54 protein-coding genes (1 of these 54 running past the window's edge) are annotated in these 57,671 nt (G+C 51.1%); 45 read left to right on the top strand and 9 right to left on the bottom strand.

What is annotated here, in order from left to right; genetic code table 11:
- The 9 genes from NUV48_02680 to NUV48_02640 form a co-directional block, all read left to right on the top strand.
- Nucleotides 1-658 carry the 3' portion of a B12-binding domain-containing radical SAM protein gene (locus NUV48_02680; protein ID MCR4441047.1) on the top strand. The gene continues 758 nt to the left of window position 1, outside the view, so 658 of the gene's 1,416 nt are visible here — the last part of the coding sequence; its start codon lies beyond the left edge, outside the window; the stop codon is at nt 656-658.
- A complete protein-coding gene (locus tag NUV48_02675) occupies nt 659-1,312 on the top strand; it encodes a hypothetical protein (GenBank protein ID MCR4441046.1) in 654 nt (217 codons plus the stop codon).
- Nucleotides 1,313-1,376: 64 nt separating this feature from the next.
- Entirely contained in the window at nt 1,377-2,384 is a 1,008-nt protein-coding gene (locus NUV48_02670) for a (Fe-S)-binding protein (GenBank protein MCR4441045.1), read from the top strand.
- A gap of 33 nt (nt 2,385-2,417) precedes the next feature.
- On the top strand, nt 2,418-3,821 hold the full coding sequence (locus NUV48_02665) for a coproporphyrinogen III oxidase family protein (GenBank protein ID MCR4441044.1): 1,404 nt from the start codon (nt 2,418-2,420) through the stop codon (nt 3,819-3,821).
- A gap of 50 nt (nt 3,822-3,871) precedes the next feature.
- Entirely contained in the window at nt 3,872-4,150 is a 279-nt protein-coding gene (locus NUV48_02660; GenBank protein MCR4441043.1) for an acyl carrier protein, read from the top strand.
- A gap of 34 nt (nt 4,151-4,184) precedes the next feature.
- Nucleotides 4,185-6,395 (top strand): S8 family serine peptidase, encoded by a 2,211-nt coding sequence (locus NUV48_02655; protein ID MCR4441042.1) that lies wholly within the window; start codon nt 4,185-4,187, stop codon nt 6,393-6,395.
- Nucleotides 6,392-7,930: an amino acid adenylation domain-containing protein gene (locus tag NUV48_02650; GenBank protein ID MCR4441041.1), complete on the top strand. Its 1,539-nt coding sequence runs from the start codon at nt 6,392-6,394 to the stop codon at nt 7,928-7,930. The genes NUV48_02655 and NUV48_02650 overlap by 4 nt, the downstream gene beginning before the upstream one ends.
- Nucleotides 7,931-7,963: 33 nt before the next feature.
- Nucleotides 7,964-8,959 carry a hypothetical protein gene (locus tag NUV48_02645; protein MCR4441040.1) on the top strand — a complete coding sequence of 332 codons (996 nt, stop codon included), beginning with the start codon at nt 7,964-7,966 and terminating at the stop codon, nt 8,957-8,959.
- A 6-nt stretch (nt 8,960-8,965) separates the two neighbouring features.
- A complete protein-coding gene (locus NUV48_02640) occupies nt 8,966-10,150 on the top strand; it encodes a PLP-dependent aminotransferase family protein (GenBank protein ID MCR4441039.1) in 1,185 nt (394 codons plus the stop codon).
- Nucleotides 10,151-10,161: 11 nt separating this feature from the next.
- Here NUV48_02640 and NUV48_02635 read toward each other — a convergent pair whose 3' ends face one another.
- Together NUV48_02635 and NUV48_02630 are read right to left on the bottom strand one after the other, a co-directional pair.
- Nucleotides 10,162-10,836 carry a helix-turn-helix domain-containing protein gene (locus tag NUV48_02635; protein MCR4441038.1) on the bottom strand — a complete coding sequence of 225 codons (675 nt, stop codon included), beginning with the start codon at nt 10,834-10,836 and terminating at the stop codon, nt 10,162-10,164.
- Nucleotides 10,837-11,659: 823 nt separating this feature from the next.
- Entirely contained in the window at nt 11,660-12,649 is a 990-nt protein-coding gene (locus NUV48_02630; GenBank protein MCR4441037.1) for an ABC transporter substrate-binding protein, read from the bottom strand.
- 469 nt (nt 12,650-13,118) lie between these two features.
- On the opposite strand from NUV48_02630, the gene NUV48_02625 reads away from it, so the two are divergent.
- The 20 genes from NUV48_02625 (at nt 13,119) to NUV48_02530 (ending at nt 31,040) form a co-directional block, all read left to right on the top strand.
- On the top strand, nt 13,119-15,785 hold the full coding sequence (locus tag NUV48_02625) for a valine--tRNA ligase (protein MCR4441036.1): 2,667 nt from the start codon (nt 13,119-13,121) through the stop codon (nt 15,783-15,785).
- A 7-nt stretch (nt 15,786-15,792) separates the two neighbouring features.
- Entirely contained in the window at nt 15,793-17,091 is a 1,299-nt protein-coding gene (locus tag NUV48_02620; protein MCR4441035.1) for a bifunctional folylpolyglutamate synthase/dihydrofolate synthase, read from the top strand.
- Between the two features lie 57 nt (nt 17,092-17,148).
- A complete protein-coding gene (locus NUV48_02615; protein ID MCR4441034.1) occupies nt 17,149-17,961 on the top strand; it encodes an SPOR domain-containing protein in 813 nt (270 codons plus the stop codon).
- 89 nt (nt 17,962-18,050) lie between these two features.
- Nucleotides 18,051-18,680 carry a redox-sensing transcriptional repressor Rex gene (locus NUV48_02610; protein ID MCR4441033.1) on the top strand — a complete coding sequence of 210 codons (630 nt, stop codon included), beginning with the start codon at nt 18,051-18,053 and terminating at the stop codon, nt 18,678-18,680.
- Nucleotides 18,681-18,775: 95 nt separating this feature from the next.
- Nucleotides 18,776-19,123 (top strand): hypothetical protein, encoded by a 348-nt coding sequence (locus NUV48_02605; GenBank protein ID MCR4441032.1) that lies wholly within the window; start codon nt 18,776-18,778, stop codon nt 19,121-19,123.
- Nucleotides 19,120-19,473: an AraC family transcriptional regulator gene (locus NUV48_02600; protein MCR4441031.1), complete on the top strand. Its 354-nt coding sequence runs from the start codon at nt 19,120-19,122 to the stop codon at nt 19,471-19,473. The genes NUV48_02605 and NUV48_02600 overlap by 4 nt, the downstream gene beginning before the upstream one ends.
- The gene (locus NUV48_02595) at nt 19,470-20,210 is read left to right on the top strand and encodes a PHP domain-containing protein (GenBank protein MCR4441030.1); all 741 of its coding nucleotides are present in this window, start codon (nt 19,470-19,472) and stop codon (nt 20,208-20,210) included. Before NUV48_02600 ends, NUV48_02595 begins: the two co-directional genes overlap by 4 nt.
- Nucleotides 20,211-20,225: 15 nt before the next feature.
- Nucleotides 20,226-20,786 carry an ATP-binding protein gene (locus NUV48_02590; protein MCR4441029.1) on the top strand — a complete coding sequence of 187 codons (561 nt, stop codon included), beginning with the start codon at nt 20,226-20,228 and terminating at the stop codon, nt 20,784-20,786.
- Between the two features lie 72 nt (nt 20,787-20,858).
- Nucleotides 20,859-21,116, top strand: a complete 258-nt coding sequence (locus tag NUV48_02585; GenBank protein ID MCR4441028.1) for a DUF4321 domain-containing protein — start codon at nt 20,859-20,861, stop codon at nt 21,114-21,116.
- 25 nt (nt 21,117-21,141) lie between these two features.
- Nucleotides 21,142-21,741, top strand: coding sequence for a Maf family protein (locus NUV48_02580; protein MCR4441027.1), 600 nt, complete (start codon nt 21,142-21,144; stop codon nt 21,739-21,741).
- A gap of 38 nt (nt 21,742-21,779) precedes the next feature.
- Nucleotides 21,780-22,451, top strand: a complete 672-nt coding sequence (radC, locus tag NUV48_02575; GenBank protein ID MCR4441026.1) for a DNA repair protein RadC — start codon at nt 21,780-21,782, stop codon at nt 22,449-22,451.
- A gap of 49 nt (nt 22,452-22,500) precedes the next feature.
- Nucleotides 22,501-23,526, top strand: coding sequence for a rod shape-determining protein (locus tag NUV48_02570; GenBank protein ID MCR4441025.1), 1,026 nt, complete (start codon nt 22,501-22,503; stop codon nt 23,524-23,526).
- Between the two features lie 10 nt (nt 23,527-23,536).
- A complete protein-coding gene (gene mreC, locus NUV48_02565) occupies nt 23,537-24,427 on the top strand; it encodes a rod shape-determining protein MreC (GenBank protein MCR4441024.1) in 891 nt (296 codons plus the stop codon).
- Nucleotides 24,424-24,945, top strand: a complete 522-nt coding sequence (mreD, locus tag NUV48_02560; GenBank protein ID MCR4441023.1) for a rod shape-determining protein MreD — start codon at nt 24,424-24,426, stop codon at nt 24,943-24,945. The genes mreC and mreD overlap by 4 nt, the downstream gene beginning before the upstream one ends.
- Nucleotides 24,946-24,988: 43 nt before the next feature.
- Nucleotides 24,989-27,112: a penicillin-binding protein 2 gene (locus NUV48_02555; protein ID MCR4441022.1), complete on the top strand. Its 2,124-nt coding sequence runs from the start codon at nt 24,989-24,991 to the stop codon at nt 27,110-27,112.
- Between the two features lie 224 nt (nt 27,113-27,336).
- Nucleotides 27,337-28,029 (top strand): hypothetical protein, encoded by a 693-nt coding sequence (locus NUV48_02550; GenBank protein MCR4441021.1) that lies wholly within the window; start codon nt 27,337-27,339, stop codon nt 28,027-28,029.
- Nucleotides 28,029-28,826: a septum site-determining protein MinD gene (gene minD, locus NUV48_02545; protein MCR4441020.1), complete on the top strand. Its 798-nt coding sequence runs from the start codon at nt 28,029-28,031 to the stop codon at nt 28,824-28,826. Before NUV48_02550 ends, minD begins: the two co-directional genes overlap by 1 nt.
- Nucleotides 28,827-28,846: 20 nt before the next feature.
- Entirely contained in the window at nt 28,847-29,125 is a 279-nt protein-coding gene (gene minE, locus NUV48_02540) for a cell division topological specificity factor MinE (protein MCR4441019.1), read from the top strand.
- Between the two features lie 98 nt (nt 29,126-29,223).
- Nucleotides 29,224-30,354 (top strand): rod shape-determining protein RodA, encoded by a 1,131-nt coding sequence (gene rodA, locus NUV48_02535; protein MCR4441018.1) that lies wholly within the window; start codon nt 29,224-29,226, stop codon nt 30,352-30,354.
- 134 nt (nt 30,355-30,488) lie between these two features.
- Nucleotides 30,489-31,040 carry a hypothetical protein gene (locus tag NUV48_02530; protein MCR4441017.1) on the top strand — a complete coding sequence of 184 codons (552 nt, stop codon included), beginning with the start codon at nt 30,489-30,491 and terminating at the stop codon, nt 31,038-31,040.
- A gap of 46 nt (nt 31,041-31,086) precedes the next feature.
- Here the strand turns inward: NUV48_02530 and NUV48_02525 are convergent, their stop codons facing one another.
- The gene (locus tag NUV48_02525; GenBank protein ID MCR4441016.1) at nt 31,087-33,270 is read right to left on the bottom strand and encodes a hypothetical protein; all 2,184 of its coding nucleotides are present in this window, start codon (nt 33,268-33,270) and stop codon (nt 31,087-31,089) included.
- A 152-nt stretch (nt 33,271-33,422) separates the two neighbouring features.
- Here NUV48_02525 and NUV48_02520 point away from each other — a divergent pair, with 152 nt between their 5' ends.
- The 4 genes from NUV48_02520 (at nt 33,423) to NUV48_02505 (ending at nt 37,819) form a co-directional block, all read left to right on the top strand.
- Nucleotides 33,423-34,154, top strand: a complete 732-nt coding sequence (locus NUV48_02520; protein ID MCR4441015.1) for an FCD domain-containing protein — start codon at nt 33,423-33,425, stop codon at nt 34,152-34,154.
- Between the two features lie 72 nt (nt 34,155-34,226).
- Nucleotides 34,227-34,466 (top strand): hypothetical protein, encoded by a 240-nt coding sequence (locus NUV48_02515; protein ID MCR4441014.1) that lies wholly within the window; start codon nt 34,227-34,229, stop codon nt 34,464-34,466.
- Nucleotides 34,459-36,273, top strand: a complete 1,815-nt coding sequence (locus tag NUV48_02510; protein ID MCR4441013.1) for a cobalamin-dependent protein — start codon at nt 34,459-34,461, stop codon at nt 36,271-36,273. The genes NUV48_02515 and NUV48_02510 overlap by 8 nt, the downstream gene beginning before the upstream one ends.
- Nucleotides 36,274-36,352: 79 nt before the next feature.
- Nucleotides 36,353-37,819, top strand: a complete 1,467-nt coding sequence (locus NUV48_02505; protein ID MCR4441012.1) for a PLP-dependent transferase — start codon at nt 36,353-36,355, stop codon at nt 37,817-37,819.
- 7 nt (nt 37,820-37,826) lie between these two features.
- Here NUV48_02505 and NUV48_02500 read toward each other — a convergent pair whose 3' ends face one another.
- The 3 genes from NUV48_02500 to NUV48_02490 form a co-directional block, all read right to left on the bottom strand.
- Complete coding sequence (locus NUV48_02500; GenBank protein ID MCR4441011.1) at nt 37,827-38,831, bottom strand: sodium:calcium antiporter; 1,005 nt, start codon at nt 38,829-38,831, stop codon at nt 37,827-37,829.
- 285 nt (nt 38,832-39,116) lie between these two features.
- Nucleotides 39,117-39,317, bottom strand: a complete 201-nt coding sequence (locus tag NUV48_02495; protein ID MCR4441010.1) for a desulfoferrodoxin family protein — start codon at nt 39,315-39,317, stop codon at nt 39,117-39,119.
- A gap of 21 nt (nt 39,318-39,338) precedes the next feature.
- Entirely contained in the window at nt 39,339-39,875 is a 537-nt protein-coding gene (locus NUV48_02490) for a rubrerythrin family protein (protein MCR4441009.1), read from the bottom strand.
- Between the two features lie 254 nt (nt 39,876-40,129).
- Here NUV48_02490 and NUV48_02485 point away from each other — a divergent pair, with 254 nt between their 5' ends.
- From NUV48_02485 to NUV48_02430, 12 genes are all read left to right on the top strand, one after another.
- A complete protein-coding gene (locus NUV48_02485; protein MCR4441008.1) occupies nt 40,130-41,821 on the top strand; it encodes a glycosyl hydrolase family 18 protein in 1,692 nt (563 codons plus the stop codon).
- Nucleotides 41,822-41,905: 84 nt separating this feature from the next.
- Nucleotides 41,906-43,603 carry a glycosyl hydrolase family 18 protein gene (locus tag NUV48_02480; GenBank protein ID MCR4441007.1) on the top strand — a complete coding sequence of 566 codons (1,698 nt, stop codon included), beginning with the start codon at nt 41,906-41,908 and terminating at the stop codon, nt 43,601-43,603.
- A 5-nt stretch (nt 43,604-43,608) separates the two neighbouring features.
- Entirely contained in the window at nt 43,609-45,414 is a 1,806-nt protein-coding gene (locus NUV48_02475; GenBank protein MCR4441006.1) for a sigma 54-interacting transcriptional regulator, read from the top strand.
- A 238-nt stretch (nt 45,415-45,652) separates the two neighbouring features.
- Complete coding sequence (locus tag NUV48_02470; protein MCR4441005.1) at nt 45,653-45,916, top strand: hypothetical protein; 264 nt, start codon at nt 45,653-45,655, stop codon at nt 45,914-45,916.
- 3 nt (nt 45,917-45,919) lie between these two features.
- A complete protein-coding gene (locus NUV48_02465) occupies nt 45,920-47,275 on the top strand; it encodes a tripartite tricarboxylate transporter permease (GenBank protein MCR4441004.1) in 1,356 nt (451 codons plus the stop codon).
- A 38-nt stretch (nt 47,276-47,313) separates the two neighbouring features.
- Nucleotides 47,314-48,576, top strand: a complete 1,263-nt coding sequence (locus tag NUV48_02460) for a hydroxymethylglutaryl-CoA reductase, degradative (protein MCR4441003.1) — start codon at nt 47,314-47,316, stop codon at nt 48,574-48,576.
- Nucleotides 48,577-48,596: 20 nt separating this feature from the next.
- The gene (locus NUV48_02455; GenBank protein ID MCR4441002.1) at nt 48,597-49,625 is read left to right on the top strand and encodes a hydroxymethylglutaryl-CoA lyase; all 1,029 of its coding nucleotides are present in this window, start codon (nt 48,597-48,599) and stop codon (nt 49,623-49,625) included.
- Nucleotides 49,626-49,839: 214 nt separating this feature from the next.
- Nucleotides 49,840-51,249, top strand: a complete 1,410-nt coding sequence (locus NUV48_02450) for an RtcB family protein (protein ID MCR4441001.1) — start codon at nt 49,840-49,842, stop codon at nt 51,247-51,249.
- Between the two features lie 65 nt (nt 51,250-51,314).
- Entirely contained in the window at nt 51,315-51,503 is a 189-nt protein-coding gene (locus tag NUV48_02445; GenBank protein MCR4441000.1) for a ferredoxin, read from the top strand.
- A 106-nt stretch (nt 51,504-51,609) separates the two neighbouring features.
- Nucleotides 51,610-52,128, top strand: a complete 519-nt coding sequence (locus tag NUV48_02440) for a transcription repressor NadR (GenBank protein ID MCR4440999.1) — start codon at nt 51,610-51,612, stop codon at nt 52,126-52,128.
- Between the two features lie 139 nt (nt 52,129-52,267).
- Nucleotides 52,268-52,870 (top strand): adaptor protein MecA, encoded by a 603-nt coding sequence (locus NUV48_02435; GenBank protein ID MCR4440998.1) that lies wholly within the window; start codon nt 52,268-52,270, stop codon nt 52,868-52,870.
- A gap of 168 nt (nt 52,871-53,038) precedes the next feature.
- The gene (locus tag NUV48_02430) at nt 53,039-54,244 is read left to right on the top strand and encodes a DUF401 family protein (GenBank protein MCR4440997.1); all 1,206 of its coding nucleotides are present in this window, start codon (nt 53,039-53,041) and stop codon (nt 54,242-54,244) included.
- Nucleotides 54,245-54,363: 119 nt separating this feature from the next.
- On the opposite strand, the gene NUV48_02425 is transcribed toward NUV48_02430, so the two are convergent.
- From NUV48_02425 to NUV48_02415, 3 genes are read right to left on the bottom strand one after another with little or no spacing between them, the layout of a single operon-like run.
- A complete protein-coding gene (locus NUV48_02425) occupies nt 54,364-55,005 on the bottom strand; it encodes a hypothetical protein (protein MCR4440996.1) in 642 nt (213 codons plus the stop codon).
- On the bottom strand, nt 55,002-55,859 hold the full coding sequence (locus NUV48_02420) for an ABC transporter ATP-binding protein (protein MCR4440995.1): 858 nt from the start codon (nt 55,857-55,859) through the stop codon (nt 55,002-55,004). The genes NUV48_02425 and NUV48_02420 overlap by 4 nt, the downstream gene beginning before the upstream one ends.
- Complete coding sequence (locus NUV48_02415; protein MCR4440994.1) at nt 55,852-57,522, bottom strand: hypothetical protein; 1,671 nt, start codon at nt 57,520-57,522, stop codon at nt 55,852-55,854. Before NUV48_02415 ends, NUV48_02420 begins: the two co-directional genes overlap by 8 nt.
- Nucleotides 57,523-57,671 lie beyond the last annotated feature (149 nt).

The raw sequence follows: 57,671 nt of genomic DNA, 5'->3' as shown, positions 1-57,671 counted from the left end.
CGGGGACGACTTTTTGCAAAGCGGCGAATGGTTGGCCCGGTTGTGCGAGCTTAAAGAAAAACACATGCCTGGAAACGGCATGCACCTCAAGATATTTGCCCGCGCCAACCGGATTACTCCGGAGATTATCGATTATTTGAAAAGGCTGGATATAGACGAGGTGGCCATCGGGTTTGAATCCGGCAGCGAAAAAATACTGCGGAACATCAACAAACATGCTTCGCCGGCCGATAACCTGCGGGCAGCCGAATTGCTGTATTCCCACGGCATTGACACCATCGCCAGTTTTGTTCTGGGCTTGCCCGGAGAGGACAAAGAATCCCTGGCCAAGACGTACGAGCAGGCGCAGCGAGTGGCCGAACTGTCTTACAAGTATTTGCACAAGGCTCCCCAGGAAGTCATCGCCAACCTCATTGAGATAAATCCCGGCTCCCCGGCCTACCGCAAGGTGGAACGGCACCTGCCCCAAAAGTATTCACAGGCCGACAGCCTTGATGTCAGGGAAGTGCAGGACGATTATTTCAGGGTGGAATTCGGCCTGAAATCACCCGGGGAAATTGAAGCGTTCAGAAGAGAACTGGCTGCGTGGGGCCAAGCGATTAACAGGCTGGGGCAGTACACTTACCCGGCGGGCTGGAGAAGAGGTGACCTTGCCTGAATGAACGGGACAGGCTTGAAACGATTTGCGGAAGCCAATTGCGATTTTTCCACGGTCAAAAGGGTTTTGGGCAATGACCGCATAAAAACGGTAAAAATGTTTTGCCTTGGTCCGGACGGTACGAACATCAGCAAGGCGGCCCGGCAGTGGGTCAAGGAGATCGGAATCCAGGACAAAGCCGTCTTCATATACTGCGACACCCCGGAAGAAGAAGTGAGAAAAGCCAGGGAAGTAACGGGCAGCGGGGATTTCCCGGTTATTGTCCTGTGCGCGGTGTACTGCCGCCTGAACGACCTGTATTTTTCCCACGAAGACTGCTACTTCTTTATGCACCACTATTACATGCCGCTTGACGACCTACAGCTGGCGGCCAGGGAAGGGGTGGAAAGGATTCCGGAGGACTGGGTTATAGCCGCGCACCCCTCGCCGAAGCCGCTGCTGTCCGGTCTGAAAAACAGGATTTACGAGGCCAATTCCAATGCCCATGCCGCCAAGCTGTGCGCCGAGGGGAAGGTTAACGCCTGCATTACCACGGAAAAAGCCAGGAAAATTTACTCGTTGAAAAAAATACATGATTTCGGTTCCCCAATGATGCTGTTCACTTTTGGCACGACTCTTCACGGCATCAATATTTTGAAGAGGTCCGGCGCCTGAACGGCGGCCGAAAAAAGCGGCCTGCCGGCAAAGGTCTCCGGCCTCCAAGGCGGAAGGTGTGTCCATGTTTGTTCGAAAAAACTGCGATTTATGCGGCGACTGCCTTGTCAGGTGCCAATACCTTAATTACAGCAAAACTGAGGCGGTCAAAGAGATAAGCCGTTTGATGAGAGGGGAAAAGGCCGAAATACTGTCGGCATGCGTTACCTGTTCGGCCTGCAACGAATTTTGCGAAAAGAAAGCCAATCCTTTCGACCTGATCAACATGTGCCAGGAAAAGTACGGTGTGCCGCCTGTTCCTGAAAAAACGGCCAGGGAGTATAGCAATTTAACGAAAGTGGCCGATGAAATCAGGACGGGCGAAAAGGACGGGCCGGTAATATCCCTTTGTTCGCTGGGCGATTTTGTTCCGCGCCTGTTTGAGGGGCAGCTGTTCGACCGGGCCACCCTGGTAAAAGGCGGCAGGTATTTTTGCCATCTGGGTATGATCCATATCGGCAAACCGCTGAAAAAGGAAGATGTTGTCCGGTTTGTCGGCAATTTGAGCCGGCTGGGCAGCGAGGAAATCGTTTTTTACCATGACGAGTGCTATGCGGTCGCCAAGGTGAAAGCCGCGGAATTTGGCGTTGACGTTCCCTTCAGGCCGGTGCACATCCACGAATACATCTATAAGTATCTCGCCGCGCACCAGGGGAAGATAAAAAAACTGAATCGCCGGGCGGCTGTTCAACGGCCGTGCGGCGCCAGGTACACCCCGGAAAAGGACGGGTATGTCGATTTGATCTTTGAGCTGATCGGCGTAGAGCGGGTGAAAAGGGAGTATGACGGCATACATGCCCTGTGCTGCGGCACGCCGCTGTACTACAGAGAGAGCCTGGAAAACATCGAGGAGCTGCAGAAAAAGAACATCGCGGACGCCAAAGATAACGGCGCTGGTGTTTTTGTCTTCAGCTGTCCCATCTGCCTAATGAACATGAGGAGGATGTGCCTGAGGCAACAGATTGAGCCGGCCTCCGTGATCAGGCTGTGCCGTGAGGCTTTGGGCGAGCAGGTTTCCAGGTTCACGATTTAAGGGCTGCTTTACTTTGGGAGGGGGGTTTATGACATGCTGAAAAAAGAAGAATTCGAGGACATCAACAAACGGGTTAACCTGACCTGGTTTTACCCGAAGATCTGTCTTTACCAGGACAGGATTGCGGATCAACGCCAGTATTTCGGATTTTTGGACAGCGCGCCGGAAAAGAAGGCGCCCGTGCTGCTATATGTTCACATCCCTTACTGCGAGTCTTTTTGCGCGTACTGCGCCTGCTTTAAGGAACCCTTAAGGAAATATTCGTACGAGGAAAGGAAACTGTTTGTCGGTTCCCTGCAGAAAGAAATGGCCATGTATTCCCGCACCCCGTTTTTCCAAGACTCAAAAATCGGCTATGTGCAGTTCGGGGGCGGCACCCCTTCCTGCCTGGAGAACGACCTCCTGGAAAGCATCATTGCCGGCATTAACAAATACTTTGACCTGACCGAATGCCGGGGCATCTCTTTGGAAGGCAACGTGATGAGTTTGAAAGACCTTTCCAGGGTCAGGCTGCTGAAGGACCTGGGTGTGGAGAGGATAAGCTTCGGCGTGCAGACGTTCAACGAAGGGATCAGGAAACAAATGAACATCAAGGCCAGCCTCGAGGACATTTACGAAACGGTGGCGGCGATAAAAAAGGCAGGCATCCCTTCCTATGCCCTGGACCTGATCTACAACCTGCCTGATCAGAACATGGAAATCCTGGAGTCCGACCTGGACAGGGCCTGCCGCGAGCTCAACCCCATGTTCATTCAGACTTACCAGTTTAACCTGTTCCACAATACCGCGCTGAAAGAAAAGGTGGACCGGGGCTATTTCCAAGACCCGCCGACCTTGAAGAAAGAGATGGAGATGTTCGCCTTTGTCATGGACAGGCTGGCGAAAAACGGGTATAAAAACCAGGTCTTGATCAACCTGTTCAGCGACCGGACGGACAGCCCCTGGACGGGGATAGAGCTGTCGATGGGCAACAACAGGGAATACGGCAGCTACATGCTGGGGCTGGGGCCGGGGTCGATGAGCTATATCGCCGGGCACAGCTACCGGACCTTCTGCTCGATAAAGGAATACATCGACAGCATCGGCCGGGGGCTTTACGCGGTTGAAGCGGGGCATGTCTGTACGGACGAGGAATTGAAAAACAGGGTAATGGTTTTCTTCCCCAACTTCACCAAAATACCAAAGAAAGACGTTCCCGCCGTCTTGGAAATCCTGGAGAAAACGGACGACCTCCTGGAGGCGGGCTACCTCTCCGAGGAGGGAGACGCTTTGTGCCTGACGGAAAAGGGCAAAATGTGGGCCGGGAACATCTCCTATTATTATTACAGCGAGCAGGAAAAAGCCAGAATACAGCGGTCGTTTTACCATTCGCTCAAGAACAGGAAAAACACCTTCAACCAAGACGATATGAACGTGGCCCAAAAGCAGCGGGCGTGATTGACTGCGGCTTGAGAAGGTTTTCGATTACACGGGCGGGAGGATTTTATATGCTTGAACAGGTGAAAGAAAACATCAGCCAGGGAGAGATCATCGAGGATCTGAAAAACATCATCGCCGAAACATTCAGGATCAATACCGACCAGGTGGAGCCGGAAACAAAGCTGTTTGACGGCGGTCTTTCCCTCAATTCCATCCAGATGATTGAGCTGACCATTTCCATAGAAAGCTTCTATCAGAAGGAATTTCACCCGGATATTTTGGTCGAGGACAACTTCAGGAACATCGCTGTTCTGTCCGCGGTAATCCAGAGATGCTTTTTTGAATAATAATCAATAATTGCCGAAGGCGGGGGAGAAGCCCATGGAGACTGTCGTGTTTACGGTTACGTTTTTCTCGAAGGGCGGCCTGTCCGTTTACCGGGACCTTGCCCAATTGAACAGGGGCACCTTGGCGCTGTTTGTTCCTCCGCCCGAAGCGGTCGAGGAAACAAAAAGCGAGTTTGCCGTTCGGGGCTTTGCGGTGGAAGCCGACTCGGAGGTCGGGATCTCCGTCAGCGGCCCGCGGGAGCTGTTTGAGGAAACTTTCGGGGTGGCGGTGAGGAAGGAAAGGATAAAATACATCAGGGACTTTGAAAAGTACGTTTTTATTGCCGATGAGGAGCCAAGGGCACCCTTTTGCCAAAGGCACATCGAGAAAATATCGTTTCCGCGGCAGAGCTTTGAGCTCAACGGGCTGCTCGAGGACGCAATGCCGGAACTGGACTACTATCACCTCAGGGTGCCCGGGGACATCAGGAGGATTGCCGGGGTGGAAGAGCTTCACCGGCGCGGGATAGACGGCAGGGGAATAAACGTAGTCATGGTGGACACCGGGCTGTACAACCACCGCCATTTCAGGGAAAACGGCTATTCTTTTAATGTCGTTCCCGCCGTGCGGGGGTTTGACATCAGCCGGGACGAAAGAGGCCACGGCACCGCCATGTCTTCCGTCCTGCTGGCCGTCGCTCCGGGGATAAACTACACGGTTGTAAAACTGGCCGACGAGTGTTTCAGCTACCCGGTGGCCGCCTTTCAAAAAGCGTCGCGGCTGGAGCCGGACATTATCAACTGCAGCTGGGGCACGATTGGTTTTGAACCGCAAATATACCTGGAAATAGCCAATGCTGTGAGCAAAGGGGCCACCGTCGTTTTTTCCAGCGGGAACGGCTCAAGCGACCGGCGGGCTTCGTTCTTTCAGACGGTGTGCCACCCGGATGTCCTGTCCGTGGGCGGGTGTTTCCCCCGCGAAGACGGCCTGCTGGAGGTATCGGACATTTCCAGCAGCTATTATTCGGACTTGTTTGCCGGCCGCTTCGCGCCCGACATCTGCGGCCCGTGCGGCCGGATGCCCAAGGCCCAGCTGATCCTGTTCCCCACGCAGCCCGGCAGCGTTTTTGACCGGAACAACGGGACCAGGGACGGGACCAGGACCGATGACGGCTGGCTGGTTTCAAGCGGCACGTCCGCCGCCGCGGCGTATGTCTCCGGGCTGACGGCCCTGCTGCTGCAGATGCGACCCGAATTAAGGAAAAAAGACCTCAAGCATGTTCTGCAAAGCTCCGCGCTCGATGTGACCGCGGGGGCGAGCTTCATGGGGCACAGGGCGGGCTCGCCCGGCTGGAACAAGGCCGCGGGGTTCGGTTTTTTAAACGCCGGCTCAATGAGCAATTACCTGGAAAGAGAAAGCGGCCTTATCATGAGAAACAGTCTGGCTGAAAAGAGATTTAACCGCGGGTCGCTGGAAAAGGATTGCTGTACTCCCGACATCATCCTCAAAAACGAAAAGTGCGCAGATGCCCAGGAAAGCATGGGCGTCAACTTCAAGCACCGCGACGACCTCGCCGATCCTTGGGGCCCGGAGAACAGGCACCTGTATCTTAGGGTTCAAAACAACACCGCCAAGAATAAACGGCATGTCTTTCAGGTGTATTCCGCTCCCCTGGCGCCGCTGGTCCTGCCCGCCTTCTGGAACTGGATCGCCAGGATGACCACGCCGGAATTGGCCCCGTTTTCCTTCAATGTTTGCGGGCCCGTTGCGCTTGGAAACCGGTGCCCCGGGCAGGCTGTCTGCCTGGTGGAGGGAGAAAAGGCCGGCCTGCCGTCCAGGTTTGTCAGCCTTTCCGATCTTTACGGCCGGCTGGTTTACAATCCCGCCGTCCACCGTTTGAACAGCTGCCGGATCAATGTTTATGCCCAAAACGAGTGCCTGTTTTTTGTTAACAATCCCTTGGACGGCGGCTATTACTCCGGTATAAGCATAGAACTGGACGGCATCCAGGCCGGGGATATTCGGCTGGAAATCATGGGCGGCCGCACGGCCGTGCGTACAGGGATAAAAGACAAGACGATAGATGTTTCGCCCATCAAGGCAAGCCCCCGGGAGCTTATTCCGGCAAAAATCATCATAAAGCATCCGGAGCATTTGCAAGCCGGGAGAGCAGCCTTGCATATTTACCAGAAAATAGGCGATGTGAAAATAGGGTACCTGCGGTTCGTGCTCATAAATGAAAGGGAGGTTAAAGGCAAGCCGTGAAATACTTGGAACAGGTCCTGGACGACAAAGCCGACTGGCCAAAGGCGGCGGTTGTCCAGGAAGACAGGGAGTTGAGTTACCGGGATTTAGGCGATTATAGCGGCAGGCTGGCTTTTTTACTCAAGGGAAACGGCGTGTCATATAACGACAACGTCATAATACTCCTGGAAAAATCCCTGGAAGCAGTCGTGAGCATTTTCGGAGTTTTAAAGAGCGGGGCGGCCTATGTGCCCGTGGACTACGCGATACCTCCCGAAAGGTTGAAGCATATTATTTCAAACTGCCGGCCGAAGTTTGTGATCACTGATTCGGACGGCCTGGACAGGCTGAGCAGGATATCGCGCGCGGCAAATGTTCTGCTCGTAAATAAATATGACGACAGTTATGACTGCTACGGTTTCGGCGATGGCGGCAAGAGCGGCACAAACGGGCGGTTGCTCAAAAGGAGCGAGGAAGACAACGCTTACGTCATCTATACGTCGGGTTCCACCGGCAGGCCCAAAGGGGTAATGATCAGGCACAAAAGCGTAACGGCCTTTACCGAGACGGTTGTAAACCTGGTCGGTTATTCCCAAGACACGCGGTTTTTGAATGTGAGCCCCCTGTATTTTGACGCCTCGATAGTTGACCTGTTTTGCACGCTGAAGGCGGGCGGAACAGTTTTCTTAATGAAAAAATTTGTTTGGCCCAATGAACTTGTCAACGCCCTGCACAAGCACAGGATCACCGATACGCTGATGGTCTCGTCCATGTTGAAGCTGCTGGTCAGCCGTTTTTCGAACATTCGCGACTACAAGCTCGACGGGCTGAGGACTGTCTGGTACGGCGCCGAGCCGTGCCCGACAGAGGTGATCAGGGAATTGAAGCGGCTGCTCCCGCAGGTAAGGTTCATACACGGTTACGGGCCGACGGAAACGACCCATTCCGCCACGCTGTACATCTTCGACCAGGTGCCGCCAGGTGCCGGCGGCTTTTTGCCCATCGGGAAACCGCTGCCCACCGTGAAGGCCTGGGCCCTGAACGAGCGCAGCCAGCCGGTCCAGCCGGGGGAGACCGGAGAGCTGTACATCGGCGGGATACAGGTCATGAAGGGTTACTGCGGCGACCCGGAAAAGACCGGGGAAGCGCTGGTGGAAATCGCGGTCCAGCGGGGGGAGAAGGTCTACAAGACGGGCGACTATGTGACGGTTGATGAGGACGGCAACTATGTTTTTATCGGAAGAAGGGACGACGCCGTCAAGGTGGGGGGGCACCTGGTATATCTTTCGGAGGTGGAACGGGCCCTGCTGGCCCATGAGAACATAAGGGACGCCATTGTTCTGGCCGATGAAGACGGCCTGTTCAACGCCCGGCTCAAAGCCTTCGTCGTTTGCCAAGAGGACCGGGAACTGCCGGCAGAAGAGCTGGTTTCTTACCTGCGGCGGAAACTCCCGGGTTACATGATACCCCAAAGGTTTTTTTTCCTGTCGGGCGCAGAAATACCCAGGAATAAGTCCGGCAAAATCGATCGACGCGCCTTGGCTGCGCTTTTTTAGCAGACAGCCGGGACAAAATGAAGAGGTGTGCTTATGAGCGGAATAACTCACGCCAGTTACTACCTCCCGGAAGACACCCTGGAGGTGGCGAAAATCCTGGAACAGATTGAAGACCCGCGGATCAGCAGGGACGAGGTCTACAACTTTTTCGTCAACCAGAACGGGCTGGAAAGGGTGCCAATCGAACGAAAAAAAGACCAGGTGGAGATGCTCAGCCTGCTTCTGGACGGCTATTTTGCGGCCGGCGCCAGCAAACCGGAAGAGATAGGCTATGTCATCTACACGTCTTCGTATAACCTGCTGCGGGGCAATGTCTGCATACCCTACTTGCTGCAGGCCAAGTACGGGCTAGTCAACGCTTCCCTGGTCCTTTGCCAGCAGCAGTGCATATCGGTTTTGCAGGCGATTGAGCTGGCCGGTGCACTTATCGACAGCGGCAAGGCGGAAAATGTTTTGATCCTCTCCATAGTATACGGATTCGCAGAGAAGGAAAGGTTTTTGGGAACGAGCATCCTCGGCGACGGGGCGGGCTTGATGGTTGTCGGCAAAAACGGCTGCCAGGCCAGGCTGGCCGGTTCCGCCTCGATTTCCGACGGCGGGTTCAGTTACCACCGGTACTATGAAATACCGGAAAAAGGCGATTCCTTCGGCCTGTCCGGGAACATCAAGAAAGGAGCGGAATTTACCCGGCTGTTCCTGGAAAAAAAGAAACTGGGGCTGGAGGACGTTCGGCTGTTGATCCCCCTGAATATCAACCGCCACGGGTACTTCATGTTTTCCAGGCTGTCGGGAATAAGAATGAACAAACTGTTTTTGAACAACCTGTCGCGGGGACACCTGGCCGATGTCGACACGATAATGAACTACGCCGATGCCATACGCGGACAGAGCTTTAACAAAGGCGACAAGTTCCTGCTCTACGGGAGCGGGACCATAGGCCGGGTGGACAACCATGACACGATCCACAACCTTGTCCTGCTTGAATATGACGGCGAGTGCGGCTTCAAAGAACAAAAAGAAATGGAGTGACGGCGGGTGGTTTTAAGACCGTCGGAACGGTTCGAAAAGATGGAAAATCCCGCGGCGCGCGAGATCTTCAAAATGCTCGACCTGCCGGGAGTCATTTCCTTCGCGGGCGGGTTTCCCTCTAATGACAGCCTGCCGGCGCGCGAGATGGAAATGCTGGCCGGCGAGATCCTGGCCAGGGACGGTACGGGGGTGCTGCAGTACGGTCCGGTAGCGGGGTACGGGCCGTTGCTCGAAAACATTTCCGCCTGGCTGCAAAAGAGCAAAAAAATAACCGCCGCGCCGGCAGAGGTCCTGATCACTTCCGGCTCGCAGCAGGCTCTTGATTTGATAGGCAAATTGTGCCTGGAGGAAGGGGACTTGGTGGCGGTGGAGGAACCAACCTACCTGACGGCCCTGCAAACCTTCAATTCGTACCGGGTGCGGTTTTTGCCCATACCCTGCGATGGCGAGGGGATGCAGGTGGACGTTTTGGAAAAATCGCTGGCCGCCTGCCGGCCAAAGTTCGTTTACACCGTGGCCACTTTTCAAAACCCGACCGGGGTATCGCTGGGCGTGGACCGCCGGGAGCGGCTGCTGCGCCTGGCCGAAGAACACGGCTTTCACCTCATCGAGGACAACGCCTACGGCGACTTGTGCTACGAAGGGGAAGAACCCCCGGCTTTAAAGTCCCTGGACAGGAAAGGCCGGGTCGTTTACCTGGGCAGCTTTTCAAAAATAATTTCTCCCGGGCTGCGGGTCGGGTACATGGTCGCCGACCGGGAGACCAGGGCAAAAGCGGCCGTGGTCAAACAGGTGCTGGATGTTCATACATCCAATCTATCCCAGCGGATCGTCTGCGAGTTCTTGAGCCGAGGCTGTCTAGAACCCCATTTGGAAAACATCCGCGCCGGTTATCTGAGAAAGCGCGACGCCATGCTGGAAGCGCTGAAGAGGCATTTGCCAAGACAAGCGGAGTGGACGCGGCCGCGGGGAGGTTTTTTCATCTGGGTGCGCCTGCCGGGAGCTTTTGACAGCGGCAAGGCTTTGCCGGAAGCGATACTGCGGGGGATGGCCTTTGTTCCGGGGAAAGCATTCTTTACCCGTGACGGCGGCCAAAATTCGCTGCGGCTCAGCTTTTCCGGCAGCACTCCGGAACAGATCCACCGGGGAATTGAAATCCTGGGGGGATTAATCAGGGACTATGGATGGTAAAGAGGCAAAGATTAAACAGGGTCGGGCTGGTATGTCCTCCTGATTTGGACCACCTTTCCCACAACCCTTATTCCGGCACGCTCCTTTCCCGTGAAAATGCGGGGAGGAGTGTATGGATTGGAAGGCAGCAGCACGATGCTGTCCTTATTTTTATAATACCGCCGGATGCATCCCTCTTCACCGGGGATCAGGATCAAGCCCATTTCGCCGTACTCAAGCTCTGACTGCTCCCTGATCAGGATAAAGTCGCCTGGCAGGATGCCGTGGCCGCTCATGGCATCATCCTTCGCTTTCAGCCAGAAAAAATTGCCGTCGCTGACATTTATTCCGGAGACCCATTCCGCGGCGGGTTCCTTTTCAAACACGACTCCCCGGGGACCTGCCCTGACGGCGGTGACGACCGGGAGCCTGGCGGGAGGATACGCGTCTTTCTTTTCCGGATCGTACTGCTCGCCGTCTTCCCGGAAACTGACCGGCGGTCGTCTTTCTTCAGCATTCCCCAACAGGTAATCAACGGTAACGTTGAAGAAATTGGCAAATTTTATCAACATTTCATAATCGGGGGTTCTTCTGCCCAATTCATAGAGCGAGACGGTTGATTCAGCCAGATTAAAACTTGAGGCTAGCTGGGACTGCGTCATGCCTTTTTCCTGGCGCAAAAGCTTCAATCTATTACCAAAATTCACTGGATTTTCCCCCTTCCTTCAATTTTTATTATATCTTTGCAGGACGTAAAGAACAGGTACTCAACATTGGCAATTGCTAAATGTATTGTTATACAATATTTATTTGACATAACGCAGCATTAAGGCATAAAATATTTGGCGTAAAGAAATCAAAAACCCATGCAAGGGGGTACCCGCAGGTGAAAGTCTTCGGTTCGTCGCAAAACCTGGCTTCGTTTTCGGAACACGTATTCAAAGTTTTGGAGAAGGCTAACATGGACTACGAACGGGCCCTTGACTTTGTAGAAGTTTACCTGGGTAAAGTTTTCAAGATAAAAAAGTCGCCGGCTTACGTTTATCAGATTTACGATCCGGGGATCGATACCTGCCGCAGTCTCTTCGGAGAAGCGGCGGTCAAAGCACGTCTAAACTCGATGGTTTATAAATTGAGCTGTTTGATGCAGAAGTATTATCTTCCCAGGGGTTCCACAGGGTGGGATGAAATGGAAAGAATGCTCGGGGATAAGTTTGACTTTAACGAGTATTACTCCAGGTCAGCCAGGGACAAATACTGCCCGGCGGAAGAAGCGGCCGCCTTACTGTTCGAAAGCGCGATCAGGGGGACCGGGGAGTTTACCATGCCGTATGTAATGAAGTTTACATACCGCTATATCAAGGAGCTGGGGGAAGCGGCCATGGTTCCCATTCGCGTTAAAAGACAGAAGGTCGGGATAAATTACCACCTTTGGCGAAAATGGATTTACAGCCTGTGGGGGCAGGCTTATGAATGGGGCTGTTATACAATTGACGAGAAAACTGCGGTGGCAAACGGGAAGCACTACCTTTACCAGGCGCCTCCCAGGTATATCAACAGGCTGTCAACAGGTATTTTTTCGTTCAGCTCTTTTCTTTCCAGCATGATGTCCTGCAGGTTGTCCAGGCCTTCCCGGTGGATGGCGGTTGAAAGGGGCCATAAGCCCAGGGTTTTATAACGGCTTACCGCTCGCAACAGGACTTTTTCATCCTCCTGCGAAAAGGCTTTTTGGCTGGCGGCGACAATATCCTCCGGCGTGTGCTCGTTCAACCACTTGAGCGCGAGGTCGATGGCCCTGACGAACCTGGCGCAGGTTTCCCTGTTTTTTTCAAAGTAATCAAGGGTGGTCATCACGGTTCCGGTGACCAGGGGGCCGGGCAGAACGTCGAGGGTCGCGACGGCCCGGCAGCTGTATTCTTTTTCCGCCCTGGCCGCGGCGGGTTCCGCGGCTATCAGGAAATGACCAGTGCCCGCCTGGAAGGCTCCCAGGCTGAGCTCGCCGGGCAGGTTCTGGATCAAGTGGACGTCGAGATGGGGCCGCAGGTCGTTTTTTTTCAGCAGGTATTCGAAGATGACCTGCTGGAGTTCCCCTCCCTGGCTTCCGATCACGGTTTTGCCTTTCAGGTCCTGCCAGGAAAACGGTTTCTCGCCGGGCCTGGCGACCAGGTAATAGCCGCTTTGGCACGCGGTCTGGGCAAGGTAGGTCAGCGGGACTTTGTTTCCCTGCTGGAGGTGATAAAACAGGCTTTCAGGACTTCCCAGCACAAGTGGGGAAGAGCCGGAGACCAGCTGCTGGAACGCCTTTTCCTGCGACCAGGCGGTGGTTAAATGAACAGCGAGCCCTTCTTTTTGAAAAAAGCCCGCTTCGATCGCGATGTAGACCGGCATATTGAGTACTGAATGATAGGCTTCGGTTATATTCAGGGCTGCTTTTTCTTTTCCTGGTTCCCTTTTTGCGCAGCCGTTAATGAGTCCCAGCGCCAGTGCCAAAACAATAACCAGCATCTTTTTACCAGCCATACAGTCCTCCCGGCGTTTAAACCTTAAATGGTCATATATGCTGTGCCTAATTGAAATATATTCGGGACTGTTTGCGGTTAGTACGGACTATGGCTCCAGGATTTCTTGACAAGTACTTTATTAATGAGTAAGATGATAGAGAAAATATACCCTAAAACCTTTGAACGGGAAAAAAGCCGTGACCCCTCCAGAGAGGCGAGCCCCGGGCTGCAAGGCTTGCCAGGGCAAGCGCGGGCTTTGGGTCACCCGGGAGGTGCGGTGTTAAAACTGGGACCAGTTAGATACCGCCGGTCAATGACCGTTAACTCATTTCGAGAGCTCGCGGAGTGCAGGGCATAAAACCTGCCGCGCGGGAATTAAGGTGGTACCGCGGAAACAGTCCCTTCCGTCCTTTAAATCGTATTAGACGGGAGGTTTTTTAGTTGCTGCCGGTTGACAACTACCAACCAAAATGGAGGGAACTGTAACCATGACTGAAAAAGAGCTGGCCAAAACCTATGACCCATCACAGGTGGAAGAAAAATGGTACAGCTTCTGGGAGAAAAACGGGTTCTTTCATGCTGAAGCAAGCGAGGAAGTGAAGAAGGCCAGGGAAGAGGGAAGGACCTTCTCGATTGTGATGCCGCCTCCCAACGTGACCGGTTCGCTGCACCTGGGCCACGCCCTGGACAATACCCTGCAGGACATCCTGGCCCGCTGGAGACGAATGCAGGGTTATCACACCCTGTGGCTGCCGGGTACGGACCATGCCGGTATTGCTACCCAGGCCAGGGTGGAGGAACAGCTGGCGGCCGAGAACCTTAACAAGCACGACCTGGGGCGCGAGAAATTTTTGGAGCGCGTCTGGGAGTGGAAAGAACAATACGGGGACCGCATTACGAAGCAGCTGAGAAAACTGGGCACGTCGTGCGATTGGGAGCGGGAGCGGTTCACCCTGGATGAAGGCTGTTCCCGGGCGGTGAAAGAGGTCTTTGTCCGTCTCTTTGAAAAAGGGCTCATTTACCGGGGAGACTATATTGTCAACTGGTGCCCCAAATGCCAGACAACCATTTCCGACATCGAAGTAGAGCATGAACCGCAAAAGGGAAAGCTCTGGTACATCAAGTATCCCGTAATCGGCAGCGACGAGGCGGTGATGGTGGCTACCACGCGCCCGGAAACGATGCTGGGCGATACGGCGGTGGCCGTTCACCCCCAGGATGAACGCTACACCCGCCTGGTAGGCAAGATGGTTCTCCTTCCCTTGATGAACAGGCCGATCCCGGTTATTGCCGATGAGTATGTTGACAGGGAGTTTGGCACGGGGGCGGTTAAAGTTACTCCCGGCCATGACCCCAACGATTTTGAAATGGGGTTGCGCCATGATCTTGAACAGATTACTGTCCTGGACAGCCAGGCCAGGATGAATGAAAACGCCGGTTCGTACCGGGGCTTGGACCGCTATGAAGCCAGGGAAAGGATAGTCCGTGACCTGGAGGCGCTTGGCTTCTTAGTGAAGGTGGAGGAGCACGAACATTCGATCGGCCAGTGCTACCGCTGCGACACGGTGGTGGAACCGAGGATTTCCAAGCAGTGGTTTGTAAAGATGAAGCCGCTGGCCAAGCCGGCCATCGACTGCGTGCTGGACGGGCGGATCAGGTTTGTACCCGAACGGTTCACCAGGATTTATCTCAACTGGATGGAAAATATACGCGACTGGTGCATCAGCCGGCAGCTGTGGTGGGGGCACCGCATACCGGTCTGGTACTGCCGGGACTGCGAGGAGCTGATCTGCTCCAAGGAAGAACCGAAGTCCTGCCCGAAATGCGGCCAAAGCCGCCTGGAACAGGACCCCGACGTGCTGGACACCTGGTTCAGTTCGGGTTTGTGGCCGTTTTCCACCATGGGCTGGCCTGACCAAACGCTGGAACTGGAGTGCTATTACCCTACTTCGGTCCTGGTGACAGGACGCGACATCATCTTTTTCTGGGTGGCGCGGATGATTGTTTCCGGGGTGGAGTTCATGCCCGGTGTGCCTTTCCGGGAAGTGTTCATCCACGGCCTGATCCTGGATGCCCTGGGGAGGAAGATGAGCAAGTCCCTGGGCAACGGCGTGGACCCTATCGAGGTGATTGACCAGTACGGGGCCGACACCCTGCGTTTCATGCTCGTCACCGGCAACACGCCGGGAAATGACCTGCGCTTCCAGACGGAGCGGCTGGAGGGTGTCCGCAACTTTGCCAATAAGATCTGGAATGCTTGCCGGTTCGCGCTGATGAACCTGAAAGATTTCGACACCGGCTTCGTCCCGCAGCACCTCACCCTGGCGGACCGCTGGATCAGGAGCCGCTTCAACCGGGCGGCGCTGGAGGTTACGCGCAACCTGGAACGTTATGAACTGGGCGAAGCGGCGCGCGCGCTTTATGATTTCCTCTGGGATGAGTTCTGCGACTGGTATATTGAGCTGGTCAAACCGCGTCTCTACGGGAAAGAGACAGCGGAAAGCAAAAAAACAGCCCAGTATGTGCTGGCCCGGACATTAAGACAGACCCTGGAGCTGCTTCATCCCTTTATGCCGTTTATCACGGAGGAGATCTGGCAGCTCCTGCCCCATGAGGGAAAAACGATTATGCTGGCCAAATGGCCTGGAGGGGAAGCAAGCGAGCTGGACGAGACTGCAGAACGGCGGATGAATCTCATCATGGAAGTGGTCCGGGCCATCCGCAACTTGAGAAGCGAAATGAATGTCGCGCCGGGGAAAAAAGCCGAAGTGGTCCTGGCGGCGCAGGAGGATGAGGCGGCCGAAACCCTGCGCGCCGGTCAGGACTACATCGTCAACCTGGGAAACGTCTCGCGGCTGGTCCTGCTGGCTGACCGGGGGGAAAAGCCCGTCCAGGCGGTGGCTTCAGTGGTCAGCGGGGCTGCAGTGTACCTCCCCTTGAAGGGCCTTGTCGACATCGAGAAAGAACTTGCCCGTCTCCAAAAAGAGCTGGAGAATTACGAAAAAGAGGTCGGGAGGCTGGAAAGCAAACTGGACAATCCCGGGTTCACGTCCCGTGCCCCGGCGGAGGTGGTTGAAAAAGAGAGGGAAAAGCTGCGGGATTGCAGGAAAAAGAAAGAAGCGGTCGAAGAAAGGATAGCGACTTTGACAGGGTGAAGATTCGATGGATTACGCGAAGGCGCTGGAAGTGCTGGGCGAATTAACCAGGTTCGGCATCAATTTGGGACTTGAAAGGATCAGGAGTCTCCTGGCCAGGTTCGATAACCCCCAGGACGCGCTGCCGGTCATTCATATAGGCGGGACCAACGGGAAGGGTTCCACTTTGGCCCTGCTCTCAGCGGCGCTAAGGCAGGCGGGATACCGGGTGGGGACGTTTACGTCTCCCCACCTCGTTTCTTATACCGAGCGAATGGCCATTAACGGGGAGCCAGTCTCTGCAGAGGAGTTTGCAAGCCTGCTTTATACGGTCAAGCCTTTTTTCCGGGAAGTACAAAAAGAGACCGGCGAAAACCCCACGGAGTTCGAGGTCCTGACCACCATGGCTTTCCTTTACTTTTTGCGCAGCAGGGCGGATCTTGTGCTGCTTGAGGTAGGATTGGGAGGAGACATTGACTCCACCAACGTGGTCAAAAGCCCGCTCCTTTCCATCATCACCAACGTCAGTCTCGACCATACAGATTACCTGGGCGATACGGTCGAGCAAATTGCGGAAAAAAAAGGCGGTATCATCAAAGAGCGGCGCCCCGTGATTACGGCCAGCAGCGATGGACGGGCGCTGGCCGTTTTGCGCCGCCAGGCCCGTGACAAAGCGGCGCCTCTTTTTGAGGTCCACCGGGAGATAAACTGGCGGCTTAAGGAGGAGAATCTTGAGGGGCAGCATTTTTGCGTCAACAGCAGCAAAAACTCATTTCCTGATCTATTCATACCTTTAAAGGGCGAGCACCAGCTGGTCAATGCGGCCACTGCGCTTTTGGCCCTGGAGGTATTAAACGAGCTTGGCTGGAGCGTTACGAAGGAAGAGATAAAAGGCGGCCTGTCTTCAGTGACCTGGCCCGGCCGGCTGGAAATTGTGAGAAAAAACCCGCTGGTTGTTATTGACGGGGCTCACAACCCGGCAGGGATGGAAGCGGTTTCCCGCTGGCTGGAAAAAAACAGGCCGGGAGCGGGCAAGGTTATCCTGGTTATCGGCATGCTGGCGGACAAGGACAGGCGTAAAGCGGCAGCCTGCCTGGATGGCCTGGTGGACATGGTTGTTGTCACCAGACCCCTGTCATCCAGGGCGGGAGACTGGAAGGAAATGGCGGCGTTTTTCAGGAAAGAGGCGGAAAAGATAAAGATAATCGAACCCCTTCCTGAGGCCATCAGTGCTGCGCTTGGGCAGGCGGCGCCGGGCGACCTCGTTCTGGTTACCGGTTCTCTTTACCTGATTGGAGAGGTGCGACGCCTGCTTACTGCTGAATGAACTGTTCTAAACAGCCCCATCTTTTGCATAGGATTTAAGGGAGATGGGGGTGTTAGTTTGAAACGCCGCAGGGGCAGACCTGTTGTTTTGATTATCTTGTTGGTTATTGCGGCTTCTCTTTTTTTTGGACAGGTCTTAGGCAGCTTTTACCTGGGCAATATCAGCCGGGGCAGTGCCGGAGAGAACGGGCTGGAGGGGATAACACCTTCTTGGCGGGAGGGTACTAAAAAAAAGAAAGTCCTGCGGCTTAACCAATTTGATTATTACAGCGTGCAGGCCGGGGCTTTCTCCAGCAGGGAAACAGCCCTCTTACTGGGGAATTCTTTGGCCCGAAAAGGACTGCCTGCTGTGATTGCGGGGCAGTCTCCCTGCCGTGTGCTGGTAGGATTTCTTAACAACAGGGAAAAGCTTCTCGGCCTTGCGGAGAGTATTACGGTTGACGGCAGCAAAGCTGCTGTCGTGCAAGGTCAGGTCAATTCCGTATCTTTCAAATTCACGGCCGGGGATAAGGAAGCCGAGGAAGACATTGCCCCTTTTTTGGGCCGGCTCAGCACCTGTTTGCATAAGGGGCTTTTGCTTTATTCCAACGTGGACATCGAGGGCGAAAACATGAAAGAGCATAGACCAAGGTTCGGGTTGCTGGCCCGGGAATTGGAAGAACTAGGAAGGAAAGGCCGGTCGATTGCCGGGGAAAATAAGCAGTCGGCTTATTCCGCGGGTGTTTTGATCCTTGCGGGTCGCTGTGAAAATTGGGCCGCCAGCCTGCTCAAGCTGGAAGAAACATGGCAGGGAACACAGATGTTGATCAGCCAGCAGCAGGCATTAGCCCTCCTGGAGGACTATCACTCTTTTATGGCCGAATCGAACTGAGCGTCTTAATCTTGACCTGCCGCAAACGAATCCTGTACTGTTTTAAAGGGGTGTGTTATAATTTTTCAGAGAAAGAGGGGGGTGGAGGCTTGAAAGCGTTAAAGATACCCGAAGCAGCCATCATCAGGCTGTCGGTATATTCTCGCTATCTTAACCAGCTTGAGAAAAACGGCGTCACAACCGTTTCTTCGGTAGATATTGCGGAGGGAGTGAATAACTCCCCGGCCCAGGTAAGAAAAGACCTGGCTTACTTCGGAGAGTTCGGCACGCGCGGCGTGGGTTATAATGTCAAGGAATTGAACCGTCACATTGTAAAAATTTTAGGGCTTGACGTCGAGTGGAAAGTCATCATAGCCGGAGCCGGCAACCTTGGTTCGGCCCTTACTCAATACAGGGGCTTCCAGGAGAGAGGTTTTAACATCATGGCGGTGTTTGACAACGATGTTAACAAGGTCGGGTTGATGATCGGCGGTATTCCAATTCTTCCCACCACCAGGCTGGCGGAATTCATCAAAAGGGAGAACGTTCAAGTGGGGATTATAGCCGTTCCGGCGAGGCATGCCCAGGAAGTGGTGGATGTGATGGTGGGAGCCGGCATCAAGGCAATACTTAATTTTGCCCCACGGGTGCTCTCTGTTCCCAGTCACGTTGAATACCGGAGTGTTGACCTGGCCGTAAACCTTGAGGTGCTGACCTTTAATATGGTTGCCAACAAGTAACCCGTGCGAAGGCCGGGTTTTTTATTTATAATAATAATGGGTTAATATAAAATCATTTGTTGAGTGGACCGGAGATAACGGCGGGGGGAATGAATATGAAACTGGCGGATATTAAGAGAATAATAAACGGGGTCTCTTATACAAGCTGCAGCCTGGACGAGATCGAGGTTGTTTCGGCGTGCGGGGCTGACCTGTTGAGCGATGTCCTGGCGTTCACCAGGGCAAAAACCCTTCTTTTGACCGGCCTGATCCATCCACAGGTGATCAGGACGGCGGAGATGCTGGACTTGGCCGGTGTTGTCTTTGTGCGGGGCAAAGAACCGTCCAGGGAAATGATTGAAATGGCCCAATCTAAAGGTATTCCGCTTCTTTCCACAAATTATCCCATGTTTGAATGCTGCGGTCTTCTTTTTGAGGCGGGACTGGGCAGGAAAGAATTGTGATGAAACTAGGAAAGGTCGTTGCCGAACTGAAACTCACCCCGCTCTTTTTGCTGCCGGGCAGTTACGAAAACGAGATCAAGGGCTGCTATATCGGGGACCTGCTCAGCAATGTGATGGCGCAGGCCAGGGAAGGAGACCTGTGGCTGACGGTACAGACCAGCATGAATGTGGTTGCGGTGGCCCGGCTTCTGGATTTGGCTGGCGTTATTATTGTTGAAGGGCATCTTCCCCAGGAAGATACTCTTAAAAAGGCGGAGCAAGAAGGAATTCCGCTTTTTAGTACCAGGGAGAGCGCCTATAAAACGGCCTGTCTCCTTTATGGCTGCGGAGTGGGCAGGGAACAGCAATGAAAGAATGGGCGATAGATCTTCATCTCCATTCGTGCTTATCACCATGCGGCGGTGAAGAAATGACCCCTCCCGCAGTCCTGGAAAGGGCGCTTGCACTTGGTTATGACGCCCTGGCGGTCACTGACCATAATACAGCGGAAAATGTCGTTGCTTTTATGGAAAAAGGACGGGAAAAAGGAATAATAGTAATCCCGGGCATGGAACTGCAAACCAGAGAGGATGTCCACCTGGTCTGCCTTTTTGATCGCCTTGGGCAGGTACTGGACCTGCAGGAAACCGTTTACGACAAGCTGCCTCCCTTGGCAAACAAGTGTGGCCTGGGAGAGCAGGTCCTTGTCGACAAGGAAGGGAACAGGACAGGCTGGTTAGAACGGCTGCTGCTGGTCGGAACCGATCTTTCGGTTGAAAAGGCGGTTGATGAGGTTCACAGGCTGGGAGGAATTTGCATCGCTTCCCATCTTGACAGGCAAGCATTCAGCCTGTGGGGGCACCTGGGGAAAATACCCCCAGACCTCGCGCTGGATGGAGGCGAACTTACGCCTCGTCTTCCGCGCAGCCCGCTGCTGTTGAAGGAGCTGCAAGAGCGAAGATTGACGTGCGTTGTCTCATCTGATGCCCACTACCTGGCAGACATGACCTTTCCCCGGTGTTTTGCCTTTATGGCGGAGTGCACGGTGGGAGAGATCAAAAAAGCCTTGAAGGGTAAGGACGGGCGTTATATCCGCACCACGGTATAGTGATTTGGAGGAAACATGCGCGAGCTTTCCCTGCATATACTTGATATTGCCCGGAATTCCCTGGAAGCCGGGGCGACGAGGGTTGAAATAACAGTCCGGGAAGACACCCGCAAGAACTGGCTGCACATGGAGATTAAAGACAACGGCCGCGGGATGGATGAAGAGGAAGCGAAAAAGGCCGCGGACCCTTTTTACACTACGAGAAAAACGCGCCGGGTAGGGTTGGGACTTTCGCTGCTTAAAGCCAACGCGCTGGCATGCGGGGGAAGCTTCACTATAATTTCCCAGCCCGGGAGCGGGACAGTCGTTTCCGCCCTGTTTCAGTGGAACCATATTGACAGGGCGCCCCTGGGAGATATGCCGTCGACCCTGACGGCGCTTATCCAAGGCTCGCCGCATGTTGATTTTTATTACTGCCATGAATTTGACGGCAGGAGTTTTTGCTTGGATACCGCTGAAATCAGGGAAGCCCTGGAGGGGCTGCCGCTTAATCACCCGGAAATCCTGAACTGGTTGCAGGATTTTTTAAAGGAGAAAGAGAAAGAAGTGTTGAGAGCTTTCCATGATTTAGCATGATTATCTTGCTTGTTTGTGTTAACGGCGAGTGCTAAACTGAGATAAGATGACCAAGAGAAGGAGGCTTAATTGTTGAAAGGATATAATGCCCCGAGGAACCCTTGGGTTTTATTGATGCTTTTAGTTATCGGCGGGCTGGTTGGCAGCCTGCTGGGTGCCGCCTTTGGCGGAGTTCTGCCTGTTTTGAACCAGAGTTTTCAGGCTGTTGGGTTGGCTCCTACCACTGTTGACCTGCTGGTGATAAAAGTGACCTTCGGCCTTTTGTTGAAGTTGAACGTGGCTAGCATAATCGGTTTTCTCTTAGCCCTGGTTGTTTATTTTAAGCTCTGATCCATCCTGGAGGTATCGATAATAAATGACTTTAATCCTGGCATCAGGCTCGCCGAGAAGGGCTGAACTGCTTGACCGGCTAGGTCTTGCCTACAGCGTTGCCCCGGGAAGGGTAGAGGAAGGTGAGCCCTGTGCTCCTTATCAGGAGTGGGTTCAGGAGCTTTCCAGAATTAAAGCGCTGGCTGCGCCGGCCGGCAAAGGCGATGTTGTCCTGGCCGCCGATACACTGGTAGTTTTGGGAAACAGGGTCCTGGGAAAGCCGCAGGACGCGCAGGAAGCGGCGGAAATGCTGGCCTTCCTTTCCGGCCGTGTTCACCAGGTTATGACCGGCATTTGTGTGGTGGACCATTCGGAAAACAGCGGTTCCGGTCATGTTGACGTTTACCAGGACGTGGAAGTAACCAGCGTATTTTTCCGCCATCTCACTTCCCGGGAAATACAGGCTTATGTAAACAGCGGAGAACCGCTGGACAAAGCCGGCGCCTATGGGATACAGGGCCTGGGAGCACTTTTGGTGGAAAGAATTGAGGGATGTTATTACAATGTTGTGGGGCTTCCGCTGGTCAAGACCATGTATCTTCTTCGCAATTGCGGGATTCCCGTCCTGGGGGTATCGGCTGGTTGAATAAAAAGAATAAAAAAACAATAATCAAGGAAACCCGTATGGCAATCAAGGATTATCCTGCTGAAACAAGGCCGCGCGAAAAGCTCCTGATGCTGGGGCCTGAAGCCCTGTCGGACCAAGAACTTGTGGCCATTTTGCTCAGGACCGGGACGAAAGACCGTTCAGCCCTGGAGATGGCTCAGGACATCCTCACTAACGGCGGCTTGACCTATCTTGCCAGAGCCAGCACCGAGGAACTGAGTTTCCAGCGAGGTATGGGACTGGCCAAAGCCGCTCAGTTGAAAGCGGCGGTGGAATTAAGCAAACGTTTGGCCAGGCAAAGCATGGGTCCCCAGCCGGTCGTTCATTCACCGCAAGATGCGGCAGGTCTTGTAATGGGTGAAATGTCATATCTGGACAGGGAGCATTTTAAGGTTATCAACCTGAACACTAAAAACCGGGTGATGGTTATCGACACGGTTTCCGTGGGCAGCTTAAACTCTTCCCTGGTTCATCCCCGGGAAGTGTTCAAGCTTCCTCTTAAAAGAAGCGCGTCAAGCTTGATTCTTGTGCACAACCATCCCAGCGGCGACACCAGGCCGAGCCAGGAAGACCTGGAAATAACACGGCGCCTGTGCGAAGCCGGCAGCCTTCTGGGAATCGAGATCATTGACCACCTGATCATCGGGCACAATAATTTTTTAAGCATGAAAGAAAAAGGTTATATTTAGGTTAAACTATTAGCATAATTCCAAATTTAGGAAGGGGACTTCGACATCAATGTTTTTCAGCAGAGATCTGGGAATTGACTTGGGTACTGCCAATACCCTCGTCTATATCAAGGGCAAGGGGATTGTGCTCAGCGAGCCTTCCGTCGTAGCCATTCAAAAAGAGACCGGCTCGGTTTTGGCTGTTGGCAGCGAAGCCAAGTCAATGATCGGCAGGACACCGGGAAACATTGTTGCTATTCGCCCCATGAAAGACGGGGTTATTGCCGATTTCGACGTTACACACACCATGCTCCGCTATTTTATCCGGAAAGCGCTTAAAAGGAACTTGAACTATCTGAACCGCCCCCGGGTTGTCGTCTGTGTGCCGGCGGGCGTGACCACGGTGGAAGAACGGGCCGTCAAGGAAGCGGCTATCCAGGCAGGGGCCAGGGAAGCCTACCTTATTGAAGAACCCATGGCAGCGGCTATCGGAGCAGGCCTGCCCATTTACGAACCTACCGGAAACATGATTGTTGATATCGGGGGAGGAACCACCGATGTGGCCATTATTTCCCTGGGCGGCATTGTCACCAGCAGGAGCATTCGCATCGGCGGGGATGAGATGGATGAGGCGATTATAAATTATATTAAGCGTTCTTATAATCTGATGATTGGGGAAAGGACAGCGGAGGAAATAAAGATCAACATCGGGTCCGCCCTGGATTTGGCCGAGAAAAAAACCTACCAGGTGAGGGGCAGGGATATGGTTTCAGGCTTGCCGAAGCTAATCAACATCGACTCCCAGGAAATAACTGAAGCCCTGTCGGAACCGGTGGGCGCTATTTTGGAAGCCATCAGGGTTTGCCTGGAAAAGTCGCCGCCCGAGCTGTCGGCAGACATTATGGACCGCGGCATTGTCATGGCGGGAGGCGGTTCGCTTTTAAAAGGTTTAGATACTCTTATCAGCCGTGAGACTGGAATGCCGGTTTTTTTGACGGAGGAGCCGCTTTCTGCGGTAGCGGTTGGCGCGGGTAAAGCTTTGGAAAACATTGATACTTTGAAGAGGCTGTTTATTCCTAATAAAAGAATAGGTTAGGTGGGAACTGGTGGCCGTTAAAAAAGGGGCCGTGTTGACTGGTCTTTTACTTTTCGGGGTGCTGGCGCTTTTTGGTGTAATGAAGGCGACAGGATGGGAAACAACCATCCTTTTTCCTGTTACGCGTGCAGTGAGAGAAGCAGCTGCTCCCCTGGAAAAAGGCATAGCAAAAATGAGAGGCGGAGTGAGCGACCTGCTGGCTTATTTCGGCGATAATAAAGCGCTGCGCCGCGAAAACGAGGAACTGAAAAAACAGATCGCCGCGCTTGAAGAAAAAGTGAACACCATCAAAGAAAAGGAGATGGAGAACGAGCGCCTGCGCGCGCTTCTCAATTATCAGGAAGAAACCGCAGCTGGCTACGAATTGGCCCTGGCCAAGGTCATCGGCCGCGATCCCGGAAACTGGTACAAGACCGTGATCATAAACAAGGGGAAAAAACAGGGAGTGGAAAGGAATATGGCTGTAGTTACCCACGAGGGACTGGTGGGCGTCGTTATCAATACCACGTCCAATACGGCTGAAGTGCTGCTTATTCTCGATGCGGAAAGCGGTGTCGGGGCCAGGATCCTTGAAAGCCGGGTGACTCCAGGTGTGGTAGTGGGCACGGGCAGGTCCGACTACCTGCAGATGATCCACCTGCCCCATGATATCCCTCTTGAAAAAGGCCAGACGGTTATCACTTCAGGCTTGGGAGGGCTGTATCCAGGCGGGATCCGCATCGGTTCGATTGTCGAGGTCTCGCTTGATCCAAGCAGGGTGGTTAAGAATGCCCTGGTTCAGCCTTTTGTTGATTTTTCCCGCCTGGAAGAAGTGTTTGTAATCATGAAAGTGATAGACAGCAGTCAGTATTTGCCGGCGGAAACCGGTAACGTCAAGGCAGGGGCGGCGGGTGGTTCATGAGAGAATACATGACGCTTTTTCTTTTTGCCTTGACCGGACTGGTTATGCAAAGCACTATCTTTAACCATATAGCTTTAGCCGGTATTAAACCCGATTTTGTTTTAATTTTGGCAATATTTTTCAGTATACTCTGCGGACCCCGGCGGGGGACGATCGTCGGTTTTTTGCTGGGCCTGCTGGAGGACGTTTACCTGGGCCGGTTTATCGGGATGAATGCCTTTTCCAAGGGTGCGACCTCGTTTTTGGTGGGGTGGATATCCAGGGGAGCATTCAGCGAAAACCTGTTGATACCCATAATTTCAATGTTTGCGGGAACGTTTTTTAACAGCGCACTTTACTTTCTCGCCGGCAAGGCGCTTGGACTCCAGTGGAGTATGAGGTTGTGGCTTTGGAACTCCATTCCGCTGGCCATTTACAATACGTGCCTGGTACCTTTCATTTACCCGCGCTTTTTTCACTTGGCGTCCAGGTTTAATGAAAACCGGATTAACCCTAAGTTTTGGGACCGGTTTTCTTAAAACCAGGGCCGGGGTGAAGGCTGGGATTTGGAGGTAATATCCTGTGGGAGAAGAAAAGAAAACAAAGCTGGTTGTGGAAAAAAGCTTGCGTGTTTACCTAGGGGTGGTATTGATAATTTTTAGTGCCCTGTTTTTGCGAATTTCCTGGCTGCAGCTTTTTAAAGCCGAGATTTATCGAAACCAGGCGGTATCCAACACGATGCGCTTGATTATTGAACCGGCTCCGCGCGGGGATATAGTTGATCGCCACGGCAAGGTTTTGGCCACTAACAGGTCGGTTTTTAACCTGTCTCTTGACTATTTGGGTTTAAAAGACCAGGATACGGACGAGGTTATCAATAAACTTGTTGAGATTTTGGACGACCCGGAAATAACTTTTGAAAGTATCAAAAGCGCTATCAATTTGCAAAAAAACAGGTTGTTTGAACCGATTATTATCAAAAGAGATGTTTCTGTTGAGTTGATAACGGCCATCGAGGAACGGCGGCGCGATTTGCCCGGGGTGAATATAACCGCTCAGCCCCAGCGTTCGTATCCTTACGGGATACTGGCCGGGCACCTGCTGGGATATGTCCATTCAATAAAGGAAGAACTGGACCAGCCTGGTTTCGAGGATTATGGACTGGGGGACCTGGTGGGTAAAACCGGTGTGGAAAAAACATATGAACATTACCTGCGTGGAAAAAACGGCTACCGCCAGATGGAAGTAACTGCCAAAAACCGCCCCGTCAGGGAAGTCAGGACCATTCCCCCCGTCTCCGGCAATAAACTCGTGCTGACCATTGACCTTGATCTCCAGCAGGCATTGGAAAAGTCCTTTGACGAGACGCTGGCCAAAGTGCAAAAAGAGCATCCCAAGGCTCAAGCCGGAGCAGCCGTGGTGCTTGATGTAAATACCGGCAAGGTCTTGGCTATGGCCAGCCGGCCGGCGCTAAACCCCGATGATTTTAACGGCAAGCCGCTCAAGCAGGACAAGGTCGATTACTATTTTCGCAACCGTCCTCCTGCGCTGAGCAACAGGGCTATTCAGGGCAGTTACGTTCCAGGTTCCACTTTTAAGCCCATTACCGGGATGGCTGCCCTTGAGTCAGGCGGAATGAATCCCCAGGATACAGTGGCTTGCACGGGAAAGTACTGGTATCCACCATATATCAAATGCTGGGGAACTCATGGCAAGGTTAACTACTATTCCGCCATGGCCCAATCGTGCAACGTATATTTTCAGGAAATGGCCCGGAGGGCCGGGATAACCCAGATCGCCAGGGTGGGATTGGATTTCGGCCTGGGCGGGCCCACCGGGATCGATTTGCCATACGAGAGCAGCGGGCTCCTACCCGGCCCGGACTGGCAGGCAATGGAATTCAACATGAGGGCGAATAAGATAAACAAGAACATCGATGAAAAAATTGCAGCCCTGGAGAAAGAATACAGTGAAAAAATTGCCCTGTCCCCTACCGACCAGGAAAAAAAGAAGCTGGAGTATGAACTAAACAGCAAAAAGAGGTTATGGGAACAGGAGAGGAGAATCCAGCTTGAACACTATACCCAGTGGCACGACTGGGACACTTACAATACCGGCATAGGCCAGGGATATAACCAGTACACAGTTATCGGTATGGCAAATTATGTGGCTACGCTGGCCAACGGGGGCAAGCGCTACAAACCCTACACGGTTGATAGAATTGTCAGCCCTGACGGACAAATAATCAAAGAGTTTAAGCCTGAACTGGTCAAACAGGTTTCCATGGCGCCCCGGACACTTGAGGAAACTCGTAAGGCCATGGAGGCTGTTACCTCCCCGGGAGGGACAGCTTATTCGCTCTTTAAACACTTTCCCGCAAACATAAAAGTAGCGGCTAAAACGGGTACCGCCCAGCCCGGGAGAGAGGGTTACGGCAAGAATGATTATGACGGTCTATTTATCGCTTTCGCGCCGGCCGATAACCCGCAGATAGCTTTTGCCGGTGTTATAGAACACGGGTGGAGCGGCTCCGGTTCCATAGGCCTGGTGGCTAAGGCGGTCTTTGAGCAGTATTTCGGGGTCAAACCGGTGGAACTAAAGCTCAACCAGGCGACGTCAGACAGGCCGGATTCCGGTGCTGTTTCCCAGGAAAACAGTGAAGCTCAAGGCGGAGAGGCTGTTGATGAAGCGCAAAGCACGCCGTAATTGCCGGCCTGCGGCCGTCTGCTGTTTAGATCCCCGTTCCTTTCTAATTCCGACGGCAAGGCTGTGGTTAGGCAGGTACGCGTGCCGGAAACAGGCGGAATGTGTCAAAATTCGATGAAAAAGCGGGGAAAAAAAGCCCGTTTTTTATTTCAGGCCGGCAGGGATTTGTTGATTTCATAGCGAACATAGATTTAACAGGATAGAGGGGGAACATTAAGAATTTGATGAAAAAGGAACTCACGGCGATCAAGGGGAACAGGGATGGCCTGACGGTGCTTCTTGATGATCAAGCCCAGTGGGAGGATATTCTCACTGATCTAAAAAACCGGCTGAACGGTAAAAACGGCGTCTTTTTCGAAGGGGCCAGCGTTACACTGGAGTTGGGAAGGCGCCGGCTGTCGCCGGAACAGGTGAGCAGGCTTTGGGAGATTTTTGAAGGAAGCGGGTTGAGCATCAGTGGTCTGAAAACGGGGTGCTCAAAAAAAGAGAACGCTGAAACGAAGGGTTCCCGGCTGAAGGCGAAAGAGTGGAATTTTTACATGAATGAAAAAATCAGCAGGGTACCCACTCTTGTTGTCAGCCGCAGCATACGCTCCGGGCAGGATGTTACTTTTGCCGGGAATGTTATTGTTTTTGGAGATGCCAAGCCCGGCTCCAAGATTACGGCTTCCGGTTTTGTCCTTGTTTTGGGCAGTTTGCTGGGAACGGTGCATGCGGGGGCGGAAGGAGACGAAGATGTCTGGGTAGCCGCCCTGCGGCTGGAGCCGACGCAGCTCCGTATTGCCGGTTATATTACACGCGCTCCGGACGAAAAACCTTCAAGTCCGGAAATAGCCAGGATTCAAGAAGGAATGGTCATAGTAAAGGAATGGAAAAATATAACAAGCAGTTTTGAGATTATGGGAGGTATTGGTTGATGGGTGAAGTGATCGTGGTAACTTCCGGCAAGGGCGGGGTAGGCAAAACGACAACAACCGCCAATATTGGAACCGCCTTGGCCTCAATGGGCCATAAAGTGGTGCTGGTTGATACTGATATAGGATTGAGAAACCTTGATGTGGTAATGGGCCTGGAAAACCGCATCGTTTATGACCTTGTGGATGCCGCCAATGGCCACTGCCGATTAAAACAGGCCCTGATCAGGGACAAGCGCTTTGAGCACCTCGTCCTGCTGCCGGCCGCCCAAACTAAGGATAAAACGGCCGTCACCATTGAGCAGATGAAGAAATTGTGCCAGGAACTCAAAGAAGAATTTGATTACGTGCTGATTGACTGCCCGGCGGGTATCGAGCAGGGTTTTCGCAATGCCATTGCCGGAGCGGAAAAGGCCGTGGTGGTGACAACCCCTGAAGTTGCCGCAGTGAGGGATGCCGACAGGATTATCGGGCTGTTGGAAGCATCGGAACTAAGGAATCCAAAGCTGGTCATCAACCGCATCCGTCCGGTAATGGTAAAAAAAGGTGACATGATGGATATTAATGACATGATCGACATCCTGGCTATTGAACTTTTGGGTGTAGTGCCTGAAGATGAATCAATAGTAATTTCAACGAACAGGGGAGAACCGGCCGTGCTTGATGCCAATTCGTGGGCGGGACAGGCCTATCGCAACATAGCCAGGAGAATTGCAGGAGAACAGGTGCCTCTTATTTCTTTGGATATTGAAGAAACTTTGTTCGGCAGGTTGAAAAAACTCCTTGGTTTTAGGAGTTAATTGACGAGGGGGTATACGGGATGGATTTGTTTGGCAAGCTGGTAGGAAAAGAGGTTCCTTCCAGTAAGAACGTGGCCAAAGAAAGGCTGCGCCTGGTTCTGGTACATGACCGTTCAAACATTTCACCGCAGCTTCTCGAATGCTTGAAAGAGGAGATGTTGAAAGTTATTGCCAACTACATGGAAATTGACAGGAGCGGAACCGAGGTATCGCTTAACACCGACGAGAAATCTGTTGCTCTGGTGGCTAACATTCCTGTTATTAAGATTAACCGCCTGACTTCCAGAAACAACTGCTAAACACTGCCGGGAAACACATTGAGAAACCTTCTTTCCTGTAAAATCCTTTTGAAAACAGGTCCAAGCAAGGTATAATGGATGTCGGAAGGGGTGTTTGCATGCGGCTTTCCAAGATATTGAAAAGTCTTGACTACGTTCTACTCATAGTAGTGGCGCTCATCCTTGTGATGGGTTTCTTTGTTTTACAGAGCGCCACATACAATGCCAGTATCAAGTATAACACCAACTACGTCCTCCGCCAGGCAGCCTGGACGGTCATAGGCTTAGCCGCTTTCTTTTCCCTTCTCTTTTTTGATTACAGCAGGTTAATCAAGTACAGCCGGCACATGTATGTCCTGAACCTGCTCCTTTTGGTGACGGTTTTAATTTTCGGGAAAGAAACCAAGGGCGCACAGGCATGGATAGCCTTGGGGCCTTTAAAGTTCCAGCCGGCGGAACCCGTCAAAATCCTGCTTATCTTGGGACTCGCCAGTTTTTTAGTGCCCAGGGTCGGCAAACTAAAAACCTTGAAAGACTTGATCCCAGTCTTTATTTATGTGGGGCTGCCCCTGCTTTTAATTCTTAAGCAACCGGATCTGGGCACAGGCCTGGTCTATATAGCCATCATGTTCGGGATGCTCCTGGCGGCCGGCGCTTCGCCTTTTTTGTTGGGCACCCTGCTGGCAGGAGGTGTCGCTTCCATCTGCGTGGCCATCTATGCTCATTACCACTGGGGTTTATGGCTGCCGCTCAAAGATTACCAGCTTATGCGCCTGGTGGTATTTATTAATCCTCTTGTTGACCCCAGGGGTTGGGGTTGGAACGTTATCCAGTCCCAAATAGCCGTAGGTTCCGGCGGCTTGCTGGGTAAAGGGTGGGGGCAGGGTTCCCAGGCGAGGGGCGATTTCTTGCCTGAACAGTGGACCGACTTTATCTTCAGCGTGCTGGCCGAGGAGTTTGGATTTCTAGGCTCGGCCTTTTTGCTCTTGCTTTTCTTCTTTCTTATTTACAGGGGTATTCGCATAGCCCTTAACGCCAAAGATGTTTACGGCAGCCTGGTAGCAGTCGGCGTAGTCTCCATGTTTGCCTTTCATGTGCTGCAGAATATCGGCATGACCGTGGGCATCATGCCTATCACGGGCATCCCGCTGCCTTTTGTGAGCTATGGGGGAAGCGCTCTTCTGGCCAATATGATCGCTTTGAGCCTATTGATGAATGTTTATATCTACCACGACCCAATCCTGTTTTGAGTATAGACGCCGTTATATGTTGAAGTAAAAAGGCGGTAAGTTCTTACAATTGGCAATACATTTTTTATTAGTCGAAAATCAAAAAATGGACCCGCGAAGTGATATACTTTTATCGAGAAAGGAGGCAAAAAATATTGAAAAGTGATAAATACCAGGAACTGGTGTTAAAACACCTCGAAGGCCTGGCCAGCGGCCAGCAGACCTTGGAGAAACGGGTCGATGATATCGCCAACGGGCAAAAGGCTTTGGAAAAGCGTATAGAAGATGTGGTTGAAGGTCAGCAGGCCATGGAAAAGCGCATTGATGCAAGGATGGACTCTTTCGACAAAAGGATGGACTCTTTTGAAAACCGGATGGATTCTTTTGATAAAAGGATGGACTCTTTTGACAAAAGAATGGATTCTTTCGAAGAAGGACAAAAGGCCCTGAACAAAAAAGTGGATGCGCTTGCGGTTCGCGTGGAAAATGAACTGGTCGATAAGATTCGCGTGTTGTTTGACGCCCATTCCATGTACCTCGATTATTTTGCGAGTATCAAGGAAAGCCAGGCAAGAATTGAGAAGGATACCGGGTTTATAAAAAGTGTATGGGTTGAAATGGATGGGCGGCTGAACAGGCAGGAAAGAGAGATTCGTTTGCTGTGGGCGGAAAGAGGCAAAGGTCCTGTGGACAGGGTGAAGGAATAATATTCTTTTCATGCGATTTACGGCGGTAAAATTATCCCGCAAATATTTACCCGGTTTTATCGGCAACTCTTTCCGCAATCAGGTAGAGCAGGGTAAGGACCACAAAGATGGAACAGGTAGCCGCGGCAACAATACCCGAATCATTAACCAGCAAGGCGATGAAACTGCCGCACAGCCCGGCGTTGAATCCGGCCTTTAAGCAAGGGAAGGCGGAAAAAATTTTTTTTATAAGCCCGGGCGGGCGGTAGAATATTAACGCCGAGGCTCCCAGCAGGGTTAGAAAAACCCTGGTCCAGAGGGAATACTGAATCAGCTTTATATTCATGTTTACCTTGCGAATGACGACCGGCAGCAATGAAGAGAGTCCCTCTTCCCTGATCAGGCGGGCGGTAAGGCCGATATGGGACTGAACTTCCACAGGGCGATGAAGGTCTGTATAAAAAAGAATAAGGACAGTGGCAAAACAGGAAAGACCTACCGCGATTAACATTTTGAGGTTCAGCCTTCTGCTGTAAACAGCGGCTGGCAGGAGCGCCAGGCTGGCGGTAAAGGCGATTGCGCCGCCCACATTTGTTCCCCCCTGCGGGGCGGCCACCAGTATGGTTAGAACCCCAAAAACGAATAGGATGCCTGGCAAATAGAAACGGCTGTATAAGGAATACTCCCGGTTGAGAGTTTCCATCAAGAGGGTAAGCCCGATCAAGGATGAGCCAAGCAGTACGCCCATATATTCGTTTCCCAGTCCGTAATAGCGGGCCCCGCTTATCGGGTCGTAACCCAACAGGGATGACTTCATAAGAGGGGCTCCCAGCAGAATGTCGGTCGTGATTACCAGGGCTGTCAAGAGGTAGAGGAAGGCAAGTCGTTTGATGGCCATGAATCTCTTAAGAACAATCACGGTTAAGCCGCCGTACAAGAAGAGAACCGCCATCCTGGCGAAAAGACCGGCGACTGGCAGGAGAAGGAAAAAAAGGGGTCCACCCGTCAGGACCAGGAGAAAGGGACCGGTCCGGTAAAGCAGGGGATGGCGCAGGAGAATGAAAACGGCAACCAAGATCACCACGGCGATTTGCAGGAGGACGTAACCCTTTAAGAACAAGGGACGCTGCCGGTGATTGGTGATGGTTTTCTCCTCGGTGCTTATCAGTAATTTTAGGGGCGCAGGATGGGGAACTACCTGCAGCGGTCTGCCCGCAAAACCCTGGTAGGTGCGGATGCCGGCCTGAAAGAGGATGGTAGGGGCTATGTCAAGATTTGTCAGCATACCCAGCCGTTTAGTGCTGGCGGAAGTGAGGAGAGATGCGCTTCCCCCGGGCAGGTGATAAATGACGGGAGTCAGCACGCTTCCCAAAAGCAGGGTGGATTTTCCGGGGAAGGGCGTAACAAGCAGGACGGAGGTCCTGGTTTCTTTGGCTAGTTCCATTATGCGTTCAAGGAAAGCCGAGATCTGAGTTAAAAGTAACAGCCGGCTGTGGTTATACACTTCTGTGGGGAGGTAGTCGAATATGGCGTCCAGCCGGGCCAGGTCTCCCAAGTCCAAAAAAACAATACCAGGGCGGTTTTTTAGAAACTCTGCGGTTTTTTCATAAAAGAACGAGTAATTGGTGGTATAATGGGTTGGAGATGAACTGTTCACTACCCGGGCGCGGGCGTCGACACATCCTTCTTTTATTCTCCCCGTGCTATCTGTGGCTGCCAGGGCTCCCGGCCGGTACGTCGTACCGGGAAGGTCCTGGTTCCCCATAAAAAGAAAAGAGACCCCCTGCCGTTTCAATGTGTCGGCCAGCAAGCCGGGTTTGCCCTTATTAACATTGGCGTCCAGGATGGACTTGAAATAAGGCATTACAATTTCATATTCTTCTGCTTCGTTGCCCAGCCATGACGCATATATTTCTCCGGCCTTCCCGTCATTTAAAGTTTCGCTTTGTTGAAAAAAAAGCCCGCCTTCTCTTTCCGGGCAGGCAGCCTTGACACCGGACGACAGGCTGAGATAAGCAGCGGCCGGTTTGCGGCTCCCTTCGCCGGAAGAATTCATCAGTCCAACGGCTGATTCTTCAAGCAGCTTGTTTAAAGCGTTTTGATTTAACAAGTCTTCGAGAGTCAGGCCGGGGACCAGCAGAACCAGCAGAGGCTGCTGCATGGTTTGCGGTGATTGTTGAGCGGCCAAACCGGGGGTTGGAAAAAGCGCGGCAGTGAGGAGAAACAAAAGAATTAGAAAACGGCAGTGCAAAAAACCACCCTTACTGCTTTCTTTTTAATTCACTTTAACCGTAAAGATATTTTTTTATGCAAATAAAGGCTGGTATAGCAAACACAAATGAGATAAAATATTTATAGCGAAACAATCCGGCATGACAAACGTATCAGGTTAAGGAGATATTGATGTTAACCGATAAGGAAAGACAGGAATACTTAATTTTGCTCACGGTTCACCAGAGCGAGTCTCCTGTTGGGTCCGGTTACCTGAGCCGAGAATTGAAAAACTACGGCTGGGAGGTCAGCGAAGCTACGGCGGGGCGAATACTGGCCAATTATGACAGCGCAGGTTATACCAGCAAGGTCGGATACCAGGGGAGAGTTTTGTCGCCTGCGGGTCTGAGCAGGCTAAAAGAGCTTGAGGATAAAAAAATGCGAACCGAGCAGGGGTTTGAGTTTTTCAAGGTGCTTGAAACAAAAACCCCGGAAGAGTTAATCGATGTGCTGGTGGCCCGCCGGGCCATCGAGAGGGAAATTGCCCGTCTGGCGGCGGTTAACGCCACAGATGAAGAGATTAAGGAACTGTGGTATATCCAGCGCTTGCAAAAGGAAAGAGTGGCGCATGCCAAGGGCGGTGCCGCCGAGCAAGACATCGCCTTTCACCGCATCCTGGCCAAGGCTTCGCGCAACAAGGTCCTGGAGGGGGCCATGAACCTGATCAGGCAGGATGCCCAGTTGACGCCGGTATTGGAATATATCAGAAAAGAAGTACACAGCGTGGTGTCGCTCGACCACGCCAACATCGCCCGGGCGATTGAGCTGCATGACTCCGAGCTTGCGGAAAAGGCGATGATCAACCATATCGAGAACCTGATCCGGGACGTCAAAAAGTATTGGAACAGGGTTAACAACAACTGAAGCCGTTGTGTCACATAATTTTTTTTGATGATGTCTGCTCATCATTGATGAGGTAGAAGGGAGAGAGAAACGATGGAAGACCACTACAGGAAAATATTGGACGCGGTAGATGTGGAAACCTTTTTCGTCTGCCAGGATGAGAATGAGGGTAAAGCCCTGGCTTTAAAGCTCCTGGAGAGTTTCGGCCTGAAAGATGCCGACATCGTTTTCATTCAGCACCAGGGACCAGGGGCCAGGGTGCGGGCGAGGGGCTATTTCTTCAGGCCCGGCGACCATTACGGCTGGCTGGAAAGGGGTGGGGAAAATGGATAAAAACAGGCCGGTGCTGCTTGCTCCCCTGGACCCAGTCCACGACATAGGATTGAAGATCATGAAGCGGGCCCTGGACGAAGCGGGGTATAAAACAATCCTGCTGCCGCCTGATTACCAGGCGGAAGAAGTCATCAAGGCGGCGCTGGACAATGATGTTTCCGCTGTCCTGGTCAGCCGCACCCTGGGATACGGGGTGGCGGAGCTGCTTTCCAGGTTTGTCGACCTGGCCGAAGCTGCAGGGTTGCGGGACAAGGTAAAACTGGCCATCGGCGGGATGAGCATACGCCCCGAACTGGCCCAGGAACTTGGCTATGACGCGGGGTTCGGGCCGGGAACAACCCCGGAAGAAGTCATCGCCTTCCTGGAAGGCAGGGAATACGTGCCTGAATTGGGCGGCGCCAGCAAGCAAAAGGCCGACCTGACAGCGGGCTTTGGTTATGGCTATCGTAACAGGCGGATCGAGGAACTGCTGGATAAAATAGTGGATTCCATAATCGGGTGGTCTCACGGCAAGACCTCGCCAGGCGTCAAAAGAGCCCAGCTTAAAGAAGAGTTATTGAGTCTTCCGGACGGAAGGGACAAGGCCCCCCTATTAAAGCAATACCTGCAGTGGTGCGACCACAAAATAAGGCAGGCCTATGAACAAAAAGAGCTGCCCCCAAAAACCAGGCGGCTGACCGGCGAGGAAGTTGAGCAGCTGGAAAGCTACGTGCAGGCGACGCGCAGGCGGATGAGCGTGCAGGTGCTCCAGCACAGCAGGAAAAAGCCCGTCGTGTTCATTCAGTACGGCACAGGCTGCCCCTTCATGGACGTCGCCCACATCAAAGTGGGCGAGGCATGGGGCGCCGACGGGGTTGTCCATTTTGACCCGTCCTGGGGTGCGCGAACCGAGGGTTTTCTCGAAGGGTACGTTACCCACGAGGAAGACGGTTCAATCATCACTTTTGAAAACCTGAAAAGGATTAAGGCGTCGCTGCGTCGGCACACCTTGTGGCAGGTCAGGGCCCATCGCGGGCTGAATACCCCGGAGACAGTGCTGCTGGCCGGGCACGCCGGGGCGGACCTGACGAAAATAAACATTGCGTACGGTTCGCTGGGCGGCGGTACCGACCCGGCCCGGCTGACCGTCGACGCCATCAGGGCGATCCTTTATGCCGTGCAGTTCAAGCTTCCCTTTGATGTGGTTACCAACGAGGAGCTATGCGGAGTACCTGCCTATAAGGCTTTCGCGGGCATGCTGATTACAGCGCATCTCGGCCGGCGCCTGGGAGGAAAACCCATTCTCCAGCCGCTTTTCTGCTATTCGCCGGAAGTGATGGTTTCCGGCCAGATGGATGATAATTATATTGACTTCAACGCGGCAAAAGTGCTTGCCCTGCGCAGCATCATCGATGCCCCGATCTGGCCGGGCGCTCCGATCGGTTTTCTTACGCACACCGAAGACAGGGTCCAATCGGCGGTGACAACGGCCCTGCATGCCGCCCTGGCGTCGTCGCTTGGAGTGGAAGCCATTTCCATCGCCTCTTCGGACGAAGCTTATTCCGGCGGGCCTATTTCAGCCCAATCAAGGATAGATACGCTCAGGGCCGTGCAGGAAGCGTTTCGCTTCTTTGGCCAGGCCGGGATCAAACCGACCGGGCAGGCCGAGGAATGGGCGAAAAAAATGGTGGGAGACATCCAGGAAGTCCTGGAAAGCGTAGCCGACAAGGGAGATTTTGTCCAATCGCTGTACGACGGCCTGCTGGGCAGTGTCGCCGAAGGGGCATACCCCGGCAGGGGAGGAAGAGGAACCGTGTTTACGGAATAGCACTGGCTTTGAATTGGATGAGCTTAAATTGCTCATCTTAAAAAGAATAAAAATATATTTTAAAAAGGGGTTGTGTAGAATGGCTAAATTCAAATTCAAGCATCAAATGTACAAAAACTTACAGGTTAACATTCCCAATATCTATGCCGAGGCGAAAAAGGCTGCCGAGAAGATTGGGATCCCTGCGGAACTCAAGGGTAAATTCGGTTTGACCGGAGCGATTTCCGGGTGCCCTGCCCCCTTAAGGGAGGACATCATCAAAGCGGGAGAAATCGAGGCGAGGAAAGTTGTGCCCCTGGCGACCTATGTCGAAGAAATCAGGGGAATTGTAAAAGAGGTGTATGGAGACGATTGGGACGCCGCTCCCGTCAATACCTGCGAGGCCGGGCTCTGGATAACTTTTGATACCCTCTTTACCCCGCCGGCTATGGGACGCGGCGACAACTACCGGACGCGTTATATAACTCCATATGAAAAACACCTCCATCACCACGGCGGTTACGGCCGCCCATTTCCGCCCCGTTACAAGGACATCTTCGCCGACAGGGGGTCAACCGCCGGAGAACTCGGTTTCTATGGAAAACGCCAGAATAACCTTGATACCGTAATAGTGCCGCTGGCAGGAGCCAGGTATGACGTCCACGGGATCAAGTACCACCCGGTGCCGCTGCTTTCAAAGGTTGAGCCGGGGGCTTCAAAAGTCCTCCTGGAAGAAGCAGCCGCCAGGAACGCCGCCTTATTAAGCGGGTTTACCAGCCTTGGTTATGAAACTCCCGGCTACGGCTATTCCATAAAGGATAAGGACGGAGTCCCCGTACTCCAGAAGGCAATAGCCGAAATTGCCCATAAGTACAATGTCCCGTATGTCGTCGATAATGCCTGGGGACTTCCTTTCGTGGGGACCAATCCCGTCAAAAACGGCTGCGACGTGATCATCTACAGCATGGATAAGGCTACCGGTTCTCCTCTCTGCGGCCTGATTATCGGCAAGGAAGAGCTGATGGTGCCAATCCGCCGGGCTGTTGGCATGCACGGGGACCGCTACGGCACAACGGCTTCCTATGGGAAAGCCGCTTATGTGACCAATGACCCGGGGAAAGAAGCGCTTGTCGGGGCCCTGGCGGCGCTTCGTGTTCTCAAAGACAAGCCGGAAGTCCTCACCAAGCCGGTTGACGACCTTTACGATATAGTGGTCGAGGAATTTGCCGGCATCGAGCCCCAATTCAAAGAAGGCATAATTATCAGCAAATCGTACAATTCCACCGCGGTGGAGATCAATTACGAAGGAACCTGGCAGGACGGGAAAACCGGTATTCCCATTTTCAGCATCGAGGACATGTATTCCGGAACCAATATATTCCAGAGCGGAATGAGCGCTATGGGTGTTATTCCCACTATTGCTTATGATGCCAATATTTATATTTCCACCGGTCTTGCCACAACCGACGAGTACGGCCAGTTGATCCCCGATATTACCCGTATGGCCGTCAAAGCGCTGGTTGCCCTCATTAACATCACCTGCAAGTACGCAGGGGTGCTGGAATAAGGCCTTCTTAATGAAGACCGCCTCCGGAGAAGACCACGGCTGCGAAGAAAATAATGTACAGGGTTCCGACGCCGATAAGTGTCCGTGGTCTGATCCGGTTTTTCAGCCGCAGGTTAAGATATATCGCTGCGGCGGAAGCCAGGGCCAGGGCACCGCTTAACAGGGCGAGCGGTGAGAGTTCCCAGGGGGTCAGAAGAATACCCAGGGCAGGGATAACGGAGCTTTGAAAAACCATGGCCCCGGTGATGTTTCCCAAAGCGAGCGTGTCTTTCCCCTGCCTGACCCAGACGATGCTGTTGAACTTTTCCGGAAGCTCGGTGGCAACGGGAGCGATGATCACAGCCAGCACAAAGGCGGGTACTCCCCAGAGGGTAGAAACCGTGGAGATGGCATTGACGAAGGCGCGGGCTCCAATGATAATAATGGCCAGCGCGGTACCCACCTGCAGCAGGACCCAGAATGAAGACGGGTTAGGTCTTGATTTTCGGAAAATAAGGGGTTCAAGGTCCGCATCGCTGAGCGTTTCTCCAGCCCTGATCGTATGATAGGCATAGACGGCATACGCCAGGACAAGGAAAGCGGCGACAACCAGTTTAATCTTATGGGACGGGAGATAGGCGGCCAGCAGGGCCACGGTATAAACCAGGATGAAAAATGAAAGGTCCCTTCTCATGATGATGGAGTCGCATAACATGAAGGTGCGTTTTTCACCATTGATTCTGTAAAGAGCTGCGGCAGTCCCCGTGACAAACATGGCCAGGGTAGCCAGCATGAAAGGCGCTCCCAGGATGGCTCCTATCCCGATATGGGTGGCGTCTTCTCCTGAGCCGAAAAGAATGGCGATAACCGGGATCGTTGTTTCCGGGAGAGCTGTTCCTACTGCTGCCAGGATGCTGCCGACAGCCCCCTCGCCCAGGTGCAGTTTTTTCCCCAGCCATTCGATACCGTTGGTGAAGATTTCTGCACCGATGAGAATGATTACCAGGCTAAACAGCAAAAGAGCGTAAATCATTTAATTCCTCCCTGTTAATAATTATTGCTGAAAAAGGCCAGCGGCATGTGTAACAAAAAGACCTTTATCTCCTGGTGAGATAAAGGTCTTGCTTTGCCTTATGCCCAAGAATCTCAAATTTCCTAAGCAGTTTGCGCAGGTAAAACCGGGTCTGCCAGACCGTCTTGACGATTTTACCGGCAGGGAAACCTGCCAGCTACTCCCCTTTATGGGTTGTTTTAAGTTTGTTTTAATTATGAAGGTAAACCGGTATTTTGTCAAGACTCGTCCGGCTTAATGTTCCATTTATAGGTCTGTCTTCCACAGGCCGTGAAGGTTGCAGTAGGCGTAAACCTTGGGATTGGGCCTGCCGCAGAAAACCGCTTTCGGCTCGTCTCCCGGCAACAGTGAAATCCTCTCTGTGCCGCTGCCGGTGACGACCGCGATCCATTCGATGTAGTGTTCATCCTTCATCGGATGGGGAAGCGAGCCCACGCCGACATGTATTTTCCCATCCTTTCGCTAGCCCTAATAATTTTCCGCCCTGATTTCAAAAAACGCTTTCGGATGATCGCAGACCGGGCAAACCTCAGGCGCCTTTTCGCCGATATGGATATGCCCGCAGTTTCCGCATTTCCAGGCTTGCTTGCTTTCCCTTTCAAAAACCCTGTTCCCTTTTATATTCTGTAACAGCTTCAAATACCGCTCTTCATGCTCTTTTTCAATTTCCGCCACTTTTTCAAAAAGGAACGCGATCCTGTCAAAACCTTCTTCTTTTGCGGTTTTAGCAAAACCGGCATACATGTCTGTCCATTCGTAATTCTCCCCTGCGGCAGCGTCCTTCAGGTTTTCCTCCGTGGATGCGATACCGTCATGCAGGAGTTTAAACCAGATCTTTGCGTGTTCCTTTTCGTTGTTTGCCGTTTCCTCAAAGAAGTCGGCGATCTGGTTGAACCCCTCTTTTCTGGCCTTGGAGGCGAAATAGGTGTACTTGTTTCTGGCCTGGGATTCCCCGGCGAAAGCCGCCAGCAAATTAGCCTCAGTCCTGGAACCTTTCAGGTTCATGCTGTTATCCTCCTTTTGAGTAAGATTTTAATTTTTGCTTCTTAACATAATAACTGCTAGGCGTGCCGAAATGCTATAAATAGAAATCGTTACTAATAAGATATAACATAACTGTTACCATGTCAAGGTTATATTCTATTTCAATCCAAAGGTTAGTACAAAATCAAAAGCAGGGGGGGTACATGAGTGTGATATAATTATCATAATATTATTTTATTGGATTTTTTCGACGTGGGATGACGGGAGAATGGCTTATGACCGCTGCGCCTTTGAGAACAAGGGAAAAGAAACAAAAGAAAGGACTGGGCATAATCCTTTTGGTTATTCCTGTGCTGGCTGTTATGTGTGCGGCGGGTTTTTTCGGTTTCCGGGTTTTTTATCAAAGCGAGTCTTGGGGTGTTTACGACCAGCCCAGGATTTACTATATGGGCTGTGCTGCCGCATCAAGGCCTTTTTACCGGGAGGGGCAGCTTTATTTGCCCTTCCCTTTCATCAAAGAAAATATCGATCCTTCGGCCTGGTGGGACCTGAAAAGCCGGTTTTTGGTTGTGACAGGACCAGAAAGCGTCTATCATTTTTTCCCGGGAAGCAGTGAAGGTCTGCATAATTTAAATAGTGTTGCCCTGGATTATCCTGTTGTTCAGGAAGATGAAATTGTTTATCTCCCTGCCTGGCTGGTCGAAAAACTGTATCCAGTCGAGATAACGGAGCATAGAGAAAAAAATTTTATCACCATAAACAGCGCGCATAAACCGGTTCAGCTGGCGAGAATAACGAAAAGCGGCAGTCTTAAAAACGAACCGCGTTTTTTTTCACCCGGGCAAGGGCAGGTCCTGGAAGGTGAGGATGTTACCGTTTGGAAGGAAGAAAAGGGCTGGTTTCTGGTGGAAGCAAATGATGGAAAGATCGGCTATATACAAAAAGAAAGGGTGGAATTGACGGAAATTAAAAAGAATCCGGTCCCTGATGAAGATGTTTACCAGCCGTGGAGCCCGCTGGGGCAGCCGCTCCTTGTCACCTGGGAATTTGTAAATAAAAAGGCGGCTCTTCCCCAGAAGGCTGAGAACATCAGCGGAATAAACGTTTTTGCGCCCATCTGGTTTTCCCTCGGAGAGGGCGGCGTTATTCACAGCAAAGCCAGCAAGAAATACGTGGAGTGGGCGCACGCCAAGGGCCGCCAGGTTTGGGGAGTGTTCACCAACAACTGCGAAATTGACCTGACCCATTCTTTTCTTTCCGACTCAAAGTTGAGATTGGAAGCTGTCAAGCAGCTTGTTGATTCTGCCCGGGAATATGAACTTGACGGGATTGACGTTGATTTTGAGTACATGTACCTGGAGGACAAAGCGGCTTATGTACAGTTCATCAGGGAACTGGTGCCGCTTATGCACGAATTGGGCCGCACGGTCACAGTGGATGTAATATTTCATTCCAACAGCGAGAACTGGTCAAGGTGTTACGACCACCGAGCCCTGGCGGAGAGCGCCGATTACCTGATTGTTATGGCCTACGACCAGCACACCGTACTGGCTGGTCCGGTGGCTTCTCTGCCCTGGGTGGAAAGGGGCGTCGTCAGGATGCTGGAGGATGTTCCCCACGACAAGCTATTGCTGGGGGTGCCCCTTTATACAAGGCTGTGGCAGGAGGAACCGGACGGGAGCGGCAAAACAAAGACGACACGCCAGACCCTCACCATTGAACAGGCCCAAAAATGGGTGGCCGCGTATAAACCGGAGGTACAAGAAGACGAGGATTCAGGCCAGCATTATGTCGAGGTCAGGCAGGGGGAGACTGTATTCCGCATGTGGCTTGAAGATACTTATTCGCTGCAAAAAAGGGTGGAACTGGCAAAGAAATACAGGCTGGCCGGAATATCCGCCTGGCGCAGGGATATAGCAAAGGACGAAGTCTGGCCGCTGCTGGGCGGTCTTCTCGACAGGCGATGATAAAACGCTTTTCCATTAATTTTTACAAGCCCTAACTTAAAATTATTGTTATGATTAAGAAAAGATTGCAGGGAGAGCAGCAGCATGAGCACAGCGCCCCAGGTTCCGGCAGCAAAGTTTAAAATTCTCCGGTTTCCCAAACGGGTGGTTTTACTGCTTTTACTGGCCGCAGTGATTGCCCTGGCAGTATATTTTGCGCCCGGCTGGTTCAGGACGCCTTTGAACACAACAGACCGCTGGCAAATATATTACATGGGCGATCCGGCTGAGCAGGCCGGTTATTTCCAGGAAGAAGAACTGTATTTGCCGTTTGATTTTGTTAAGGAGAAGCTTGATCCCGACATCCGGTGGGACGAAAAAAACAAGGTGGTAATAATCACCACCGGCAAGCATGTGTTTCATTTTCCCCTGGGCAGCAAAGAAGGTCTTTTGAACCTCGAGCCATACTCTTTTACCTATCCGGTTGTCCAGAAAGAAGGCGCAGTTTACCTCCCCGCCGACCCTCTGCAAGATTTTTACCGGCTGGAAATAGTACAAGATAAGGAAAACATGGTTGCCCGCATACATAGCCTGGAGCAGCCTGTCCAGCAGGGAAAAATAACGGCCAGGGGGAAACTGCGCCAAAAGCCGTCCGTGAGGTCGCCCTGGACGGCGGAAGTCGCCGCGGATGAAGAGGTTATAATTCTCAGGGAAAAGAGCGGCTGGTACTGGGTAGAAACGGCCGGCGGGAAGATGGGTTACCTTGATGAAAAGAAAGTTGAACTGGCCGGCATAAAAACAGCACAAGTTTCAGAACCGGTTTACCCTCCCTGGAATCCTTTAAAAAGGCCGGTTATTGTCACCTGGGAATATGCCGGCCTGAAAACGGCGAGCCCGGGGGAAATAGGCGCGCTGGACGGCGTGCAGGCGGTTTCGCCGACCTGGTTTCACCTCCAAAACGACGGGCTTGTCGTCAACCGGGCAGACAAAAAATACGTGCGCTGGGCCCACGACACGGGCCGCCAGGTCTGGGGCCTTTTTGACAACGGGTTCGATCCCGAGGTGACACACGCTTTTTTAAATGATGTCTCATTAAGGACCAGGGCAATAAAGCAGCTTTTGAGTTACGTGGACCTTTACGAACTGGACGGCATAAATTTGGACTTTGAAAACATATATCTTCAGGACAGGGAGGCCTATGTCCAGTTTGTCCGTGAGCTGGCCCCCCTTCTCCATGAAAAAGAACGCATGCTCACGGTTGATGTCACCTTTCATTCCCCAAGCGAAAACTGGTCCAGGTGTTATGATCGGTCGGGGCTGGCCCAAGCGGCTGATTACCTGCTGGTGATGGGCTATGATGAACACGGTGCCGGCAGTCCAACCGCCGGTCCGGTGGCTTCTCTGCCCTGGGTGGAAAGGGGCCTGGAACGGATGCTCGAAGAAGTTCCGGCGGACAAGCTTATCCTGGGAGTTCCTTTTTACACCAGGCTCTGGACCGAAGAGACGGATGAAAGCGGTACGAAGAAGCTGACTTCCAGGACCCTGTCCATGGAACAGGCGGAAGAATGGATCGCCGAAAACAAGGTCGAAATCAAAACTGACGGGAGCGCGGGCCAGCACTATGTGGAGCTTAAAAAGGGAAATACGTTCCATTGCATGTGGCTGGAAGACGACTTTTCGCTGGCTAAGCGGATTGAACTCATGAAGAAATACCGGCTGGCAGGACTGGCTGCCTGGCGGCGTGGTTTTGAAAAACAGGAAATTTGGCCCTTGCTGGGGGAACTTGTCAGGAAGGCGTGGTAAGGGTTATGATAGATTTGGCAAGCAGTATTTTTGCCTTGCCGCATGGGGAGTTGATTTGCGTGTTTTTTCCGCTGAACCAGGCGTTAAGAAAAAACAGCAGTATTGGAGAGGCGTTCAGTTTATTCGGCCGGACCGGGTATTACACTTTGCCTGTGCTTGATGCCGAGGATAAACTGATCGGCGTGGTCAATATCAAGGATATTTTTTCACAACAAAACCCCGGCCAGCCTGTTGCCCCGTTCATTTCCCGGGATTTTTTAAGTTTTCAAAGACCTGTCTCCGACCTGGACCTGATCCAGGCATACCAGGAAAGCAAACGGTTATTCACCGAAGTATTCATTACTGATTTCAACGGCAACCTGGTGGATATTGTCAGCATGCTTTCTTTTCTTAAAACAAAAATTGCCGGGAATGAGATAACAACCGAAGAGCAGTTCTTGAAACAGATCCTGCGTCCCACTTCCCTGGCCAAATGCATTCTCGACGACCTCCATGACGGGGTGGTCATCGTAGACAAAAACAGCCGCATTCTTTATGCCAACAGGGCTTACGGCATAATACTGGGCGTTGATGTCAATAAAGTGATTAACAACTATCTAACAAAAATCGAACCCGAGGCCAGGATTCTGAATATTTTGGCTTCCGGCGAGCCTTTCGTGGGCAAGATTATCAAAGTAAAAAGCCTTAATATCGTCATACTGGCTAATATTACGCCGATTAAGTTCAGGGGTGAAGTGGTGGGCGCCATCTCGGTTTTTTCCGATGTGACCAAAATAACAAATGTTGCGGCGGAGCTGGAAAGAATAAATATCGTTAACCAGCTGTTGACCCAGGAAATGGGAGACAGGCGTTCGCTCCCGGACTCGTTTGAGGCTATTGTCGGCACCAGTAAAAAGCTTTTCAGGCAGCTGGAATTCGCCGTAAAAGTCTCCTCCATCGATTCGCCCGTCTTAATCCTGGGCGAAAGCGGCACGGGCAAAGAACTGCTGGCCAGGGCAATTCATTTTGCCAGCCCCCGCAAAGAAGGCCCGTTCATTTCGCTGAATTGTGCGGCAATCCCTGAAAACCTGCTGGAGAGCGAGCTTTTCGGATATGAAGAGGGTGCCTTTTCCGGGGCCAAGAAAGGAGGTAAAGCCGGCAAGCTGGAACAGGCGCATGGAGGAACCCTTTTTCTCGATGAGATAGGCGACATGCCCTTGCCGATGCAGACCAAACTGTTAAGGTTCTTGCAGGAAAAAGAGTTTGAAAGAGTGGGGGGCGTAAATCCCATCAAGGTTGATATAAGGGTGATTTCCGCAACCAATAAAAACATCGGTGAGATGGTTGAACAAAGGATTTTTCGGGAAGACCTCTATTACAGGATTAACGTTTTTACCATCAAGTTGCCGCCGTTGAGGGAAAGGAAAATTGACATACTGGCTTTACTTGAGAGCTACAAACAGCATTATGAAAACAAGTATAAAAAGCATGTGAATTTTTCTCCCGATTGCCTGCGCTTCTTATTGAATTACCATTGGCCCGGAAACGTAAGGGAACTAAAAAATGTTGTTGAGCACGCGGTCATTATGGGCAACGGACTTGTTACGGCCGATAATTTGCCCGGGTACATAAAGGAGTCCGGTACGTCCAGGGTACCGGCAGCTGTGGATAGTAAAGAAGAAAATTCGCTTGGCAGCAAATTGAAGGACCTGGAAAAAAGAACGATCCTGGATGCCCTGGAGCAAAGCAATTACAATAAGACCCAGGCGATTAAAATACTGGGGATAAGCCGGAGGACATTTTATAAGAAATTGAAGGAACTGGGAATATAAGAGGTGTATATGGTGTATACCATGTAAACAAAAAACTAAACAAAGCCTGCTTTCCTTAAACGACGTGATGGTAATGGTTTGCCGGGTGCCGGGCCGTTCTCAGGTGTATACTTAGTATACACCCATTTTTTTCAAACCTAGCAAAAAGCGCACCAGTACTTTTTCGCCAATTTGGCATAATATTTGCAAATATTTATTACCGGCATGAAAACAAAGAAGATGAAAGGAGGGATTACAAATGTCGGCTCTACCGGGACAAAAACCCGCTGCTGTTGCCAGGGAGGGACAGGTGCTGGCTGAGGTATGGGAAGACGTGGTGGATGTCAAGGAACTCCTGCTGTCGCTTCTCATCAGCGCCATCGGCGCTCTGGGCGGCTACATCGCCGCGCCGAACACTCCCCCATACCCTCTCGTTTGCGGGCTTGCCGGGTCGGTTATTGCCTTTGTCGTATGCGCTGTTTTGTTTAAACCCAAAAGAAACCTGATTGATGAGGAGGTGTAAGACATGGATTTCATGGTTATTATCCAGATGATTGTTGCCGCTGTCGTCGCGGCCGTTCTGTACACAATCATCGGTGTGGCTCCCGGCACCGATGAGACCGCGGTTTTGGCGCCTATCACCCTGGCCATAGTTTTGCTGGGAGTACATCCGGCTGTTATCCTTTGTTTCTTTATCTCGGCGATTGTTGCCAAGAAATTGACCGACTCCATACCCGTAGCGGTGGCGGGGATTCCGGGAGGCGTTATGGCCGCTCCTATGGTGGAACATGCCGTTGTCTTGAAAGCGCACGGCAGGCCAGACCTCAGCATGAGGAAGATGGCCTCCGGTTCGGTAATCGGGACACTGGTGGCTGTTCCGGTCAGCCTTTTTTTGGCCAGCGCGCTGGTGCCCCTCGCGCCCGTAATCAAAGTCTATGCCAACCAGCTCTTCTTGTTCGGCGCCGTTTTCCTTGCTTTAATGGCGAGGGAAAAAGTCGTATCCCTCTTGAGCATCATTCCCTTTGCCCTGCTGATCCAGGGACTGCGGCACCTTTACTGGGGGATTGAAGCGGTGCCCAAGACAACGACCGTCTTTGTGTCCTTTTTCCTTGGCATTACCATCGGGCCGATGATTGTAAACATCCTGGAGCTGTTTGTCAGCAGCAAAAGAAAAGATTTGCTGCGTCATTCTTACAAAGAAATAACCATGCGTGAAGACGCGAAGGTGAAAGGTTTTCCCAATCCGTTTAAAATACTGGACAAAAAAGAAATCGCCAGTTCAACCCTGGGCAGCCTGATCGGTTGTGTGACCTTCTTTATGAGCCCTGTGGGAATGACCATCTTCTTGGGGGAAACGCTGGCCAGCCGGATCAAAGACCCCATTCAGAAAGCGGCAAGGGCCATATCCACAATGGACGCGCTTACCAACGCCACGTATGTGTCGGGAACCTTGATTCCCTTGATCGCGCTGGGCGTGCCGCTCAGCCCGATGGCCATCGGGCCGGCCAATGCCCTCTTTAACGCCCCGCCCAGGTTTACGCTGGACAAGAATTTGCACCATGTCATGAGCACGGGGGACTATATCCTGCCGGTCATTCTCGGCGCCGCAGTAGCCCTGGCAATCACTTATCCTGTTACTATCAAGTATTCAACCAAAATATGCAAATTCGTCTTCCGGCTTATTTCCCATGAAGCCCTCCTGGGGATGTTCTTCGGTTTGGTGGTTATGCTCGCGTACATGGAAGCCGGTTTTATCAACATCTGGGGTGTTATGCTGGTTGCCCTGGTGGCCGGCACCATTAACAGGTGGGGCGTTAATTACGGCGTGCAGTTTATGACTCTTTACTGCGCAGCCTACCTGTCAAAGCTGATTGTCTTTTAACCGCACATTTTAGCAGTACAGCAAAGGGGGATGAAACTTTGGGGAAAACGTCCATTATTTCCGGTTTTTACAAGCTGAGCAGGAAAGAAAGAATCGACATTTTGAAGGATTTTGCTGGTCTGGACGAGGCAGATGTGGCCCTGTTGAAAAGCGCCGAGCCGCTGCCCATGGAAAGGGCGGAAAAAATGGTGGAAAATGTTGTCGGGAAAATGGAGATTCCCCTGGGTTTGGCCGCCAATTTTCTGATCAACGGGAGGGAATACTTTATTCCCATGGCGATTGAAGAGCCTTCGGTTATCGCCGCAGCTAGCCATGCCGCCAAGCTGACGATCAGCAGGGGCGGAATCACCGCAAGCAACACCGGGCCGGTCATGATTGCCCAGATTCAAACGGTGCATGTGCCGGATCCTTTTGCCGCCAGGATGGCCATTTATGAAAATAAAGAAGAAATTATAGCCAGGGCAAACGAACAGGATCCGGTGCTGGTTAAACTGGGCGGCGGAGTCAGGGACATCGAGGTGCGCGTTTTCGATACGATAAAGGGGCCGATGGTTGTAACCCACCTGATTGTGGATACCCGCGATGCTATGGGGGCCAACGCCGTAAACACGATGGCCGAAGCGCTGGCGCCGCTTATTGAACGGATTACCGGGGGAAAAGTATACTTGCGCATCCTTTCCAACCTGGCCGTAAAACGGCTCGTCAGGGCAAAGTGCGTGGTGGCTAAGGAAGAACTGGGAGGAGACGAAGTGGTTGAAGGCATTGTCCAGGCCTATGCTTTCGCCGAAGCCGATCCGTTCCGGGCCGCTACTCATAATAAGGGCATCATGAACGGAATATCCGCCGTAGTTTTGGCCACCGGCAACGATACCAGGGCGATAGAGGCCGGGTGTCATGCTTATGCAGCCCGGAACGGCCGCTATACCTCCCTGTCGACATGGGAAAGAAACAGGCAGGGAGACCTCGTGGGCACCCTGGAAGCGCCTTTGGCTGTCGGCCTGGTCGGCGGTGCTACGGCTACACATCCTATGGCCAGACTGGCTGTGAAAATCCTTGGGGTGAAGACAGCGGTTGAGCTGGGAGAGATTATCGGTGCCGTCGGCCTAGTTCAAAACCTTGCAGCCTTGCGAGTACTGGCGACCGAAGGGGTCCAGCGCGGGCACATGGCTTTGCATGCCAGGAACATTGCCATCAATGCGGGGGCGACAGGCGAGTTGATCGACCAAGTCGCCGAGATAATGGTGAAGGAAGGCAAGGTAAAAATGGATCGGGCTCTAGAAATCCTTAAAGAAATAACATAGAAGATGTGGGGTGTGGGTGGATGATAAAACTACCGGAACAAATTGAAATATGCGACGTAACGATCAGAGACGGCTTTCAAAACCTTGATATCTTTATTCCTACCGAAGCCAAGCTTTATTTAATCGAAGAACTGTCTTTAGCAGGCTTCAAAAAAATTGAAATAACTTCTTTATCCAACCCCAAAAGGATTCCCCAGTTTCGCGACGCGGAGGAAATCCTGAAACAGGTTGAGCGCCGGCCCGATGTCACCTACCAGGTGGTAACCATGAACGAAGTGGCGGTAAGACGCGCCATTGCCTTGAAAGAGAAGGGGTTTGGGCCGGACAAAGTGGTGGTGATGATTTCCACCAGCCAGAGCCACAACCTGGTTAACGCGGGAGAAAAACATGCCGATCACTGGCCAAAAATAAAGCAGTGGATCAGGATGGTTAAAGAAAGCGGCATGATTTTCTGCGGGTGCATAGGGACCATTTTCGGCTGTCCCATCGAGGGCCCGGTTCCTCTGGTGCGGGCTTGGGAATTTGCGGAAAGGTTTTTTGAAATGGGCGTTGATGAGATAGAATACGGGGATACTACGGGAGAAGGCACACCGGATAGAGTTTTCCAGTTTTACCAGGAAATAATAAGAAGATTACCTGATGTTAAACGCCATATTGCCCATTTCCATGAATCCAGGGGCTGGGCCCTGGCTAACTGCGTAGCAGCTTTGCAGGCCGGTATTGCCAGGTTTGAAGCTTCCATGGGCGGCCTGGGCGGCCAGCCGGCCAGCATGGTGGACAGGGTGCCGGTGATAGGGACGGGGGAATCGTATACCCCCAGCGATTTAACAGGCAATGTCAGGGCGGAAGACCTGGTCGTTCTGCTGGATGAAATGGGGATCAGGACGGGGATCGATATTGACCGTTACCTGGAAATAGGACGGCTGCTGGAGAAAATTGTAGGCAGAAAACTCCGTTCCTGGACCACTTCAAGCGGTCGTATTCCCAAAAGCCCCACACCCTATTTGGAGAAAGTAAAAAAGCGTTTCGCCCATGTGCTGAACGAATAGTCTTGCTGCTGGAAAAGATTTATATAATCTTTTGTTAAACAGGCTGCCGGTGTATTTAAAACTGGCAGCTTTTGTTGTGGATATTTGAGCCATAGTTCATGTACAGCTTTATATTAGGCATAACCCAGGAGGAAAAGGAAGGGAAAGCCCGGTATTTTAATTGTCGGATTTAAGGTAAAATGTAAAGTATAAATACCAGACAGGAGGTGAGGATATGCAGTTGGAATACCTGGGTAAAAACTTGTACAGGGTGCCAAAGCTTCAGGATATGAAAGTGGATGCCTGTATTTATTTGAACAAGGAACTGCTTCCCTACCTGGAAGACGAGGCTGTCAGGCAGCTCCAGGATGCGGCTTCTCTTCCCGGCGTTTACCGGGCGGTCATTGGGATGCCCGACATACATACGGGGTTTGGGCTCCCCATCGGGGGTATCCTGGCCACGAGGGCAGACGGCGGGGTTATCTCGGCCGGGGCCGTGGGAATGGACATCAACTGCGGTGTCAGGCTTTTAAGAAGCGACATCGAACGACAAGCCGTAAACAGGCGCGACCTGGGAGCGCTTCTAGAGGAAATAGAACGCCGCATCCCGGCGGGGGTGGGTAAGAAAAGCAGGCATTCAGGCTTGAAAGTGGAAGATGTGCTTACCGGGGGCGCTCCCTTTTTGATAAAGAAAGGCTACGGATTCTCAGGAGACTGCGAATGCTGCGAGGAAGGCGGCTGCCTGGCGGGAGCGGACCACGGAAAGGTGGGCAAAAAGGCGCTGGACAGGGCGGAGCAGCTTTCCACCCTTGGAGGAGGCAATCATTTTTTAGAGATAGTCTATGTGGCGGAAATATATGAACAGGATACGGCCCGCTTTTTCGGCCTGATGGAAGACAGGATTGCCGTGCTTATCCACACGGGGAGCCGCGGGCTGGGACACCAGGTTTGCACCGATTATACGGAGATTATGTTCAAAGCGGCGCCGAAGTACGGTCTTAGGCTGCCGGGCAAGGGCCTCGCCGCCGTTCCCATCGATTCGCCGGAGGGGCGCGATTACTATGCCGCGATGGCCTCCGCCACCAATTTTGCCTTTGCCAACCGGCAGCTTATCACTTACGATGTAAGGGAAGCGTTTGCCAGTGTGCTGGGAGGCAGGGTGAAGGAACTTGGGCTTGAGCTGGTTTACGATGTCTGCCATAATATCGCCAAGTTCGAGGAACAGGACGGCAGAAAAATACTGGTTCACCGGAAAGGGGCTGTGCGCTCCCTTCCGGCAGGGCACCCGGGGCTTTTTGGCCGTTTTGCCGTCACAGGCAATCCCGTCCTTATACCGGGAAGCATGGGAAACCCCTCTTACGTGGTGGTGGGAACAGAGAACGTCCGCGAAACCTTCTATTCTCTCAATCACGGGGCGGGAAGGACCCTTTCCCGCACGGCCGCCAGGAAAAAGATTTCTGCGGATGAACTGAAAAAAGACCTGGGAGAAACCCTGGTCAACGTTCATAAGCTTTCTCGTATCATCGACGAGGCGCCCGCCGCTTACAAAAATGTGCATGAGGTAATCGACACCCTCGCGGCGGCGGGGCTTAGCCGTAAAGTGGCCCAGTTAAAGCCCCTGGCAGTGATTAAGGGTGAAGATTGACTGGTATAAAACCGTTGATGATCGGAAATCTTAGAAAGGTAAATATTGTAAAGGGGGGATATATTATGAAAGTAAGAGTTGACCCTGAGACGTGCATTGCGTGTGGGGCCTGTATAAGCCTGGCTCCTGAAGTTTACGACTGGGATGAAAACGGTAAGGCCAAGGCGATAGCGGAAGAAGTTCCAGAGGACCAGGAAAACATAGCCAGCGAAGCCCTGGGAAGCTGCCCTACGGAAGCGATTAAGGAAGTATAAAGAGTTATAAAGGCTCTGCTGTTAAGGCAGGGTCTTTTGTAATACTGATTCTTGCTATTTTAATAAATGATTGGGTATAATCAAAATAAAAAGCCGGGTGATGCCAGTGGACGCGGAGGAAAGACGAGAAAGATTGCTTTGGCTTCTCCGTGAAAGGGAAAAACCGGTCTCCGGTGGTAATTTGGCAGAACTCTTAGGTGTGAGCCGGCAGGTGGTCGTACACGACATAGCAATACTCAGAGCCAAGGGAGAAGATATTATGGCCACTCCGCAAGGGTATGTGCTTTTTACCGGTATGAAGCGAAAACCCTGCAAGGTCTTTGCCGTGCGGCATACTCCCGAAGAGATCGAGGATGAGCTGAAAACCATAATCATTTACGGAGGGAAAGTACTGGATGTGATAGTGGAGCATCCGCTTTACGGTGAATTGAGGGGAATGTTAATGCTTGCTTCGCTGGCCGACCTGCAGGAATTTATGACCAAATATCGTTCTTATGAAGCTAAACCCCTTTCCGCTCTGACCGGGGGAGTCCATCTTCATTCCGTGGAAGCGGATAACGAACAGCGGTTATTAACGATTGAAGAAGAATTACGAAAAAAGAATTATTTGCTGGATGAGGCTTGAGCAAACCCTTTATTTATCTATCGTGGAAATGATTGAATACGGTGTAATTGGGTTCAGCGCACTTGACAAAGTCCAATGATAAAATATAATAATGTTACATTGAGACCTCCAATTCAAGAAACAAAGGGGGGGTGGGCCGGTGAAAATAAGAAAGATTAACGATGACAAGGTCCAGATCATTATCACCAACCAGGATTTGGAGGAAAGAGATTTTAAGAAGTGGGAGCTAATGCCTATAAGCCCCAAAGCCCAGGAACTCTTCCAGGATATTCTTGATATGGCCTATGAGGAATGCGGTTTCGAAATCGAGGAGGATTCCCAGTTGATGGTGGAGGCTTATCCCTTGTCTATAGACAGTTTTGTGGTCGTTATGACAAAAGTGAGGGCCAGTTACGGGAACGACCATATAAGCTTTTTCCTGCCGAACCAGCAGGGTTGTGAAGAAGATGAAGAATCGCCCGAAAGGGGAACGAGCCAGGTCTGGGTTTTTTCCGACCTCGAAGCATGCAGTCAGGCCTGTTCAAGAATTGAGCCCGATTATATTGAAGCCAGCTCGCTTTACAAGCTTGAAGGGCAGTATTATTTGACCCTCTCTATACTTCCTAAAACCCAGCCGTCAGTAACGGCCATTTTGGGAGAATACAGTGAATGGGTCCCCTATGATGAAGCCTTTCTCAAGGAATACGGGCTCCTCTTGATAGCCAGGGATGCGGTGGCCAATATGGCCAGTATAGTCAGGTAGGTTTTATCAGGAGACCCGGCGTGCGGTATTTGTGCCGCACGTTATTTTATGGCAGAGCTGACGCATGGACATAAAAATGCGTGAAGGAAATTATCTTGGTAAAACACCAAAGATGTAGTAAAATATTTTTATCGTTGTTAAAATTAATGCAAAAAAGAAGGCTTTTTCATGCTCATCCTAGCGTTTGCACTTTCGTTCTTTTTAATACTATACCTAGCGAAAAAAGGAATCAATTTAGGTTTTGCCACCGCCGGCAGCGGGATGTTGTTGGCTCTTTTAACAGGTTTATCTATTCCTGATACCGTCAGGGTTTTTTTGTTGGCCCTGGTGGAAAGAGACACGGTGGAACTGGCACTCGATGTTTTCCTGATTATTGTTTTAAGTAAACTGATGCAGGAATACGGCATCTTGGACAAAATGGTGGAAAGCCTGGAGCGGCTGTTTGGCAGTCCCAAGGCTCTTCTTTATGTCATACCGTGCCTGTTGTCAGCGTTTTCGGCTGTTGGAGCCGCAATCATTGCTGCTCCCGTTATTGACAGGCTGGGTGACGAAGTGGGACTCGACAAGGCCAGAAAAGCCGCCATAAATCTCTATCTCAGGCATGCCTGGTATTTTGTTCTTCCCATTTCGGTGAGCCTGTTAAATGCGGCTTATGTATCCGGGGTACCCCTAGTTGAATTGATTAAAGCGCAGGTCCCAACCGCCTTGGCCTGCCTGGTTGCCGGCTACCTGGTTTATTTCAGGCCGATTAAGGGGGAACAACACAATTACGCCCAAAAGGACCGGAGTATAAAAACAATAATGAAGACAATCCAATATATGGCGCCTCTCCTTATTTCCGTTGTTCTGGTTATCTGGATCCCTTTTTATGTCGCGCTTTTGGCCGCCTGCGTCTTAACCTATCTGTTACGGGAGAATGAGCGTAGGCTTTACGACATCCTGATAAAAGGACAGGGAAAAAGCTATAACCTTATTTATGCCGTGGCCGGGATCATGGTATTTAAAAGATTTATCGAAAACATTCCGGAGATTGAAACGCTTCTCCAATCGGTAACCAACCTGGGAATTCCCTTGTGGATAATTGCCGTCATATCATCGCTTGTTTTGGCCTTTATTTCCGGAAGCACCAACATTGTCACGGCTATGCTTTATCCCCTGCTTTTACCCTTAGTCCCCCCTGACCAGCTCCTGGCCATGACGATGCTCATATATGTAACCGGGTTTGCTTTTTACTACATATCGCCCCTTCACCTGTGCCAGGTGTTGACGAACGAGTATTTCGGCGTTTCGCTGGGGGATCTGTACCGCGAGTATGTCATCACTGTTCCGGTAATGCTTCTGGCAGGGGTGATTACCTATTTCGTCATCCGGTAGGAAAAATAATACCTGATTAAAGTTCTATTCAAGATTGAAATAATATTTTCGTTTTCCGCGCTATACGCGCTATATTTATTTGCATGTCCGTATATTGCGCAGCATCCTGGAATGTTCATTTAATTGTATCTTTGGAATTTGCTGAAAACAATCTGAGCCCATATCCATAGCATTGCTCCAAGTAATAAGTTGTATCCGGACGAGGGCCATAATTCGGATATTTTAAGAAGCCTATCATTAAATAAAAAAACATTGATCATTGGAAATAGTGCTCCTCTGGTAAGTATTTGCATACTTGAATAAATAATGATCAAAACCAGTGACCAACCGGCGTTTGATGTCATAGTCATAGCCCAAAAGCCTAAGCCTGCAAAAAAGAAAGCTTCAGATCCGAGTTGCACGGTCAGGGGGAAGAAAATACTTGCAATGCATATCCGGTCTATCAATAACAACATTACAATCATTAAAAGAACATAGAAAATGAAAAAAAAAGCAACTCTTAGAATTCCCACTTGCCATCGGCTTAGAGGATAACTGAATATTGTTTCGCTTCCTGGTTCTTCTAATATATTTTGAAATATAAAGATACTCCACCAGGCAGCAAAAACAGGGAAAGTTAATTCTAGTGCAGGAATGATATGAGTCAAAGCATCTTTCCTAAGATTGCTATACAAAACCAGGAGTAATGTTATTATGAAAGGGACATATGCATTAGCGCCCATAATCTTAAAATCAAAGAATAAATCTAGTTTTCCTTTCATTTTGAGACACACTCCATTAAATAAAGATAACCGTCTTCCAAAGTGGGTGCTGTGGACAAGGCCCCATTAGGCGGCGTATCCGATATGATACGGAGATGATACTTGTCGTTAATGCGTTGGCTGGAAATAATATTCAAATTATTTGATATCTTATAATATTCATCCGTTGATACGGAGATGTTCCAGACCTTACCTCCGGCAATCGCAGATAAAGATTTTAAGTTTCCCTTTGCAATAATCTTGCCTTTATGAAGAATGGCTGCCTGTTCGCAAGTTGCTTCAATATCCTCTACAATATGGGTTGAAATAAGCACAATAGATTCTTTGCTTAAGTAGTGCAGCAATCGTCTAAACCTAATTCGTTCTTCCGGGTCTAAGCCGGCAGTGGGTTCATCCACAATGATAATTTGAGGGTCGCCTAAAATTGCCTGTGCTATACCTACGCGGCGAATCATTCCCCCGGACAGCTCGCCGATCTTCCTATTGCGGTGTTCCAGCAAATTCACTTTTTCAAGTACAGTATAAACCTTTTTTTCCCGGTTGGCATATAGTCCTTTTAATACAGCGATATGTTTTAAGACTTCTTGTACCTTTATATTTTTATACAGGGAAAATTTTTGCGGGAGGTAACCAATCATTCTTCTTACTAAATGGGGCTGCCTCCAGTTAATTTCCCCCATACTAATCTCCCCTGTTGTGGGCTTGATAAGCGTTGTCAAAATGCGCATAAGAGTGGTTTTTCCTGCCCCATTGGGACCTAACAACCCAAACATGCCAGCGTTAATCTCAAGCGAGACATTTGTTAGCGCAGGGAATTTACCATAATGTTTGGATATATTTTCAATTTTAAGCATCCCTATTGATCTCCTTAATTTTAATTATTCTGGTGACATCCTCTAAATTCATAAGTCTGTTTGCGCTTAAATTACTCAACCAATCACAGAAAAACGACTGCAGGAGCTTTTGCTTTGATTTGTTTTCATCAATAAACACTTTAATTTGTTTTATAACGTTTTCTTCATTTTTTAGCCCCAGTTCCTCATAGTTGTCCAGTTCATAATGCAAATTATTATAGATATCTATAATCAATAACAAGATAGATTTGGATTTTTCGTTGTATGCTGAATCATGGTTCATCTCATACCAGTACGCATAACTGGCCATAAAAAAGGCTTTTATTTTTTCGCTTTGTTTAGCCATGTTATTACTCATAGTTAAAGAAGACAATACCGCCGGAACAAGAGCTGTTTTATCATTTAGAAAATCCCCCTCGTTATACATTTGATCTATGCCTACAATCAAATGATCTCCTAAATTCCAGAGATTCAAATGTATCAAACTTGAATCGGGAGGAATTGAAAGAAAGAATACCTTTGAAGGACCATAGGATTTTTGAAGTTCCAAGTCGTCTTTAATGTTTCCGGCAATTGCTTTAATGTTTTCAAGAAAAGTTGGAACTGTCCCAATCATTTTATTAAGGGAGACAGGATAATATACTTTCATTGATCTAATCATCGTTTCTGTGAGCATTCCTGCAGCAATGGTTATCCCGCATGGCATCTCTCCACTCCATAAATTTTCATCCTTTTTCGGCAGGTTGGTAAACAAAGGTTGAGGACCGGAGTACCTAAGGGTATATTTAGTTGAGATTTGAGGATTTAAAGGGTTTCTTATTAAATATGAATTTTCTGCTTTCATTGCTTGGTAAGAACCCGCAATCGGAATCCATGGGAAGTAAGCGGGGAGCATGACTGCTTGTTCGTTGGCATAAAAGTATGGGGAGCTGGTGCCTTCATAAATGAAAACAAGTTCTCGCTGTACATCTTTATCCAAAGCTTTTGGAAATGAAACCAGAACCTGATCCCCATTCTGCTTGTATGATAATTCCGTCTTGAACTCGTCAGTAATGCTTTTTACCCGCAAATCGTGATATAGAGTAAACACAATCTTTTCGGTTTCCCTTAGAGTTTTTATTTTCATAATCACTTTAGCTTTAAGATTGCGGAAAGAGTTTATATTAATCTCATATGATTCAATTATAAATGATCCCTCATCCTGGAATACAGGATGTGTAGAAATAGCGTAATATTTCTTATCATAATTTCTTACCGCATTTTCTTCATATCTTGTTGTTATAACTTGTTCTTCTTTAATAAATGAGTTAAGCAGGGGCAAATTCAATGTTAATAAAATAGTTGAAACAATAACGATTACTTTCGGCGACTTGAGGGTACTTTTTTTAAGAACTGATATTAAAAATAAAACTATAACATTAATCAACCATAATCCTTTCTGTAACCATCTATGGATTTCCAAGGGCAAACCATAAACAGGATCATATGGGGAATTGGGGTCGGTTTGTCCAAGGTTCAAAAAATTAGCAATGGTGTTTAAATCGATTCGCAGTATTCCCATAAGAGGTTTAAAAACAGCTATGTTAAGAGGACCAATAAACAACCAGATTAATATCAACAAAGGATAAATTAATTTTGAACGCATATATAGCCCGGCAAGCATTCCTATAATTCCTGAAACGATAAAAGGGATTCCCCAGTATAAAAGGAGATAAAGAAAAGACTTCTTATAAAATATGGAAGGAACATCGATATACTGTTACTGACGCTTCATAATGTCCTGTAATTGATGTTGTTAGATGTCCGGAATGT

It is taken from the genome of Peptococcaceae bacterium, assembly GCA_024655825.1.
GTDB lineage: Bacteria > Bacillota > Peptococcia > DRI-13 > PHAD01 > JANLFJ01.
The sequence above is the reverse complement of the archived record's forward strand: the minus strand, read 5'-3'. Positions and strand labels throughout refer to the sequence as shown.

Bases quoted from the DNA above. Each gene is read 5' to 3' on its own strand.
- NUV48_02675 (MCR4441046.1), top strand. From the start codon at position 659: ATGAACGGGACAGGCTTGAAACGATTTGCGGAAGCCAATTGCGATTTT.
- NUV48_02670 (MCR4441045.1), top strand. From the start codon at position 1,377: ATGTTTGTTCGAAAAAACTGCGATTTATGCGGCGACTGCCTTGTCAGG.
- NUV48_02665 (MCR4441044.1), top strand. From the start codon at position 2,418: ATGCTGAAAAAAGAAGAATTCGAGGACATCAACAAACGGGTTAACCTG.
- NUV48_02660 (MCR4441043.1), top strand. From the start codon at position 3,872: ATGCTTGAACAGGTGAAAGAAAACATCAGCCAGGGAGAGATCATCGAG.
- NUV48_02655 (MCR4441042.1), top strand. From the start codon at position 4,185: ATGGAGACTGTCGTGTTTACGGTTACGTTTTTCTCGAAGGGCGGCCTG.
- NUV48_02645 (MCR4441040.1), top strand. From the start codon at position 7,964: ATGAGCGGAATAACTCACGCCAGTTACTACCTCCCGGAAGACACCCTG.
- NUV48_02630 (MCR4441037.1), bottom strand. From the start codon at position 12,649: ATGGCTGGTAAAAAGATGCTGGTTATTGTTTTGGCACTGGCGCTGGGA.
- NUV48_02625 (MCR4441036.1), top strand. From the start codon at position 13,119: ATGACTGAAAAAGAGCTGGCCAAAACCTATGACCCATCACAGGTGGAA.
- NUV48_02620 (MCR4441035.1), top strand. From the start codon at position 15,793: ATGGATTACGCGAAGGCGCTGGAAGTGCTGGGCGAATTAACCAGGTTC.
- NUV48_02605 (MCR4441032.1), top strand. From the start codon at position 18,776: ATGAAACTGGCGGATATTAAGAGAATAATAAACGGGGTCTCTTATACA.
- NUV48_02595 (MCR4441030.1), top strand. From the start codon at position 19,470: ATGAAAGAATGGGCGATAGATCTTCATCTCCATTCGTGCTTATCACCA.
- NUV48_02590 (MCR4441029.1), top strand. From the start codon at position 20,226: ATGCGCGAGCTTTCCCTGCATATACTTGATATTGCCCGGAATTCCCTG.
- NUV48_02580 (MCR4441027.1), top strand. From the start codon at position 21,142: ATGACTTTAATCCTGGCATCAGGCTCGCCGAGAAGGGCTGAACTGCTT.
- radC (MCR4441026.1), top strand. From the start codon at position 21,780: ATGGCAATCAAGGATTATCCTGCTGAAACAAGGCCGCGCGAAAAGCTC.
- NUV48_02570 (MCR4441025.1), top strand. From the start codon at position 22,501: ATGTTTTTCAGCAGAGATCTGGGAATTGACTTGGGTACTGCCAATACC.
- mreD (MCR4441023.1), top strand. From the start codon at position 24,424: ATGAGAGAATACATGACGCTTTTTCTTTTTGCCTTGACCGGACTGGTT.
- NUV48_02550 (MCR4441021.1), top strand. From the start codon at position 27,337: ATGAAAAAGGAACTCACGGCGATCAAGGGGAACAGGGATGGCCTGACG.
- minD (MCR4441020.1), top strand. From the start codon at position 28,029: ATGGGTGAAGTGATCGTGGTAACTTCCGGCAAGGGCGGGGTAGGCAAA.
- minE (MCR4441019.1), top strand. From the start codon at position 28,847: ATGGATTTGTTTGGCAAGCTGGTAGGAAAAGAGGTTCCTTCCAGTAAG.
- rodA (MCR4441018.1), top strand. From the start codon at position 29,224: ATGCGGCTTTCCAAGATATTGAAAAGTCTTGACTACGTTCTACTCATA.
- NUV48_02520 (MCR4441015.1), top strand. From the start codon at position 33,423: ATGTTAACCGATAAGGAAAGACAGGAATACTTAATTTTGCTCACGGTT.
- NUV48_02515 (MCR4441014.1), top strand. From the start codon at position 34,227: ATGGAAGACCACTACAGGAAAATATTGGACGCGGTAGATGTGGAAACC.
- NUV48_02510 (MCR4441013.1), top strand. From the start codon at position 34,459: ATGGATAAAAACAGGCCGGTGCTGCTTGCTCCCCTGGACCCAGTCCAC.
- NUV48_02505 (MCR4441012.1), top strand. From the start codon at position 36,353: ATGGCTAAATTCAAATTCAAGCATCAAATGTACAAAAACTTACAGGTT.
- NUV48_02500 (MCR4441011.1), bottom strand. From the start codon at position 38,831: ATGATTTACGCTCTTTTGCTGTTTAGCCTGGTAATCATTCTCATCGGT.
- NUV48_02490 (MCR4441009.1), bottom strand. From the start codon at position 39,875: ATGAACCTGAAAGGTTCCAGGACTGAGGCTAATTTGCTGGCGGCTTTC.
- NUV48_02485 (MCR4441008.1), top strand. From the start codon at position 40,130: ATGACCGCTGCGCCTTTGAGAACAAGGGAAAAGAAACAAAAGAAAGGA.
- NUV48_02480 (MCR4441007.1), top strand. From the start codon at position 41,906: ATGAGCACAGCGCCCCAGGTTCCGGCAGCAAAGTTTAAAATTCTCCGG.
- NUV48_02475 (MCR4441006.1), top strand. From the start codon at position 43,609: ATGATAGATTTGGCAAGCAGTATTTTTGCCTTGCCGCATGGGGAGTTG.
- NUV48_02470 (MCR4441005.1), top strand. From the start codon at position 45,653: ATGTCGGCTCTACCGGGACAAAAACCCGCTGCTGTTGCCAGGGAGGGA.
- NUV48_02465 (MCR4441004.1), top strand. From the start codon at position 45,920: ATGGATTTCATGGTTATTATCCAGATGATTGTTGCCGCTGTCGTCGCG.
- NUV48_02455 (MCR4441002.1), top strand. From the start codon at position 48,597: ATGATAAAACTACCGGAACAAATTGAAATATGCGACGTAACGATCAGA.
- NUV48_02450 (MCR4441001.1), top strand. From the start codon at position 49,840: ATGCAGTTGGAATACCTGGGTAAAAACTTGTACAGGGTGCCAAAGCTT.
- NUV48_02445 (MCR4441000.1), top strand. From the start codon at position 51,315: ATGAAAGTAAGAGTTGACCCTGAGACGTGCATTGCGTGTGGGGCCTGT.
- NUV48_02430 (MCR4440997.1), top strand. From the start codon at position 53,039: ATGCTCATCCTAGCGTTTGCACTTTCGTTCTTTTTAATACTATACCTA.
- NUV48_02425 (MCR4440996.1), bottom strand. From the start codon at position 55,005: ATGAAAGGAAAACTAGATTTATTCTTTGATTTTAAGATTATGGGCGCT.
- NUV48_02420 (MCR4440995.1), bottom strand. From the start codon at position 55,859: ATGCTTAAAATTGAAAATATATCCAAACATTATGGTAAATTCCCTGCG.
- NUV48_02415 (MCR4440994.1), bottom strand. From the start codon at position 57,522: ATGCTTGCCGGGCTATATATGCGTTCAAAATTAATTTATCCTTTGTTG.